General features: G+C 74.4%; 49 protein-coding genes and 1 pseudogene (1 of these 50 running past the window's edge). 22 read left to right on the plus strand and 28 right to left on the minus strand.

Annotated features, from left to right (window positions below; genetic code table 11):
* Positions 1-62: 62 nt before the first annotated feature.
* Positions 63-2099 carry an NPCBM/NEW2 domain-containing protein gene (locus ABZ719_RS20965; protein WP_366726687.1) on the minus strand — a complete coding sequence of 679 codons (2037 nt, stop codon included), beginning with the start codon at positions 2097-2099 and terminating at the stop codon, positions 63-65.
* Between the two features lie 190 nt (positions 2100-2289).
* Between ABZ719_RS20965 and ABZ719_RS20970 the strand changes: the two genes are divergently transcribed.
* Positions 2290-2484, plus strand: coding sequence for a hypothetical protein (locus ABZ719_RS20970; protein WP_366726688.1), 195 nt, complete (start codon positions 2290-2292; stop codon positions 2482-2484).
* A 180-nt stretch (positions 2485-2664) separates the two neighbouring features.
* Positions 2665-3711: an NUDIX domain-containing protein gene (locus tag ABZ719_RS20975; RefSeq protein ID WP_366726689.1), complete on the plus strand. Its 1047-nt coding sequence runs from the start codon at positions 2665-2667 to the stop codon at positions 3709-3711.
* Positions 3712-3855: 144 nt separating this feature from the next.
* Here the strand turns inward: ABZ719_RS20975 and ABZ719_RS20980 are convergent, their stop codons facing one another.
* Entirely contained in the window at positions 3856-4572 is a 717-nt protein-coding gene (locus ABZ719_RS20980; protein WP_366726690.1) for an MBL fold metallo-hydrolase, read from the minus strand.
* A 93-nt stretch (positions 4573-4665) separates the two neighbouring features.
* Positions 4666-6018, minus strand: coding sequence for a dipeptidase (locus ABZ719_RS20985; protein WP_366726691.1), 1353 nt, complete (start codon positions 6016-6018; stop codon positions 4666-4668).
* A gap of 215 nt (positions 6019-6233) precedes the next feature.
* Between ABZ719_RS20985 and ABZ719_RS20990 the strand changes: the two genes are divergently transcribed.
* Entirely contained in the window at positions 6234-7496 is a 1263-nt protein-coding gene (locus ABZ719_RS20990) for a geranylgeranyl reductase family protein (protein WP_366726692.1), read from the plus strand.
* 787 nt (positions 7497-8283) lie between these two features.
* On the opposite strand, the gene ABZ719_RS20995 is transcribed toward ABZ719_RS20990, so the two are convergent.
* Positions 8284-9060 carry a maleylpyruvate isomerase family mycothiol-dependent enzyme gene (locus tag ABZ719_RS20995; RefSeq protein ID WP_366726693.1) on the minus strand — a complete coding sequence of 259 codons (777 nt, stop codon included), beginning with the start codon at positions 9058-9060 and terminating at the stop codon, positions 8284-8286.
* Between the two features lie 273 nt (positions 9061-9333).
* Between ABZ719_RS20995 and ABZ719_RS21000 the strand changes: the two genes are divergently transcribed.
* Positions 9334-11877, plus strand: a complete 2544-nt coding sequence (locus ABZ719_RS21000; RefSeq protein ID WP_366726766.1) for an ATP-dependent Clp protease ATP-binding subunit — start codon at positions 9334-9336, stop codon at positions 11875-11877.
* Between the two features lie 174 nt (positions 11878-12051).
* On the opposite strand, the gene ABZ719_RS21005 is transcribed toward ABZ719_RS21000, so the two are convergent.
* From ABZ719_RS21005 to ABZ719_RS21015, 3 genes are all read right to left on the minus strand, one after another.
* On the minus strand, positions 12052-13221 hold the full coding sequence (locus ABZ719_RS21005; protein ID WP_366726694.1) for an MFS transporter: 1170 nt from the start codon (positions 13219-13221) through the stop codon (positions 12052-12054).
* 542 nt (positions 13222-13763) lie between these two features.
* Positions 13764-14270, minus strand: a complete 507-nt coding sequence (locus ABZ719_RS21010; RefSeq protein WP_366726695.1) for a hypothetical protein — start codon at positions 14268-14270, stop codon at positions 13764-13766.
* A 517-nt stretch (positions 14271-14787) separates the two neighbouring features.
* The gene (locus ABZ719_RS21015; protein ID WP_366726696.1) at positions 14788-15645 is read right to left on the minus strand and encodes a class I SAM-dependent methyltransferase; all 858 of its coding nucleotides are present in this window, start codon (positions 15643-15645) and stop codon (positions 14788-14790) included.
* A gap of 207 nt (positions 15646-15852) precedes the next feature.
* Between ABZ719_RS21015 and ABZ719_RS21020 the strand changes: the two genes are divergently transcribed.
* Positions 15853-16233 (plus strand): luciferase family protein, encoded by a 381-nt coding sequence (locus ABZ719_RS21020; RefSeq protein ID WP_366726697.1) that lies wholly within the window; start codon positions 15853-15855, stop codon positions 16231-16233.
* A 196-nt stretch (positions 16234-16429) separates the two neighbouring features.
* On the opposite strand, the gene ABZ719_RS21025 is transcribed toward ABZ719_RS21020, so the two are convergent.
* Complete coding sequence (locus ABZ719_RS21025; RefSeq protein ID WP_037854614.1) at positions 16430-17209, minus strand: DeoR/GlpR family DNA-binding transcription regulator; 780 nt, start codon at positions 17207-17209, stop codon at positions 16430-16432.
* Positions 17210-17333: 124 nt separating this feature from the next.
* On the opposite strand from ABZ719_RS21025, the gene ABZ719_RS21030 reads away from it, so the two are divergent.
* Positions 17334-18215 (plus strand): sugar isomerase, encoded by an 882-nt coding sequence (locus ABZ719_RS21030; RefSeq protein WP_366726698.1) that lies wholly within the window; start codon positions 17334-17336, stop codon positions 18213-18215.
* A gap of 36 nt (positions 18216-18251) precedes the next feature.
* A complete protein-coding gene (locus ABZ719_RS21035) occupies positions 18252-19214 on the plus strand; it encodes a ketose-bisphosphate aldolase (protein WP_366726699.1) in 963 nt (320 codons plus the stop codon).
* On the opposite strand, the gene ABZ719_RS21040 is transcribed toward ABZ719_RS21035, so the two are convergent.
* Positions 19204-20337 carry a methyltransferase gene (locus ABZ719_RS21040; protein ID WP_366726700.1) on the minus strand — a complete coding sequence of 378 codons (1134 nt, stop codon included), beginning with the start codon at positions 20335-20337 and terminating at the stop codon, positions 19204-19206. The genes ABZ719_RS21035 and ABZ719_RS21040 overlap by 11 nt on opposite strands.
* Before the next feature lie 67 nt (positions 20338-20404).
* Between ABZ719_RS21040 and ABZ719_RS21045 the strand changes: the two genes are divergently transcribed.
* Positions 20405-21163, plus strand: a complete 759-nt coding sequence (locus ABZ719_RS21045; protein ID WP_366726701.1) for an alpha-ketoglutarate-dependent dioxygenase AlkB — start codon at positions 20405-20407, stop codon at positions 21161-21163.
* Positions 21164-21244: 81 nt separating this feature from the next.
* Positions 21245-22483, plus strand: a complete 1239-nt coding sequence (locus ABZ719_RS21050; protein WP_366726702.1) for an ROK family protein — start codon at positions 21245-21247, stop codon at positions 22481-22483.
* 66 nt (positions 22484-22549) lie between these two features.
* Here ABZ719_RS21050 and ABZ719_RS21055 read toward each other — a convergent pair.
* The 3 genes and pseudogenes from ABZ719_RS21055 to ABZ719_RS21065 all read right to left on the minus strand — a co-directional run.
* Positions 22550-22862: pseudogene (locus ABZ719_RS21055) on the minus strand (IMP dehydrogenase); the annotation flags it as partial.
* Between the two features lie 42 nt (positions 22863-22904).
* Positions 22905-23312 (minus strand): cupin domain-containing protein, encoded by a 408-nt coding sequence (locus ABZ719_RS21060; RefSeq protein WP_366726703.1) that lies wholly within the window; start codon positions 23310-23312, stop codon positions 22905-22907.
* Between the two features lie 115 nt (positions 23313-23427).
* Complete coding sequence (locus ABZ719_RS21065) at positions 23428-23757, minus strand: carboxymuconolactone decarboxylase family protein (RefSeq protein ID WP_366726704.1); 330 nt, start codon at positions 23755-23757, stop codon at positions 23428-23430.
* A 167-nt stretch (positions 23758-23924) separates the two neighbouring features.
* On the opposite strand from ABZ719_RS21065, the gene ABZ719_RS21070 reads away from it, so the two are divergent.
* Complete coding sequence (locus ABZ719_RS21070) at positions 23925-24794, plus strand: helix-turn-helix domain-containing protein (RefSeq protein WP_366726705.1); 870 nt, start codon at positions 23925-23927, stop codon at positions 24792-24794.
* A gap of 455 nt (positions 24795-25249) precedes the next feature.
* Here ABZ719_RS21070 and ABZ719_RS21075 read toward each other — a convergent pair whose 3' ends face one another.
* A complete protein-coding gene (locus tag ABZ719_RS21075; protein WP_366726706.1) occupies positions 25250-25792 on the minus strand; it encodes an ATP-binding protein in 543 nt (180 codons plus the stop codon).
* 194 nt (positions 25793-25986) lie between these two features.
* Positions 25987-26310: a hypothetical protein gene (locus tag ABZ719_RS21080; protein WP_366726707.1), complete on the minus strand. Its 324-nt coding sequence runs from the start codon at positions 26308-26310 to the stop codon at positions 25987-25989.
* A 430-nt stretch (positions 26311-26740) separates the two neighbouring features.
* On the opposite strand from ABZ719_RS21080, the gene ABZ719_RS21085 reads away from it, so the two are divergent.
* Entirely contained in the window at positions 26741-27865 is a 1125-nt protein-coding gene (locus tag ABZ719_RS21085; protein ID WP_366726708.1) for a PLP-dependent cysteine synthase family protein, read from the plus strand.
* Between the two features lie 90 nt (positions 27866-27955).
* Here the strand turns inward: ABZ719_RS21085 and ABZ719_RS21090 are convergent, their stop codons facing one another.
* Positions 27956-28783, minus strand: a complete 828-nt coding sequence (locus tag ABZ719_RS21090; RefSeq protein WP_366726709.1) for a DeoR/GlpR family DNA-binding transcription regulator — start codon at positions 28781-28783, stop codon at positions 27956-27958.
* A 590-nt stretch (positions 28784-29373) separates the two neighbouring features.
* On the opposite strand from ABZ719_RS21090, the gene ABZ719_RS21095 reads away from it, so the two are divergent.
* Entirely contained in the window at positions 29374-31761 is a 2388-nt protein-coding gene (locus ABZ719_RS21095; protein WP_366726767.1) for a hypothetical protein, read from the plus strand.
* On the opposite strand, the gene ABZ719_RS21100 is transcribed toward ABZ719_RS21095, so the two are convergent.
* From ABZ719_RS21100 to ABZ719_RS21115, 4 genes are all read right to left on the minus strand, one after another.
* The gene (locus tag ABZ719_RS21100) at positions 31731-34178 is read right to left on the minus strand and encodes a right-handed parallel beta-helix repeat-containing protein (RefSeq protein WP_366726710.1); all 2448 of its coding nucleotides are present in this window, start codon (positions 34176-34178) and stop codon (positions 31731-31733) included. The two genes, ABZ719_RS21095 and ABZ719_RS21100, sit on opposite strands and share 31 nt — an antisense overlap.
* A 214-nt stretch (positions 34179-34392) precedes the next feature.
* Entirely contained in the window at positions 34393-34998 is a 606-nt protein-coding gene (locus ABZ719_RS21105; RefSeq protein WP_366726711.1) for a hypothetical protein, read from the minus strand.
* Positions 34999-35164: 166 nt separating this feature from the next.
* On the minus strand, positions 35165-35989 hold the full coding sequence (locus tag ABZ719_RS21110) for an MOSC N-terminal beta barrel domain-containing protein (RefSeq protein ID WP_366726712.1): 825 nt from the start codon (positions 35987-35989) through the stop codon (positions 35165-35167).
* A gap of 48 nt (positions 35990-36037) precedes the next feature.
* On the minus strand, positions 36038-36478 hold the full coding sequence (locus ABZ719_RS21115) for a DUF6643 family protein (RefSeq protein ID WP_366726713.1): 441 nt from the start codon (positions 36476-36478) through the stop codon (positions 36038-36040).
* Positions 36479-36769: 291 nt separating this feature from the next.
* On the opposite strand from ABZ719_RS21115, the gene ABZ719_RS21120 reads away from it, so the two are divergent.
* Positions 36770-38137 carry a TerD family protein gene (locus ABZ719_RS21120; protein ID WP_366726714.1) on the plus strand — a complete coding sequence of 456 codons (1368 nt, stop codon included), beginning with the start codon at positions 36770-36772 and terminating at the stop codon, positions 38135-38137.
* Between the two features lie 16 nt (positions 38138-38153).
* On the opposite strand, the gene ABZ719_RS21125 is transcribed toward ABZ719_RS21120, so the two are convergent.
* Positions 38154-39335 carry a glycosyltransferase gene (locus ABZ719_RS21125; RefSeq protein WP_366726715.1) on the minus strand — a complete coding sequence of 394 codons (1182 nt, stop codon included), beginning with the start codon at positions 39333-39335 and terminating at the stop codon, positions 38154-38156.
* A gap of 57 nt (positions 39336-39392) precedes the next feature.
* On the opposite strand from ABZ719_RS21125, the gene ABZ719_RS21130 reads away from it, so the two are divergent.
* The 6 genes from ABZ719_RS21130 to ABZ719_RS21155 all read left to right on the plus strand — a co-directional run bounded on the left by ABZ719_RS21130 (position 39393) and on the right by ABZ719_RS21155 (position 46241).
* Positions 39393-40178: an aspartate/glutamate racemase family protein gene (locus ABZ719_RS21130; protein WP_366726716.1), complete on the plus strand. Its 786-nt coding sequence runs from the start codon at positions 39393-39395 to the stop codon at positions 40176-40178.
* A 105-nt stretch (positions 40179-40283) separates the two neighbouring features.
* Positions 40284-40826, plus strand: a complete 543-nt coding sequence (locus tag ABZ719_RS21135; protein WP_366726717.1) for a hypothetical protein — start codon at positions 40284-40286, stop codon at positions 40824-40826.
* 345 nt (positions 40827-41171) lie between these two features.
* Positions 41172-42782, plus strand: a complete 1611-nt coding sequence (gene lnt, locus ABZ719_RS21140; RefSeq protein ID WP_366726718.1) for an apolipoprotein N-acyltransferase — start codon at positions 41172-41174, stop codon at positions 42780-42782.
* 77 nt (positions 42783-42859) lie between these two features.
* Entirely contained in the window at positions 42860-43339 is a 480-nt protein-coding gene (locus ABZ719_RS21145) for an NUDIX domain-containing protein (RefSeq protein ID WP_366726719.1), read from the plus strand.
* Positions 43340-43393: 54 nt separating this feature from the next.
* A complete protein-coding gene (locus ABZ719_RS21150) occupies positions 43394-44194 on the plus strand; it encodes a 3-hydroxybutyrate dehydrogenase (protein WP_366726720.1) in 801 nt (266 codons plus the stop codon).
* Positions 44195-44270: 76 nt separating this feature from the next.
* Entirely contained in the window at positions 44271-46241 is a 1971-nt protein-coding gene (locus ABZ719_RS21155; RefSeq protein WP_366726721.1) for a GAF domain-containing protein, read from the plus strand.
* Between the two features lie 254 nt (positions 46242-46495).
* Here the strand turns inward: ABZ719_RS21155 and crcB (ABZ719_RS21160) are convergent, their stop codons facing one another.
* The 4 genes from crcB (ABZ719_RS21160) to ABZ719_RS21175 all read right to left on the minus strand — a co-directional run bounded on the left by crcB (ABZ719_RS21160) (position 46496) and on the right by ABZ719_RS21175 (position 48624).
* Positions 46496-46870: a fluoride efflux transporter CrcB gene (gene crcB / locus ABZ719_RS21160; protein ID WP_366726722.1), complete on the minus strand. Its 375-nt coding sequence runs from the start codon at positions 46868-46870 to the stop codon at positions 46496-46498.
* Entirely contained in the window at positions 46867-47217 is a 351-nt protein-coding gene (locus ABZ719_RS21165; protein WP_366726723.1) for a DUF190 domain-containing protein, read from the minus strand. The genes crcB (ABZ719_RS21160) and ABZ719_RS21165 overlap by 4 nt, the downstream gene beginning before the upstream one ends.
* On the minus strand, positions 47214-47699 hold the full coding sequence (gene crcB, locus ABZ719_RS21170; protein WP_366726724.1) for a fluoride efflux transporter CrcB: 486 nt from the start codon (positions 47697-47699) through the stop codon (positions 47214-47216). The genes ABZ719_RS21165 and crcB (ABZ719_RS21170) overlap by 4 nt, the downstream gene beginning before the upstream one ends.
* 379 nt (positions 47700-48078) lie before the next feature.
* On the minus strand, positions 48079-48624 hold the full coding sequence (locus ABZ719_RS21175) for a GNAT family N-acetyltransferase (RefSeq protein ID WP_366726725.1): 546 nt from the start codon (positions 48622-48624) through the stop codon (positions 48079-48081).
* A gap of 75 nt (positions 48625-48699) precedes the next feature.
* On the opposite strand from ABZ719_RS21175, the gene ABZ719_RS21180 reads away from it, so the two are divergent.
* The gene (locus tag ABZ719_RS21180; RefSeq protein ID WP_366726726.1) at positions 48700-49278 is read left to right on the plus strand and encodes a TetR family transcriptional regulator; all 579 of its coding nucleotides are present in this window, start codon (positions 48700-48702) and stop codon (positions 49276-49278) included.
* Positions 49279-49726: 448 nt separating this feature from the next.
* On the opposite strand, the gene ABZ719_RS21185 is transcribed toward ABZ719_RS21180, so the two are convergent.
* The 3 genes from ABZ719_RS21185 to ABZ719_RS21195 form a co-directional block, all read right to left on the minus strand.
* A complete protein-coding gene (locus ABZ719_RS21185; protein ID WP_366726727.1) occupies positions 49727-50950 on the minus strand; it encodes an acyl-CoA dehydrogenase family protein in 1224 nt (407 codons plus the stop codon).
* A gap of 5 nt (positions 50951-50955) precedes the next feature.
* Positions 50956-51990, minus strand: coding sequence for a phosphotransferase family protein (locus tag ABZ719_RS21190; protein WP_366726728.1), 1035 nt, complete (start codon positions 51988-51990; stop codon positions 50956-50958).
* 163 nt (positions 51991-52153) lie between these two features.
* Positions 52154-54478, minus strand: coding sequence for an MMPL family transporter (locus tag ABZ719_RS21195; RefSeq protein ID WP_366726729.1), 2325 nt, complete (start codon positions 54476-54478; stop codon positions 52154-52156).
* Between the two features lie 250 nt (positions 54479-54728).
* Here ABZ719_RS21195 and ABZ719_RS21200 point away from each other — a divergent pair, with 250 nt between their 5' ends.
* Positions 54729-56057, plus strand: a complete 1329-nt coding sequence (locus ABZ719_RS21200; RefSeq protein ID WP_366726730.1) for a histidine kinase — start codon at positions 54729-54731, stop codon at positions 56055-56057.
* A gap of 20 nt (positions 56058-56077) precedes the next feature.
* Positions 56078-56806, plus strand: a complete 729-nt coding sequence (locus tag ABZ719_RS21205) for a response regulator transcription factor (protein WP_366726768.1) — start codon at positions 56078-56080, stop codon at positions 56804-56806.
* Positions 56807-57253: 447 nt separating this feature from the next.
* On the opposite strand, the gene sbnA is transcribed toward ABZ719_RS21205, so the two are convergent.
* Positions 57254-57671 carry the 3' portion of a 2,3-diaminopropionate biosynthesis protein SbnA gene (gene sbnA, locus ABZ719_RS21210; RefSeq protein ID WP_366726731.1) on the minus strand. Its footprint extends 611 nt past the window's final position, so only the last 418 of its 1029 coding nucleotides appear in the window; the start codon falls outside the window, past its right edge; it ends in the stop codon at positions 57254-57256.

A 57671-nucleotide genomic window follows, 5' to 3' on the forward strand; every position in this document is an offset into this window, starting at 1 on the left:
CACCGCAGCCGGTGAGGAGCAGGGCCCCACCCCTTCACCGTCCGGTGCACGGCGTCAACGGCTCAGCACGTCAGCCGGGCGTTCGCCCAGTCGCCGTGGTCGGAGTCGGTGTTGTCGCCGCCGTTGGTGACGACGAGCCGGACGACCTCGGCGCCGGTGACGTCGGCGCTGACCGGCTGGGCCGGCATGGCGTTGGTGAGGACGCCGGTCGAGGCGGCCCTGGTGCCGTCCGCCCAGATCTCGAAGGAGACGGTGCCCTTGGCGCCCTTCTCGTCGTCGACACCGACGTCCGCGGTCACCTTCGTGCAGGCCTTGCCGGTGTAGTACGTGACCTCGCTCGGCGCGTGGGTGCCGAGCCCCTTGGCGTACACGACCCCGCCGACGGTGATCGGGCGGCCGTCGCCCGCGGCGCTCTCCCCGTTGCTGGTGTTGCGCTCCACGGGGCCGTATCCGTTGGTGGCCGACATCCAGGGCAGGTCACCGAGGTACGACGTCCCGGAGGGCGGCGGTACGACGACCGACGCCGTGACGGTCAGCGTGCCGGTGGCACGGGCCGTCGCGCCCACGGCACCGTAAGCCGCCCTCAGCGTCAGGTCGTACGAGCCGGTCGGCGTCCCCTGCGGGGCCGTGACCGTCCACCGCGTCTTCAGAGCGCCCCCCGTGGGGACGGCGTGGGCGCGGGCGGAGGAACGGGCCCGCACCGTCCAGCCCTCGGGACCGGTCAGCGAGACGGACAGGTCGCGGGCCGAGGTGCGGCCGAGGTCGGTCACCGTGCTCGTCAGCGTGGTGGGGCTGCCCGCCACGACCAGCGGCGAGCCGTCCGTGGCGAGTTCGACCGCGGGCGGGTTCTCGCTCCAGTGCCGGTCGGGCGAGACGCGCACCAGCACCGTGCCGTGCGCGGGGACCGTCGCCGAGATCGTGCCCGCCGTGTTGTAGTCCCGGTGCTGCCACAGGTCGCGCAGGGTGTAGGCGGCGGCGTGCGGCAGGCCGACGGCCCGGGCGGTGGTGGAGACGCGCTGCGGGGTGCCGGTCTCGTTGAACAGGGCCACCGCGCGGCTGCCGTCCTTCATCTCCTTGGCGACGACCCAGCGGCCGTCCTGCGAGGAGACCACGGAGCCCTGCTTGCCCAGCGGGTCCTGGTCCACGGCGATGACGTCCCGGTTGGCCAGGATGCCGAGCGTCTCGGGGGACGCCTTGCGCAGGTCGGAACCGATGAGGAGCGGCGCGGCCATGACCGACCACATGGAGAAGTGGGTGCGGTACTCGGTGTCCGTCATGCCGCCGTTGCCGACCTCGAGCATGTCGGGGTCGTTCCAGTGGCCGGGGCCGGCGTACGGGGCCAGCGGCAGGTTCTTCTTCAGGATCGACAGCATCGAGGACCACTTGTCCTGGATGTCGTGGGTCGTGCGCCACAGCTGCCCCACGCCGGCCGCCCACTCCCAGGGCTTGTTGTCGCCCCATTCGCAGATGCTGTAGACGATGGGCCGGCCGGTCCTCGCGGTGGCCTGCTCCAGGGCGTCGTGCATGGTGCGGTAGCGCTGCTGCGCGTCCACGCCCTGGTTGTTGCAGTTGTCGTACTTGAGGTAGTCGACGCCCCAGTCGGCGAACTGCCGGGCGTCGCTGTACTCGTGACCGAGCGCGCCCGGGAAGCCGGTGCTGCTGCAGGTCTTGGTGCCCGCGCTGGTGTAGATGCCCAGCTTGAGGCCCTTGGCGTGCACGTAGTCCGCGACCGCTTTGATGCCGCCGGGGAAGCGGACGGGGTCGGGGACCAGCTTGCCGTCCGCGTCGCGGGCGGGCAGGGCCCAGCAGTCGTCCAGGTTGACGTACTGGTACCCGGCGGACTTCAGGCCCTTCTCGACGAACAGATCGGCGATCCCCTCGACCATGGACTGGTTGAACTCCGGCCCGCAGTGGGTGGAGTTCCAGTTGTTGAAGCCCATCGGCGGGGTGAGGGCGAGCCCTTCGGCCCGGGCGGGCGAGGCGGTCCGGTGCTCCTGGGCCACGGCGACCGAGGGGGCCGCGCCCCCGAGGGTGAGCAGCGAGGCCGTGAGTACTCCGACGACTCTTCGACGGGAGGTGCGCGTGTGCGGCTGACGCATCGTGAACGTTCCTCCGAACTCCCGAAAGATGGGATGACTTCATGTCCGCGTCATCGTGTGCGTTTACGGTAGGACCTGTCGGACTGTGTCGGAAGGGAACGCCACGCTTGTTCAGCGGTTGTTCGATACGCCGTCACGGCCCCGGTGCGGGCGGCCGTGACCAACGGCGCCGCCGGCCGTTGAGGAGGGCATGAAGAAGCGCAGCATGCTCGCCCTCGCCTCCCTGGCCACCGGATTCGTCGTGGCCGCCGTCTCTCCCTCGCACGCCGTCGACCACGACGCGCTCGGGGACTTGGGCGTGAAGGACACCGTGGGCGCCGTGGACCACCTCGTCAGCCACGAGAGCCTCGCCGTGGACGACGACGCCCTGGGCGCGAACAGCTGAGGGAGGCGGCGGCACGGCCGGGCCCCGGGGCGGCGCGGCCGGAGCGGGCACGGCCGCGGAACCCCGGTGACGGCCCGTCACCGGGGTTCCGGTCCGTCGGCCGCCGCCCTCATCTGGGGCTGGTTTCCGTGGCAGGGTGGAGCGGGCAAGCCACAGGGGGCCAACAGAAGAGGGGGACCAGTGACCGTCGTCTGGATCAACGGCACGTTCGGTGCGGGAAAGACCACCACCGCACGGGAACTGATCGACCTGATCCCGAACAGCACGCTCTTCGACCCCGAGATCATCGGCGGCCTTCTCACGCGCCACCTCCTGCCGCCCAAGCACCTGGCCGAGGCAGGTGACTTCCAGGACCTGCCCATCTGGCGGCGGCTGGTGATCGACACGGCCGCCGCGATGCTCGCCGAACTGGGCGGCACCCTCGTCGTCCCGATGACCCTGCTCCGCCAGGACTACCGCGACGAGATCTTCGGGGGCCTCGCCGCCCGCCGCATCGGCGTGCGCCATCTGCTCCTCGCTCCGGCGGAAACGATCCTGCGTGAGCGGATAGCGGGCCGTGAGGTCCCGCCCGGCCTGCCCGACGGCGACCTGCGCATACGCCAGTGGGCCTACGACCACATCGAGCCCTACCGCACCGCCCTGGCCGGCTGGCTCACCGCCGACGCCCACCTCATCGACACCAGCGCGCTCACCCCCTACGAGACGGCCGTCCGCATCGCCGAGGCCGTCGGCAGCGGCGCCGTGCCCGCCTGCGACATCGTGCAGACACCCGAACCCACCGCCGAGACCGTCGCCTCCGGTGTGCTCCTCTTCGACGAGCGGGACCGGGTGCTGCTCGTCGACCCCACCTACAAGCCCGGCTGGGAGTTCCCCGGCGGCGTCGTCGAACCCGGCGAGGCACCGGCCCGCGCCGGGATGCGCGAGGTCGCCGAGGAGACCGGGATACACATGGAGGAGGTGCCCCGGCTGCTCGTCGTGGACTGGGAACGCCCCGCGCCCCCCGGCTTCGGCGGGCTGCGCCTCCTCTTCGACGGCGGCCGGCTCGACTCCTCGGCGGCCGCCCGGCTGCTGCTGCCCGGCCCCGAACTGCGCGACTGCCGCTTCGTCACCGAACGCGAGGCCGCCCGGCTGCTCCCACCGGTCCGCTACGAACGGCTGCGCTGGGCCCTGCGGGCCCGGGAACGGGGCGCGGCGGTCTACCTGGAGGCGGGCGTGCCGGTGGGCTGAGGGCCGGGCCCGGGCGGACCGCGCAGGCCGAAGACGAGGTCGGCGCCGGTGCGGCGGCGGCCTGGACCTGGTGCGTCACGCCCGTGCCGGTGGTGCGTCCCGCCCGGCGCCGCCCGGCAGTCGCGCCGGACGGCGGGGCGTCCGTCAGACGGACGTCCGGTAGCCGTCCGCCGAGCGCCGCAGCGCCTCGCCGGCCCCCTCGGTCACCGGAGCGCCGTGTCCGAAGCAGGCCACCTCCGTGTCCAGCGCGGCCAGGCGCCGGAAGGACCGCACGACCCGGTCCCGGTCGAGATTGAACACGCCCAGGGCGACCGTGCCGTCCACCGGCGAGGCGGCGACCGCGTCGCCCGTGAACAGCACGCCGTGGCGCGGCAGATGCAGCGCGATGCTGCCGTCGGTGTGGCCCGGGGCGGGCACGACACGGGCGCCGCCGCCGAAATCGAGGACAGCGGTGTCCGACAGCTCGCTGACCCGTGGCGGGCGGACCGGCTCCCCCTGCGGGAGCTGCGCGAGGGCCGCCGCGTGCAGGGGGCGCTCCCAGTCCTCGTAGACCGGCGGGGGAGCGGGCACCTCGCCCCGGACGAACGGCGCGTCCAGACGGTGGACCAGCACCTCGGCGCCGTACGGCCCGGACAGTTCGCCCGCCCCGCCCATGTGGTCCTCGTGGAAGTGGGTGAGCACGATCCGCCGCAGCTCGGCGGGGTCGCGCCCCAGGGCCCTGATCGCGTCGGCGATCGGGGCGCCCGCGCCCTGGGGCCCGGCGTCGACGAGCGTCAGCCCGTCCTCGTCGGACCACAGGTAGGCCTGGCCCACGGGAAAGCGCAGCAGGTGCAGTCGGGGGAGGATCTCGACGACGTCCACGGCACGACCGTAGAGAGACCCCCGCCGCGCGGCGAGGGCCCTCTGCTGTCGGCAGAGCGGACGCTCGCGCTCCCGCTCCCGGACGCTTCCGGCTCAGCCCGCGTAGTTGCGCAGGAACAGTGCCTCGGCGACCGACAGCCGCTCCAGCTCCTCGGGCGAGACGCTCTCGTTCACCGCGTGGATCTGAGCCTCGGGCTCGCTCAGGCCGATCAGCAGGATCTCCGCCTGCGGGTAGAGCGCGGCGAGGGTGTTGCACAGCGGGATGGAGCCGCCCTGGCCGGCGTACTGCAGCTCCTCGCCGGGGTAGGCGACCGCCATCGCGTCGGCCATCGCCTGGTAGGCCGGGCTGGTGGTGTCGGCGCGGAACGCCTGGCCCTGCCCGATCTGCTCGGTGCTCACCCGGGCACCCCACGGCGTGTGCGACTCCAGGTGCGCCTGGAGCAGCTTGGTCGCCTCGCCGGCGTCGACGCCCGGCGGCACCCGCAGGCTGACCAGCGCGCGGGCGCCGGCCTGCACGGACGGGGTGGCGCCGACGACGGGCGGGCAGTCGATGCCGAGGACGGTGACGGCCGGACGGGCCCAGAGCCGGTCGGCGACGGCGCCCGAGCCGATCAGCTCCACCCCGTCCAGCACCTTCGCGTCCCTGCGGAACTGCTCCTCCTCGTACGCGAGACCGTCCCACACCGCGTCGGCGGCCAGGCCGTCGACGGTCGTCGAACCGTCCTCGGCGCGCAGCGAGTCCAGGGTGCGGACGAGCGCGGCCAGCGCGTCGGGGGCGGCGCCGCCGAACTGGCCCGAGTGCAGGTTCCCCTCGAGGGTGTCGACCTGGACGCGGACCAGGGTCATCCCGCGCAGGGTGCTGGTCACGGTGGGCAGCCCGACGCGGAAGTTGCCGGTGTCACCGATCACGATGGTGTCGGCCGCCAGCAGCTCCGGGTGCTCCTCGGCGTAGCGCTCCAGGCCGCCGGTGCCCTGCTCCTCCGAGCCCTCGGCGATCACCTTGACGCTGACCGGTATGCCGCCGTTCGCCTTCAGGGCGCGCAGCGCGAGCAGGTGCATGATGACCCCGCCCTTGCAGTCGGCCGCGCCGCGCCCGTACCAGCGGCCGTCGCGCTCGGTCAGCTCGAAGGGCGGCGTCGCCCACGCGGCCTCGTCCAGCGGCGGCTGTACGTCGTAGTGGGCGTACAGCAGCACGGTCTTGGCGCCCTCGGGGCCGGGCAGGTAGCCGTACACCGACTGGGTGCCGTCCGGGGTGTCGAGCAGCGCCACGTCGGTGAAGCCCTCGGCGCGCAGGGCGTCGGCGATCCAGTTCGCCGCGCCCTCGCTCTCGCTCCTCGGATACTGGTCGAAGTCCGCCACCGACTTGAAGGCCACCAGCTCGGCCAGTTCCGCCCGGGCCCCGGGCAGCAGGGAGGCGACGGTCTCGGCGACCGGATGCGACGACATGGGCACGCTCCTTGTGGGTGCGACATTGCACTCTGAGCACCTTGCCGGTGCTCTGTGAGCACTTCTGTGTTCCGGATGATCGTGTCAGCGCGGGCGCGTCCACGTGCGCGGGTCGCGTCCGCTGCCGATCCTCCCACAGCGGACCTGGCGGAAACCCGCCGTAGGATGCCAGGGACAGCAGCGGCAGCCGGGTTGATCTGGAGCGGTAGACCATCGTGAGCAGCGAGAACTCTTCGGCGGACGACGTGCAGCAGGTGTGGGACGTCGTCGTGGTGGGCGCGGGACCCGCGGGGGCCTCGGCCGCCTACGCGGCGGCGGTCGCGGGGCGGCGCGTGCTGCTGCTGGAGAAAGCGGAACTGCCGCGGTACAAAACGTGCGGCGGCGGGATCATCGGTCCCTCGCGCGACTCGCTGCCGCCCGGGTTCGACCTCCCGTTCAAGGACCGGGTGCACGCCGTGACGTTCTCCCACAACGGCCGCTTCACCCGCACCCGCCGCTCCAAGCAGATGCTGTTCGGGCTGATCAACCGGCCCGAGTTCGACCAGCAACTCGTCGAGCACGCGCAGAAGGCGGGCGCCGAGCTGCGCACCGGCGCCACCGTCTCCCGGGTCGAGCAGCACGGCTCGGCGGTGCCGGACCGGCGGACGGTCGCCGTGGTGCTCCAGGGCGGCGAGACGGTCCTCGCCCGCGCCGTGGTCGGCGCCGACGGCAGCGCCAGCCGCATAGGGGCCCACGTCGGGGTCAAGCTCGACCAGGTGGACCTCGGCCTGGAGGCGGAGATCCCGGTCCCCGAGACCGTCGCCGACGACTGGCGCGGACGCGTCCTGATCGACTGGGGGCCGATGCCGGGCAGTTACGGCTGGGTGTTCCCCAAGGACGACACGCTGACGGTCGGGGTCATCTCGGCCCGCGGTGAAGGCGCCGCCACCAAGCGGTACCTGGAGGACTTCATCGCCCGGCTGGGCCTGGCCGGCTTCGAACCGAGCGTCTCCTCCGGGCACCTGACCCGCTGCCGGGCCGACGACTCCCCGCTCTCGCGCGGCCGCGTGCTGGTGTGCGGGGACGCGGCGGGGATGCTGGAGCCGTGGACGCGCGAGGGCATCTCCTTCGCGCTCAGGTCCGGGCGGCTGGCGGGGGAGTGGGCGGTGCGGATCGCCGAGGCGCACGACGCGGTGGACGCCCGGCGCCAGGCCCTGAACTACGCGTTCGCGATCAAGGCGGGGCTGGGGGTCGAGATGGCCGTCGGCAAGCGGATGCTCGCGGTCTTCGAACGCCGCCCCGGCCTTTTCCACGCCGCCCTCACCGGCTTCCGCCCGGCCTGGAAGGCGTTCAAGGACATCACCCAGGGCTCGACCACGCTGGGCGAACTGGTCCGCAACCACCCGGTCGCCCAGCGCGCCCTGACCATGATGGACCGGCGCCAGGCGGTGCCCGCCGCCCCGGAGACCGACGCGGCGGAGGACACGGTCGGTCCGTGACGGCGTGAGGGCGGGACGGCGCCACCGCGGGACGCGGGGAGACGGCGTGCGGTCCTGCGCGCCCGAGGAGACCGGGCCCCATGTCGTCCTGTCCGGGGGCGCCCCGCGCCGGGCCGGACGCGTGAGCCCGGCCGGCGTGCCCCGGTCGCCGTGCCGAGGAGCGTCCGGCGCCGCGCGGGGGGCGCCCACGGAGTACGGGTGATCGCAGCGGCGGGCCGACGCGCCCGGCGACGGCGCAGGGCCTGGCGTGGCGGGCACGGAGGTGCAGCGCGTACGCGAGGGCGGGCCGCCGCGGTGGCGGCGCGGCGGGCCCCCGGGGTGACACCGCACCGGCGAGCGGGACCGGCCGGCGCCCGCCGGCCGCGGCCCTCCACCGCGCTCTTCACCGCCTTCGTCGTCCTCGGCACCCACTTCGCCGCCCACGGCAGGCAGGGCCCCATCAGGAACCGGACGCGTACGCCTACGTCTACGCCCTCCAGGCCGCGTGGCTGCCCGACCCCTGCTGTGGCGCCGGCGGTACCCGGCGCTCGTCGCGTACGGCACGGCGGAGGTCACGCCGGCCCGCTTCGCCGCCGGACATCCGTCCGGGCCCGTCCTCCTGGCCGTCGCCGTCAGCCGCTTCAGCGCCGTCGTCGCCGGGCGGCGCCGGGCCCCTGGACGTCCCCGGCACGCCGGTGCGTGGAACTCGGTGCCTGCGCGACCGGGCCCAACGGGTCGCCCTCGCCCACGAGTCGGGACTGGTCCGGCCGGGCCGGCTGGGCCGAGACCGCGGGCGTCCCCCCGCCGGTCAGACGATTCCCGAGGTCGTCCGCCACAGGGCGGCCAACGAGGCGTCCCCCGTCACCCGCGGCACCGGCACCCGGTTCCACAGCGCCAGGTACAACTGGCCGGCGGGACCGGAGAGTTCGGCGTCGGCGGGGGCGTCCGCGCCGCCGCCCCGTTCCGTGACCGGCGGTCCGTCGGACAGCCGTACGGTCCACACCGCGTCGTCGTCCGCCGGCCCCGCGCCGCCGGGCACGTCCTCCGCGCGCACCCGCAGCACGCTCGGCCGGGACGTGCGGACCCTGCTGCGGGAGCGGGCGTGGAAGCCGCGCAGCAGCTCGTCGATGCCGTCGACGGCGAACCGGGCGCCGACCGGTGCCGGGGTCCCGCCGCGTGCCGCCTCGGCGTCGAAACGGTGTACCGCCGTCTCGTGCGCCTGACGCCGGGTCCAGAAGGCCAGCGGAGAGGGCGAGGGCAGGGGCGCCGGGTGGAACGTCCAGCACGCCACGTCGGCCGGGGCCCGCTCCAGGGTCTCCACGAGACGCCGGTGACTGTCGCGGTACCAGTCCACCAGAGCGGCACCGTCGAGGAGCGGGGGCTCACCCATGGGCCGCGGCGAGGCATGCGCGTCCGCGACGAAGGCGGCGGCCCACCGGTGCACCACGCCGGTGTGCCGCAGCAGGTCCCGCACCCGCCACCCCGGGCACGGCGGCACCGGCGCCCCGGTCCCCGCCTGCTCGGCGGCGGCGGCCAGCGACCGGCCCTCCCGGTCCAGGGTCTCGAGGAACTCGGCAGTCTTCATGGCGCGAAGTGTGCCGGACGGCACCCGCTCCCCGGGAGGCGGTCCGGCCACCGGACACCTCTGGCCGGCGCCGCACCCGGCCGCCCTCCCCGGCACGTCGGCACGGCACGGCACGCGGGCGGCTCTCCCGGTTGACACCGGACCGGCTCCCGGCACCCGCCCCCGGGGCCGGGCGCCCGGTACGACACCGGGTCGGCGTATGCCGCGTTGCGGTGGGCCGAACGGTGGGGTGGGCTGGTGAGGACTCATTTCCCCACGCTGCGGACGGCGATCATGACGATGTCCCCCTTCGGCGCCTCGTTCGGTGGCCCGGACCCGTTCTCCGAGATCCTCAACCGCTTCTTCGGCATGACGCCGGGGGCCTCGCCGCCGCAGGTGCAGAGGGTGCCGATCGGGCGGCTGCTCACCGAGTCGGCGCAGGACCTGATCAACCGCGCCACCGGGAAGGCGGCCGAGGACGGCAGCTCCGACCTGGACACCGAGCACCTGCTGTGGGCCTGCACCCAGGTGGAACCGGCCCGCGGCCTGCTCGCCCAGGCCGGCGCCGACCCCGAACGGCTCGCCGCGGACCTCGTCCGGGCGCTGCCCGGGGAGAGCGGCACGCCCTCCGCCCAGCCGGGCCTGACCCCGGCGGCCAAGCGGGTGCTGCTGCGCGCCTACGAGCACTCGCGGGCGGCCGGGGTGTCGTACATCGGGCCCGAGCACATCCTGGGCGCCCTGCTGGACACGCCGGGCGCGGCGCCCGACCGGGTCCTTGCGGCGCACGGCATCGACACCGAGCAGGTGCGCCGCGGCGCCGAGGCGGCGGCCCGCAACGAGGGCGCGCCCGGCGGCACCGACACCCCGAGCGACACGCCGACCCTCGACCAGTACGGCCGCGACCTGACCGAGGAGGCCCGCGCCGGGAAACTGGACCCGGTGGTGGGCCGGGCCCAGGAGATCGAGCAGACCGTCGAGATCCTCTCCCGCCGTTCCAAGAACAACCCCGTGCTGATCGGGGAGCCGGGCGTCGGCAAGACCGCGATCGTGGAGGGGCTGGCGCAGCGGATCGTCGCCGGGGACGTGCCGAGGACCCTGGAGAACAAACGGGTCGTCGCCCTGGACCTGACCGGTCTGGTCGCCGGCGCCCAGTACCGCGGGCAGTTCGAGGAACGGCTGAAGAACGTCATCGACGAGGTCAAGGCCGCCTCCGAGTCGACGGTCCTGTTCCTGGACGAACTGCACACCGTCGTCGGCGCGGGCGCCACCGGCGAGGGCTCCATGGACGCCGGGAACATCCTCAAACCGGCCCTCGCCCGCGGTGAGCTGCACGTCGTCGGCGCCACCACGCTCGCCGAGTACCGCAAGTACGTCGAGAAGGACGCCGCCCTGGAACGCCGCTTCCAGCCCGTCATGGTGCCGGAGCCGAGCGTCGAGGAGACCGTGCAGATCCTGGAGGGCCTGCGCGACTCCTACGAGGCCCACCACCAGGTCCGCTACAGCGACGACGCGCTGGCCGCCGCCGCCGAACTCTCCGACCGCTACGTCAGCGACCGGTTCCTGCCCGACAAGGCCATCGACCTGCTGGACCAGGCAGGGGCCCGGGTACGGCTGCGGTCCCTGGGACGCTCCACCGAGGTCGCCGAGCGCGAGGACCGGCTGGCCAAGCTGCGCCGCGAGAAGGACCAGGCCGTCGCCGCCGAGGACTTCGAACGGGCCGCCGAGCTGAAGGACCGCATCACCGAGGTCGAGACCGAGCTGGAGGGGGTCGCCGAGCGCCGCGAGGGCGTGCTGGAGGTGACGGTCGACGACATCGCCGACGTGCTGTCCCGGCGCACCGGCATCCCCGTCGCCCAGCTCACCGAGAGCGAGAAGGAACGGCTGCTGAAGCTGGAGGACGCCCTGCACGACCGGGTCGTCGGCCAGGAGGAGGCCGTCACCGCCGTCGCCCAGGCGGTACGCCGCAGCAGGGCCGGCATGGGCGACCCGGACCGGCCCGTCGGTTCCTTCCTCTTCCTCGGCCCCACCGGCGTCGGCAAGACCGAACTGGCCAAGGCACTGGCCGAACTGCTCTTCGGCGACGAGAACCGCATGGTCCGCTTCGACATGAGCGAGTTCCAGGAGAAGCACACCGTCTCCCGGCTCGTCGGCGCCCCGCCCGGATACGTCGGCCACGAGGAGGCCGGCCAGCTCACCGAGAAGGTGCGCCGCCAGCCCTACAGCGTGCTGCTCTTCGACGAGGTGGAGAAGGCCCACCCGGACGTCTTCAACACCCTGCTCCAGGTCCTGGACGACGGACGCCTCACCGACGCGCAGGGCCGCACCGTCGACTTCCGCAACACCGTGGTCGTCATGACGTCCAACATCGGCGCCCAGCGGATCCTCGCCCACCACGGAGACGTCGCCGCCGTCAAGGACCAGCTGATGGAGGACCTGCGCGGCCGGTTCCTGCCCGAGTTCCTCAACCGCATCGACGACATCATCGTCTTCCACGGCCTGGGCGAGCAGGAGCTGAACCGGATCGTCGACCTGCTGCTGGACAACAGCCGGCGGCGCGTGCGCGCCCAGGGCCTGGAGCTGCGGGTCACCGACGCCGCGAAGAAGCTCCTCGTGGCCCACGGGCACCAGCCCGAGTTCGGCGCCCGTCCGCTGCGCCGCACCATCCAGGCCGAACTGGACAACCGGATCGCCTCCCTGCTCCTGAGCGACTCGGCCGACCCCGGGGACACGATCGTCGCGGACGTCGAGAACGACGCTCTGGTGTGCCGCGTCGAACGTCCGGCGCCGTCCGACGCCAAGGTCTACGCGGAAGGGGACGGCATGGACGCGGCTTCCTGACAGGGCGCCGCGCCGGTCGCGGGCCGGTGGTCGCCGACCCTGGATCGCGGGTCGTGGACCGGCGGTCGCGGGGCGTGGACCGGCCGGAACGGTCGCGGGCGGGTGGCGGGCCGGAACCGGTCGTGGCCGCCGGTGGGCCGGCCCCGGTCGGCGGCCGGTGACCGGCCGCCCGCCTCACTCGTACGCCGACCGCCGGGTCGCGAACCCGATCGCGGCGGCGACGGCGGCCAGGACGGCGACGCTGGTGAGCGCGGCCCGCAGGGAGAGCCATTCGGCCATGAACCCGATGGCCGGAGGCCCCAGGAGCATGCCGCCGTAACCGAGGGTGGAGGCGGTCGCGACACCGCTCGGGCCGGCCAGGGCGCCGGCGCGCTCCACGGCGACCGGGAAGAGGTTCGCGAGCCCGAGCCCGGTGACGGCGAAGCCGAGCAGGGCCGCCCACACGGTCGGCGCCAGACAGCCGAGCAGCATGCCGACGGCCCCGACGCAGCCGCCCGCCACGATCGTGCGGGTGCGGCCGAGCCGTTCGAGCAGGGTGGTCCCGGTCAGCCGCCCCACGGTCATGGCGAGCGCGAAGCAGGAGTAGCCGACCGCCGCGACGCCCGGCGAGGCGGCCAGGTCCTGGGTGAGGTGCAGCGCGCCCCAGTCGGCCATGGCGCCCTCGCCGTAGGCCGTGCACAGGGCGATGAGACCGAGGACGAGGACCGTCGCGCGAGTTCGCCCGTCCAGCCGGCGCGTGTCCCGCTCCCCTGGGCGAGTCAGGCCCGGCGGGGGCGGGGCCGGGGGCGTGATCCGCAGGAGCGTGCGGCCCGCGACCGCGGTGACGAGCAGGCCGATCAGGGTGAGGGACAGCAGGTGGCGGGTGGGGGAGAGATGACCGGCCACCAGCCCGCCCAGGCCCGCCCCGGCCATGCCGCCGAGGCTGAAGGCGGCGTGGAAGGTCGGCATGACCGGCCGCCGCAGCGCGGCCACCAGATCGACGGCCGCGCTGTTGAACGCCACGTTGATGCCCCCGTAGGCGGCACCGAACACCAGGAGCACGGCGCCGAGGGCCGGGGCGGAGTGGGTGAGCGGGGGCAGGGCGACGCTGAGGGAGAGCAGGACGGCGCAGACCACGGTGACGGGGTGGCTGCCGTAGCGGCGGCACAGACGCCCGGTGAGGGTCATCGTCACCACGGCCCCGGCGGAGACGCCGAGCAGCGCGAGGCCGAGCGCCCCGGCGGAGGCGTGCGTCTGCTCCTTGACGGCCGGGATGCGCACCACCCAGCCGGCGAAGACGAAGCCGTCGAGCGCGAAGAACGCGGTGAGGGCGATCCGGAGCCGGACGAGCGAGGGGTCCGGCACGACACTGTGCGAACGGACTTTGTTTATTAGCGGCACAAAGTCAGGCTAGAAGGGCGTTCGCGGCGGGGCAAGGGGGTGGGCGGACCGCCCCGGGTGGGACGGTGCGGAGTTTCCGGGTGCGGTTCCGCGCAGGTCAGCGGATGGGGGCGGGAGAGCCGGTCCGATCGGAGCGGGCTGGCCGGAGCGGGCCCGTCCCGCCGGGGCCGCACCGGAACCCCGTGCCGGAAGTAGAGGAACGGCCGCGTCGCGGTGGCCGCGCGGCGATGACCGCGGTGGGGACGGCCGCGTCGGGACGGCCTCGCCCCAGCGGCCGGCCGCCCCGGGATCCCGCGTCGCAGGTACAGGAACGGCCGCGCGGCAACGGTCGCGCTGGGACGGCCTCGCCGCAGCGGCCGGCCGCACCGCGAGGGCGCCGCCGGACAGCTCAGCGGAGTGGCCCGGCGGACGAGCGGGCCCCGCGCAACCGGGGCGGCGGCCCGTCGCGGTGCGGGCGCCGCGCCACCTCTCCCCTGGTGCTGGTCGGCCTCTCCCCAGGGTGCCGGTCAGCCCGTCATACGGCCCCAGCGGGTGTCCATGCGGGCCCATTCGTCGTCCCACTGGTCGAAGCGGTGGTGGTCCAGACGGGACTGCGCGAGTTTCGCGGTGCCGATGACGAGACCGACGGTCGCCGTTCCGGCCCACAGTCCGCCCAGGACCGACTGGAAGGCCGTGTCGGCCGCCGAGGCGGGCGGGGAGGTCAGGGCGCCGTGCCCGTTGGTCCAGACGGTGATGCGGGACCCGGGGGTGGCGGCGGCCGGGACCCGGGTGCGGTCCGTGTGGCCGGCGCCGTCGGGTTCGGTCCAGCGGACCGTCCCCCACACCAGGGCGCCGCCGGCCGGCCGGTCGTTCCCCCCGGGGCCGTCCCGGGTGAGCACGGCGGTCACCGGGTGGCTCTGCGCGCGGGCGCGTTCCGCCGTCTGCTGCATCGCGCCCACCGTCAGCAGCCCGGCCACCAGACCGCCCACCAGGGCGAGGACCCAGGCGGCCAGCAGGATCCACGCCTCGATCACATCGCTGGTCCGGCGGAGTGGATTGCGCCGCCATCGCCACCGCCACACTCCCGCACGACGTGTCACTTCCGACACCCCCTCGTGCCAGACCTACGGGCCTTGGAGCTGCGAACGGAGGTGGGGTCCGATCAGCGGGCGGTGTCCGGTGCGTGCGACCGCAAGGCGCCGGAAGGTCCTTGCAGCGGAGCCACCAGGGCTTTGTGGCGACGCGACGAGGGCGCGTGCCGGGCGCCGCCCGCCGGGGCCCCACTTCTGTTCGCAGCTCTTACTGCAAGTGTGCCCCCAGAAGCGATCAGAGGCCTGCGCGCGGGCGGAAGGAGCGCGACGAGCGCCACGCCGCAACCGGCGCGACGAGCGCTACGGCGCAACCGGCGCGACGAGCGCCACGCCGCAACCGGCGCGACGAGCGCTACGACGCACCCAGCGCGACGATCCAACCAGCGCGACCAGCGCCACGACAGGGCCCCCGGGACGCTCGGCGCCGAAGCGTGCCGCAGGCCGGGGCGCCTTCGACGGTTCAGACCGTGGCCACCAGCAGTTCCTCCGCGGCCGCCGGACGCAGCCCGTCCGTCCGGCCGCTGAAGTAGCGCCGCGCCAGGTCCTCCGCCGGCACGTGCCGCACCTGCGCGAACCCCGCCTCGCGCGCGAGGGAGAGCATCTGCGGCGGGGAGAAGAAGCTGAGGAACGGCGTCCCCGAGGCCCGCGCCCGGCGCGCGGTGGTCTCCAGCAGGTCGCGCATCACCGGCTCCAGCAGTTCCGCGGGCTGCATGAACGTCATGGCCAGCGTGGAGCCGGGCGCGAGTCCCGCCACCTGGCGCAGCGTGCCCGTGATCGCCTCCCGCGTGAGGTACATGCTCACGCCCGTGCAGGCCACCACCGCCGGGCCGGCCGTGTCGAACCCGGCCGCGACCAGTTCCTCCCACCAGGAGCCGCCCGCCTCGAAGTCGACGGGCACCAGCCGCAGGCCGTCGGGGACCCCCAGTCCCAGTTCGGCCAGGCGCCGCCGCTTCCACGCCTGCGGCTCCGGCTGGTCCACCTCGAACACCCGCATCCCGGCCGCCACCTCGGGCCGGCGCTGGACGAAGGTGTCCAGACCGGCGCCGAGGATTACGTACTGCGTGACGCCCCGCCCGGCCTCCGCCACGACCAGGTCCTCGACGAAGCGGGCCCGGGCCACGATGCCCGCCCGGAACGCCCGCGTCCCCTCCGGGTCCATGTCCGGTCGCGCGCGCCAGTCCTCGCCGGGGTCCGCCAGGCGCAGGCCCACCTCGTCCTCGAAGACGTGCGGCGGCGGATCGGCCCGCAGGTGCAGCGCCCGCCACAGCGCGACCCGCACCGCCGTGTGGTCCGGCTGCTCCGCCCGACTGCCGACCATGCGCCCACCACTCCTCCGCGACCGGACCGGGGGCGGTCGCCCCCGGGGACCAGGGTGGTGCCTGCGCGGGGCGGCCACCACCGCGCCGATGGGCCGTCCGGCGGGTCTTGCCCGAACGGGTGAGGCGGCCTTCCCGTTTTGGACACGGATCGGTTAAGGCTTCCTCACGTGTCGGTTGCCGTGCGGTGAGCGCGCCATGATGGGCCCATGACGCTCGCCGCGCGCGCTCTCGCCCAACTGGCCACCTGGCCCGACCTGATGGAAGCGGTACCGAGCTGTGGCACCGGGCAGGCGCTCAGCTCGGCGCACGGGGAGATCGCCCACTTCCACTCCGACCGCGACGTCGACCTCAAGCTGACCGACCGGGCCATACGCCGGCTGTCGGGCGACCTCCGACGCTTCGCCGCCGTCCGTGTCGTGCCGGGCTCCTCCTGGGTGACGATCCGCCTGGACGCCTCGGCCGACGTCGATCTCCTCCTGTCCCTCATGAGCGTCGCGCTCAAGGCCGATCAGGGGGGAGCGGGGGAGGACCGTCCGGTCCCGGCGGGCTGCAACGACGGCCGTGGTGTGGGTTTCCTGCGCACCTGACCCGCCCGGGCCCCGGCCACGGTCCCGGTACGCGGCGAACACGCCGGACACCTCGGTCCGCCCCGAGACCCCGGGCGTCCCGCCTGCTCCGATCGCCGCGGCGGTTCCGGGCCGTCGGCAGGCGTCGAGCGGCCCGGTGGGACCGCGGACCCGGGCTCTCCCCCCGGGCGGCCGCAGCCCCCGGCGTGCCCCGGTCTCAGACGGTGACCACCCGGACCCCCGCCTCCTCGAACCTGCGGACCGTCTCCTGGCCCGCCGCCGCGTCCGTGACCAGGGTGTCCACCGACTCCGCCGGGCAGATGCGGGCGAAGGCGCGGCGCCCCAGCTTGCTGGAGTCCGCGGCCACGACGACGCGCTCGGCGCGCTCGCACAGCACCCGGTTGATGGCCGCCTCCGCCTCGTCGTGGGCCGCCGCACCGTGCGTGACGTCGAAGGCGACCACCCCGAGCACCGCCACGTCGAGCGTGATCTGCCCGAGCACGCCGTCCGCCAGCGGCCCGATCAGCTCGTACGACTGCGGGCGGGCGACCCCGCCGGTCACCACGATCTTGAACTGGGGCCGCACGGCCAGCTCGTTGGCGATGTTGAGCGCGTTCGTCACCACGGTCAGGGCGGGCGAGCCGGAGCCGAGGTCGCCGCGCACCGCCAGGGCGCGCGCCACCTCCGTGGTCGTGGTGCCGCCGGTCAGGCCCACCGCCTCCCCGGGCGCGACGAGGCCGGCGACGGCCTGGGCGATGCGCTGCTTCTCCGATGCGCGGCGGGCTGTCTTGTAGCGCAGCGGCAGCTCGTAGGAGACGCCGTGCACGACCGCGCCGCCCCGGGTGCGTACGAGCATCTGCTGCTCGGCGAGCTGGTCGAAGTCGCGCCGGATCGTGGCGGCCGACACCTCCAGCCGGGTCGCCGCCTCCTCGACCTCCAGGCGGCCGTGCTCCACGAGCAGTTCCAGCAGCGCCTTCCAGCGGGCGTCGCGCGACATCGGCGGCCTCCGTTCGTCCGTCCTCCGCGACCTTAGCGCACCCGACGCGCAGTGAAATGCTTGATTGTGCTCGAAAGTGGGCTGTATCTTGCAAGAACAATCAGATGACCCGGGAGGGTGTGCCATGAGCCATGTCGAGGACGAGCTGACCAGCCAGCCGGAGTGCTGGACCCGAGTCGCGGCCGAAGCCGCGGAGCACGGCCGGGCGCTGCCGGCCCCGGGGGAACGGGTCGCGATCGTCGGCTGCGGGACCTCGTACTTCATGGCGCAGTCCGCCGCGGCGCTGCGCGAGGGCGCCGGCCAGGGCGAGACCGACGCCTTCGCCGCCTCGGAATTCCCCCGAGGCCGTGCCTACGACCGCGTGATCGCCCTGACCCGGTCCGGCACCACCACCGAAGTCCTCGACCTGCTGGACGGGTTGAAGGGCACCACCCGCACCACCGCCGTCACGGCGGACCCGGCCACCCCGGTCATGTCCGCCGCCGACGACGTCGTCGTCCTCGACTACGCGGACGAACGCTCGGTCGTGCAGACCCGGTTCGCCACCACCGCGCTCACCCTGCTGCGCGCCCACCTCGGCCTGCACACCGACGCCGTGGTCGCCGACGCCCGCACCGCACTGGCCGGGCCCCTGCCCGAAGGGCTCGTCGACTGCACGCAGTTCACCTTCCTGGGCCGCGGCTGGACCGTGGGCCTCGCCAACGAGGCCGGCCTCAAGATGCGCGAGGCCTCCCTGTCCTGGACCGAGGCGTACCCGGCGATGGAGTACCGCCACGGCCCCATCAGCGTCACCACCCGGGGAACGGCCACCTGGGCGCTCGACGAGGCACCGGAAGGCCTCGCCGAGCAGGTCCGCGGCACGGGCGCGCTGTGGGTCCAGGGCACCCTCGACCCGCTGGCCGAACTCGTGCGCGCCCAGCGCCTCGCGGTGGCCGTCGCCGCCTCCCGCGGCCTCGACCCCGACCAGCCGCGCCACCTCACCCGCTCGGTGATCCTCACCCCCTGACCGCCTGCCCCGCCCCCTTCCCGAAAGGAACAGGCCGTGCCGCTTGCAGCCACCGGCGACCTGGTCGCCAGCGCAGCCGCCGCGCGCTCCGCCGTCGCCGCGTTCAACATCATCACCCTGGAACACATCGAGGCCGTCGTCGCGGGCGCCGAGGCGGCCGGCGCACCCGTCCTCCTCCAGGTCAGCGAGAACGCGGTCGCGTACCGCTACGGGCGGCTGCTGCCGCTCGCCCGCGCCGCCGTCGCCGCGGCCGAACGGGCAGCCGTCCCCGTCGCCTTGCACCTCGACCACGTGCAGAGCGACGACCTGCTGCGCCAGGCCGCCGACGCGGGCTTCGGCTCGGTGATGTACGACGCGGCGCGGCTGCCCTACGCGGAGAACCTCGCCGCGACCCGGGCCGCCGCCGAGTGGGCGCACTCCCGGGGCCTGTGGATCGAGGCGGAGCTGGGGGAGGTCGGCGGCAAGGACGGCCGGCCGCCGCTGGACGCCCACGCCCCGGGTGCCCGTACCGACCCCACCGAGGCGCACGCGTTCGTCACCGACTCCGGCGTGGACGCCCTGGCCGTGGCCATCGGCAACACGCACGCCATGACGGAACGCACCGCCGCCCTCGACCATGACCTCATCAAGAGCCTGGCCGGCGCGCTGGACGTCCCGCTCGTCCTGCACGGCTCCTCCGGCGTGCCCGACGGCGAACTGACGGCGGCCGTCACCGGCGGCATCGCCAAGGTCAACATCGGCACCGCCCTCAACATCGCGATGACCGCGGCGGTCCGCGACTTCCTCGCCGCCCACCCGGAGGCGGTCGACTCCCGCAAGTACCTGGGAGTGGGCCGCGAGGCGATGGCGCGGGAGGTGGAACGCCTCATCCGCGTGATCGGCACGCCGGCCGTCCGGGCCGCCTCGGACGACACCGGCACGCCGGCCGCCGCCGGTGCGTCCGAGGGCGCCGCCGCACCGGACGGCCTCGGCACGGCGGGTGCAGCGGCTACCTCTTGACGGCCGTCAGCACCACGAACTTCGGGTTGCCGGCCACCAGCCGGCAATTGCCGAACAGCCGGCGCAGCTTCACGTGATAACCCAGGTGCCGGTTGCCGACCACCCACAGCGCACCACCGGGGCGCAGCGCCCGCCGCGCCCCGGTGAACATCCGCCACGCCGTCGCGTCCGTCGTCGCCTGGTGCGAGTGGAAGGGCGGGTTGTTCAGCACCAGGTCCACGCTGCCGGCCGGCACCCCGTCCAGGCCGTCCCCGACCCGGAACTCCGCGTGCCCCGGCACCCCGTTCGCCTTGTACGTCGCCTCCGCCGACGCCACCGCCTGGAACGACTCGTCCGTGAACAGCACCTCGGCCCCCGGGTGCGCCAGCGCCACCGCCGTACCCACCACACCGTTGCCGCAGCCCAGGTCCACCACGCGGCGCGCGGTGCGCGCGTCCGGCAGGTGCTCCAGGAGGAAACGGGTGCCGATGTCGAGCCGGTCGGCGCAGAAGACCCCCGCGTGGTTGACGACCGGCCGCCCGGAGACCGCGCCGACCCCGTCGGGCAGCGTGTACGTGTACGGCCACGGGTTCGCGGGCCGTTCCAGCGCCGGGTCCGGCCGGCACAGGATCAGCCGCGCCTTGCGCTCGGCCAGTGAGGTCCGGGTGGGGCCCAGGACCCGCTCGAACAGCGCCAGAGTGGAGGTGTGGATCTCCTTGACCATGCCGGTGCCGACGACCACCGTGCCCGCGTGCACCCCCGGTGCCAGCCGCAGCAGCTGGTCCTCCAGCAGGGCGAGGCTCTTGGGCACCCGCACCAGCAGGACGTCGATCCGTCCGGGCGGCGGGTCCTGAGTGGTCAGCAGGCGCACCGCCCCGGTCCCCACCCCGTTGCGGGCGAGGTTGGCGCGAGCCGCTTCCTGCCCGAGGTAGGAGTCCGTGATGTGCACCGGCCGGTGCGCCGCCAGCGCCGTGACCAGCGCGCCCCAGCGGTCCCCGAGGACCACGACCGTGCCGGACAGGTCGATGGACTGTTCGGCGAGGTGTCGCAGCAGGTACTCGTCGGAGGCGTCCCAGGCACGCAGCCGGTCGCGCGGGTCCTCGGGGAACCGGGCCAGCGCCGGCTCGCCCCAGGCAGTCGTCATACGGTCGTTCATCGTGCGTCCAGGCTAGCCGAGCCGCAGCTCACGACCGCTCGGGCAGGATGGAGGCATGGACGCCGAGCTGTTCCCCCGTTCCCGTACGGAGATCGCGCCGGGTGCCGTGCACGTACCGGACTGGCTGGACGCGGCCGGGCAGCGCGAGCTGCTGGCCGCCTGCCGGGAGTGGGCCCGCCCGCCGGCCGGCCTGCGCACGGTGCGCACCCCCGGCGGCGGCACGATGACCGCCCGGCAGGTCTGCCTCGGCCGGCACTGGTACCCGTACGGCTACGCGCCCACGGCGGTCGACGGCGACGGCGCCCCGGTCAAACCCTTCCCGGCCTGGCTCGGGGAGCTGGGCCGGCGCGCGGTCGCGGACGCGCTGGGAACCGGCGCGCTCGCGGCGCAGGGGGCCGGCACGGACGCGTTCGGAGCCGACGGGGCCGGCGCGGCTGCGTACGACATCGCGCTCATCAACTTCTACGACGCCGACGCCCGTATGGGCATGCACCGCGACAGCGACGAGAAGTCCGGCGCACCCGTGGTGTCGCTGAGCCTCGGCGACACCTGCGTGTTCCGCTTCGGCAACACCCGCACCCGGGCGAAGCCGTACACGGACGTCGAGCTGCGCAGCGGTGACCTGTTCGTGTTCGGCGGCCCGTCCCGGCTGGCGTACCACGGCGTGCCGCGCGTCCACGGGGGCACCGCACCGCGTGAGTCGGGCCTCACCGGGCGGCTGAACGTCACGCTCCGGGTGAGCGGGTTCCAGGATCCCTCCGCCGGATCCCGCGCCGTGCCGCCGCCCGCACCGGACCCCGCTCACCTGGGCTGATCCGCACCGCCGCTGACCTGCGGCACGATCGGCCCGGCGGACCCGCCGGCCGGGCCCGCGGATCATGGGAGACTCGGCCTCATGAGCGGCAAGGCGGACCCCCGGGCGGCGGGGGAAGGGACCCCCTCGAGGACGCGGCTGGACCGGGGGCGCGGTGCGCTCGGACCCGCCCTGGAGCTGGTGCACACCGGACGTGCCCCGACCCGCGCCGTGCTCACCGCCGAACTGGGCGTGACCCGGGCGACGGCCGGTGCGGTCGCCGCCGAGCTGGAGGCGCTGGGCCTGATCCGGGTGGACGCCCGGCCGGGGGCGGCGGCCGGTTCCCAGGGACGGCCCTCGCACCGGCTCACGGTCGCGGACGAGGGCCCCGTGGCCCTGGCCGCCCAGGTGCACGCGGACGGCTTCCGGGCCGCCCTGGTGGGGCTCGGCGGCCGGATCGTGGCGACCGCGCCGGGCTGCGAGACCGTCGACGCCGACCCGGCCAAGGTGCTCGGCTCGGTCGTCGAGGCGGGCGCCGAGCTGCTGCGGGCCACCGGGCGGCGCTGCGTCGGGGCGGGTCTCGCCGTGCCCTCCGCGGTCGCCGAACCGGACGGCACGGCCCTGAACCCGCTCCATCTCGCCTGGCCCGCGGGCGCCCCCGTGCGGCGGATCTTCGCCCGGTGCGTACGCGAGGCCGGCATCGGCGGACCGGCGTTCGCGGCGAACGACGTCAACCTCGCCGCGCTCGCCGAGCACCGGCACGGCGCCGGACGCGGCGCCCGCGACCTGCTGTGCGTGGCCACCGGACACCGGGGCGTGGGCGGCGCGCTGGTGCTGGACGGGCGGCTGCACACCGGCAGTTCGGGGCTGGCGCTGGAGGTCGGCCACCTCACCGTGAACCCCGAGGGCCGGCCCTGCCACTGCGGCAGCCGCGGCTGCCTCGACGTGGAGGCCGACCCGCTGGCCTTCCTCACCGCCGCGGGCCGGGAACCGGGCCCCGAGGTGTCGCTGCTGAAGCAGGCCGAGGACCTGATCCGCGGCCACTACGACGACCCGGCCGTCCGCACGGCCACGGCCGCCCTGATCGACCGCCTGGGCCTCGGGCTCGCCGGACTGGTGAACATCCTCAACCCGGACCGGATCATCCTCGGCGGACTGCACCGCGCCCTGCTCGACGCCGACCCCGGCCGGCTGCGGGCCGTCGTCGCCGACCGCAGTCTGTGGGGGCAGAGCGGCGGGGTCCCCATCCTGCCCTGCACGCTGGCCCACAACAGCCTGGTCGGCGCGGCCGAGCTGGCCTGGCAGCCGGTCCTCGACGACCCGCTGGCGGCACTGACCTGACCCGGACCGGACCGGCCGGGCCGCCGGCAGGGCAGGGCACGGCGGCCTCATGAGCGGGCGGCCCGCTCAGGGCCGGAGCAGCGTCCTGAGCGCGCGGCGTTCGTCCACGGCCCGGTGACCCTGGGCCACCTCCTCCAGCGGGAGATTCAGGTCGAAGGCCCTGTCCGGATCGGTACGGCCGTCAGGCCCCCGTTCGATCAGAACCGGCAGGAAGGCCCGCACCGGGGCCGGCCCGCCGCGCGGCCGGCGTGGGAGAACAGTTCCTGACCGTCGATCCCCACGCCGTGCGGCACCCGTCGAAGCCGACGTCGCCGCCGGGGCGGGTGCATCGCAGCGCCCGCCGCACGGACCGGGCGGTGCCGGCGCACGCCAGGACTGCTGATCGTTGCGCGTACGGGGGGTCCCCGCTCGTCGTCGCTTCTCAGGTGCGGTCGCGGGTGCCGACGCGCGGGCCTGCGTACTCGGCGTCCGTCACGTGCTCCAGCCAGGTCGTCTCGTCGCCCTCCCACAGCGCCAGGTGGGTCATGAACGTGCCGGGGGCCGCGCCGTGCCAGTGCTCCTCGCCCGGCGGGGTCCAGATCACGTCGCCCGGGCGGGCCTCGAGGATCGCGCCGCCGCGCGCCTGGACCAGCGCGACGCCCTCGACGATGCAGAGGGTCTGGCCCAGGCCGTGCGAGTGCCAGGCCGTGCGGGCGCCGGGCGTGAAGCGGACCATGTTCGCCCGGGCGCGGGAGGGCTCCTCGCCCCGCAGGAGGACGTCGGCGTAGGCGTCGCCGGTGAACCACTCGGCGGGGAGTTTCATGGTCGGGGGCTGTGCGAGAAGTTCCATGGTGTCGTTCGTCTCCGTGCGGTCGGTGAAAAGGGGGCCGGGGCGGTGGGTCCGGGCCGGGCAGGGCCCGGAGGGCGGCCCCGCCGCCCCGGGAGGGAGCCCCCGGGGGCTCCGGTCAGGAGGCTCGGAAGAGCTGCTTGGCCACGGTCATCGCGGACATGGCCCGGGGCCACCCGGCGTAGAACGCCAGGTGGGTGAGGACCGCGATCAGCTCCTGCTCGCTCGCCCCGTTCTCCCTGGCCAGCGTCAGGTGGTAGCGGAGCTGCTCGGTGCTGCCGCTGGTCACCAGGGAAGCGACGGTCACCAGGCTGCGGTCGCGCGGGGAGAGCTCCCGGCCCTCCCAGACCTGCCCGAACAGCACGTCGTCCGTGTACCCGACCAGCGCGGGAGCGAAGTCCCCCAGCATCTTCTGCGCGCCCGAGGGCTCGGTGTGCTCGCTCGTCATCGTCGTCCTTCCTTTCGTTCCACCGGGGCGCCGCCATCGCAGAGCCGGTGCCCGCCATCGCGCCCCGGATCGATGCAACCGCAGGTCACGGGGGTGGGGAAGGACTCGCTGATACGTGTACCGGCAGGGCACCCCACACGCGTGGCGGCGGACGTGCCCTCGGTCGGGTGGACAACCGCACCGAGATCCGCGAGTTCCTGACCACTCGCCGCAACAAGATCACCCCGCGGCAGGCGGGCCTGCCGGCGCACGGCCGCAACCGGCGCGTCCCGGGGCTGCGCCGCGAGGAGGTCGCGCTTCTCGCCGGAGTCAGCGTCGAGTACTACGCCCGCCTGGAACGGGGCAGCCTGAACGGTGCCTCACAGACCGTGCTCGACGCCCTCGCCCGTGCCCTCCTGCTCGACGAGGCGGAGCGCAGGCACCTGTTCGATCTCGCGCGCACCGCCGACACCACCCGCCGCGGCCCGCGCCGCGGACGCCCGCAGCAGATCCGGCCCGGTCTGCTCAGCCTGCTGCACGCGATGACCGACGCGCCCGCCTTCATCCGCAACGGGCGTCTCGACGTCCTCGCCGTCAACGACCTCGGCCGCGACCTGTACGCACCGCTGTTCGCCGGCCCGGCCCGCCCCGCCAACCTCGCCCGCTTCCGCTTCCTGGACGACGGCGCCCGCGATCTCTGTCCCGACTGGGAAGGCACCGCCCACACGACCGTCGCCCTGCTGCGCACGGAGGCGGGGCGCGACCCGTACAACCGGGAGCTGACCGACCTGGTCGGTGAACTCTGCACCCGCAGTGAGGAGTTCCGCACCCTGTGGGCCGCCCACGACGTACGGCTGCACCAGACCGGCGTGAAGACCTTCCGCCACCCCGCCGTCGGTGACCTCGCCCTCCTCTTCGAAGCCCTGCCGCTGCCGGCCGACCCGGGGCTGACCCTCACCGCGTACAGCGCCGAGCCCGGCACCCCCGCCCACGACCGCCTGCGCCTGCTGGCCACCTGGGCGGCGACCACCGACGAGCCGACGCACCGGCTGTCCTGACACCGCGGCACTGCGACCGGACACGGCCACGCCCGCGTACCCCTCGCGCGGTACGCACACAGCCACCGGCCGTACGACGACCCGGACTCCCTCCCGGGGCCGCCACCGGGGCGTCACCGGCGGACTCCTCGGAGGCCCACCCGGGGTTCTCCGCAACTCCTCGGGGAACTCCCGAACTTGTCCGCGGCACTTCGAGAGCGCCTCGAGAGCGCTTCGGGCGAGCGTCCGAGGAAGTTCGGGCGCCGACTGCCGGTGCCGGGGGGCAGTTCGGCGTACGGGCAGGACGGGTGCCCTGTGACCACGCCGCCACCGGTGGCGCCGACAGCACCGCCGACCGGCCGCCGGCCGCGCACGCACCGCAGCCGCCCGCGGTCGTTCCGGTGGCTCACCGCAGCGGGTCACCGGAACGGCGTGGGCGGCCGAGGGTCGCGTCCCCGCGCGTCCTCACCGCCCGGTCACCCGACAACGGCCGACCGGGCGGGAGCGTGCGCGGGGCGCGCGCCGTCGAGGGCGGGGCCGACCTCGGTGAACCGGGGCACGGACTGCTCCCCGCCCACCAGCCGCGGTACCCGTGCGGGCACCCCGACCGGACCGGCGGCCGTGGGCAGGGTGAACCACACCACCTTGCCCTCCTCGCCGTCCGGGCGAGCACCCCAGCTCTCGCTCATCGCGGCCACCATCGCGAGCCCCCGGCCCTCGGTGGCCAGCGGTGCGATCTCGCCCATGTCCTCCACCACGGGAAGACGTGGATCATGGTCGCGTACGGAGACGGTGAGCCGGTCGAGCAGCAACTCCAGCTCGACGGTGCACAGTTTGTCGGGCCGGGCGTGCTGGTGGACGTTGGTCAGCAACTCCGTCACACCGAGCGCGGCCCGGTCTATCAGAGGATCCAGATGCCAGTAGCGCAAGTGCGCCGATACGATTCTGCGGACCTGGCCGATCCGCGACGGCAGGGCTTGGAGCTCCACCGTGCAGTGCCTGCTTGGGTGACTGATCACGGCTGCGACTCCCCGACGTTGAGGTCCGGAAGAACACGACGTTTCGGATGCAGCAGGGCGCCTGCGTGACACTGCCGCCTGCTGTCGTGGCCGGCGGGCTGGTTCGCAGCGTTATCGCCGGTAAACCCAGAGTGACGTGAGACCAGCGTGGCGCAAGGGGTTCGGTACCGCAACTTCGAGTCACCTTCCGACGTTCAGCCGTCCCGTCCCGCCGCCCGGCGGACCGCCTCGATGAACCGCTCGGCGGCCGGCGGACCCGGCTCCCCGGGCGGAGGGTCGTCCGCGGCGAGGGTGAGCACGTACCGGTGGCCGTTGAGGTCGGCCAGCGCCCGGTCCTCCGGGGCCAGCCACGGCCTGGACGCGCGCACCGCACGGATCGGCGCGCTGTCGATCTCGCTGCCGTAGCTGGTCAGCAGCTCCAGCCTGCCGTCGCTGATCCGCACCCGCCCGGCCCGGGTCAGCGAGCGCAGCCGCCGCGCGATCCGCACCCCCCTGGCCGTGAACTCCGGCTCCGCCATCCCTGACCGCCCCCTTGCATGCGCCGGCGCCCGGTGCGCGCGCCGGCTCCCGTCGCCGCCGGGACACGCCCGCACGCCCGGCTCCGATACCGACGGGACACGAACCGGCACGGTTCGTCCGGGGCCCGGCGCGTTTCCGGCGGGCTGTTCGTCCCGCGCGGTGCAGTCTGCCCCGCTTCGGCACGGAGCACCAGAGCACGTGGGACCCCGGCGGGCCCGGACCCGGAGCACTCGCGCGAACGCGCCCCGGCCGATGCCCGCAGTGCGCCGCCGACGCGCTCTGGCGCGTCGCGCCCCAGGGCAGCCTTTGAGCCGCTCAAAGTGGCGTTTATGCAGGTGAAAGGCGTGCCGAAGGTGTCTATCATCGAGTGCGTCGGGCCGTGCGACACGCCGTCGCGGGCACCGTGAGCCCAGTTTGAGGAGTACGGCCGTGAGCACCACCGAGCAGCGCCGGACCGGCGAGACCCTCGACGTCGACCGCAGCGACACCGGCTACCGCGACTGGCTCAAAGAGGCCGTCCGCAAGGTCCAGGCCGACGCCAACCGCTCCGCCGACACCCACCTGCTCCGCTTCCCGCTGCCCGAGGAATGGGGGGTCGACCTGTACCTGAAGGACGAGTCGACCCATCCGACCGGCAGCCTGAAGCACCGCCTGGCGCGCTCCCTGTTCCTGTACGGCCTGTGCAACGGCTGGATCCGGCCGGACCGCCCGGTCATCGAGGCCTCCAGCGGGTCCACGGCCGTCTCCGAGGCGTACTTCGCCAAGCTGATCGGGGTGCCCTTCATCGCGGTGATGCCGCGTACGACGAGCGCGGAGAAGTGCCGCCTGATCGAGTTCCACGGCGCGCGCTGCCACTTCGTGGACGACCCGCGCACGATGTACGAGGCCGCGGCGCGGCTGGCGGTGGACACCGGCGGCCACTACATGGACCAGTTCACCTACGCCGAGCGGGCCACGGACTGGCGGGGCAACAACAACATCGCCGAATCCATCTTCCGCCAGCTGGAGCTGGAACGGTTCCCCGAGCCCGCGTGGATCGTGGCCACCGCGGGCACCGGCGGCACCTCCGCCACCCTCGCGCGCTACGTCCACTACATGCAGTACGACACCCGCGTCTGCGTCGCCGACCCGGACAACTCCTGTTTCTTCGAGGGCTGGACCACCGGGGACGCGGACGTCACCTGCGAGCGCGGCTCACGCATCGAGGGCATCGGCCGCCCGCGCATGGAACCGAGCTTCGTGCCCGGCGCCATCGACCGGATGATGAAGGTGCCCGACGCCGCCGCCGTCGCCGCCGTCCGCGCCCTGGAGCGGGTCATCGGCCGCAAGGCCGGCGGCTCCACCGGCACCGGGCTGTGGAGCGCCCTGAAGATCGTCGCCGAGATGCGGGAGCAGGGACGCCGCGGGAGTGTCGTCACGCTCCTGTGCGACCCGGGCGACCGCTACCTCGACAAGTACTACTCGGACACCTGGCTGGCCGAACAGGGCCTGGACAGCGCGCCGTTCACGGCGGCGATCGAAGCGTTCCTGACCACCGGCACCTGGCCGCGCTGAGCCGGGGACAGTCCCGCCGGCCCGCCGGCCGCCGTCCGGTCGGTTCGCCGCCCGTTCGCCCCCGTCGGCGGCGGCACCCCTGCGGGGGCGTCAGCCGGCTGAGCCCTCCACGGTCTCGCCCGCCACCACCAGCCGCAGGTGTTCCGAGATCTCGGTGCGCGCCTGCGCCGGCAGCCCGGCGTCCGTCACCAGGGTGTCCACCTGCTCCAGTGTCGCGAACGAACTCAGCCCGACCACACCCCACTTGGTGTGGTCGGCGATCACCACGACACGCCGTGCGGACTGCACCAGCCGCCGGTTCGTCTCCGCCTCCGCGAGGTTCGGGGTCGACAGACCGGCCTCGGCCGATATCCCGTGCACCCCGAGGAAGAGCATGTCGAAGTGGAGCGCCGCGATCGCCTGGTCGGCCACCGGGCCCACCAGCGAGTCGGACGGTGTGCGCACACCGCCGGTCAGCACCACGGTCGCCGCGCCCTGGCGCTGGCCGGAGGTGCGCTGCGCCGTGTGGAAGACGTCCGCGACCCGGACCGAGTTGGTGACCACCGTCAGGTCCGGCAGGTCCACCAGGTGATGGGCCAGCGCATACGTCGTCGTACCGCCCGAGAGGGCGATCGCCGAGCCCGGCGCCACCAGCTCGGCGGCGGCCCGCGCGATGTCCTCCTTGGCCGTCAGCTCCAGACCCGACTTGGCCTCGAAGCCGGGCTCGTGCGTACTGGCCTCCACGACCGGGACCGCGCCGCCGTGCACCTTCTCCAGCATGCCCTGACGGGCCAGCGCGTCCAGGTCACGGCGGACCGTCATGTCCGACACGCCGAGCTTGCGGGTCAGCTCGTTGACCCGCACCCCGCCCCGGCGCCGGACCTCGTCGAGGATCAGGGCGCGCCGCTGCTCCGCGAGGAGGTTCTGATTCTCGCTCACGTGTGCTCCGGTTCCTTTCGCCTCAAGCCGTCCGACCCGCGCCTGCGCGGCGGGTCCGGCGAGGAGGTCCGGACAGCCCCGGTGCGCGGGCGCCCCATCCTTTCACGGGTCACCCGCCGCGGCGCCATCCCCCGCCCCGACGCGCTCATGCCAGAAACAAGCGCCCGGGCCGCACGCCCCCCTCACTCCGATGTCACCCGGATCGGGGAGATTGCGTGACAGGGGCTGTGCGGCGGGCCGCCGGCGGAGATCCTGGTCGCGCACCGGCAAGGACGACGGCGCGACCCGAGGGAAGTGCGGCAGTGGCACAGACACGAGGACACCCGACGGCGAACGGACCGGATGCACCGGACGGACGGGGCGGACCGGGCGGATCGGACGGACCGGAAAAGCCTGACCGACCCGATGGCTCTCACGGGCCTGACGCACCTGACAAGCCTGACGGACCCGATGGGAGCGCTGACGGAGCCGACGGGCCTGACGGACCCGGCGGCGCTGCCCGGGCCGACGGACCCGGTGCGCCGGACGGGGCGGGCGGGGCGCGTCCGGCCGGGAGCCCCGGCGCGCCGTCAGGACCGCCCCCGCCCGCGCTGGAACTCCTCGTGCACGGCGTCGGCGGCACCACGCCCGAGAAGATGCTCGACGACGAGCGGACGGTACGGGTCACCGGCGACGACACCGCGGCGGTCTACCGCCGGGCCGCCGACGCGGACGCCGAGACCCTGGCGGGGCGGGGCCCCGGCCGGCCGGTGCCCGAGGCGTACGTCTGGTGCAACCTCACCTCCGGCGACGGCAGCCGCGCCCTGTGGCTGTTGCTGCTGCCGTTCATGGTCGTCAACCTCGCCCACTGGATGCGCCCCGGGGCCCACGGCCGCCCCCGCACCGTACGCCTGTACGGTCTGCTGGTCCGGCTGGCCGGTCTGACCCTCACCGTGCTGCTCGTCGCCGCCGCCTGCGAGGTCGCCCTCGACCTGGCCGCCTGGCAGTGCGCGGGCACACTCGCCTGCACCGCACGCCACTCCTGGCTGGCCTTCCTCTCGCCCGCCACGGGCGGCTGGTGGAGCCAGCCCGGCCGCCGGCTCGCCCTGGCCGCGCTGGTGCCCGCCGCCCTCACCGGCCTGCTGTGCCACCTCTCCCACCGCACCTGGAGCGCCTACGAGTCCCAGCAGCCGCCGTCCCCGGGCCCCGAAGCCGAGGAGGAACCGGGCGGCGGCTCCCTGGCCCGGCCCGGCTTCTGGTACGGCAGGCGCCTGGTGGCCCGGCTGCGCGGAGCGCACACCGCCGCCGGACTGCTGACCGTCGCCGCGGCGGTCGCCGTCCCCGCCGCGCGCTTCGACCGGCGGCCGGGCGGCCCCGCGGCCCTGGAGGCCCTGGGCTGGCTGCTGCACGCCGCCCTCGCCGGCACGGCCGCCCTGGCGGTGGCCGTGGTCTGCCGCCGGGGCCGCAGCGAGCACCGCCTCGACCGGCACCTGGACCGCCGCCTCGTACGGTGGCTGCCGCTCGGCGCGCTCCTGCTGTTCGCCCTCGCCCTGGTCTACGGCGGCTGGTCGCGCCCCGGCTGGACGTCCGCGGGCCGGCTGCAGGGCGACGCCGCCTTCGGTGCCGTCTCCCTGGTGCAGGGCGCCCTGGTCGTCGCCCTCGCCGTCACCGCGGGAGTGCTGCACCGCGGCCGGTCCGCCGACCACCGGCCGGGTACGCCGCCCGCTGCCGGCGGACAGCGGGCCGCGCTGCGCGGCCAGGGCGGACCGGCGGTCGCCATGCTGTCCTGCGCGCTCGGCGGAGTCATGTCCGGCGGCGTCGCCCAGCGCGTGGCCGACTGGCTGGACGGCACCGGCGGCTGGATCCAGGGACCGCCGGTCCTGCTCACCTGGCAGGCGTCCGTCATCCCTCCGCTGCTCCTGTTGCTGCTGGTGCTGTGCGGGCGGCTCGCCGGCCGCACCTGGCGGCTGGCGCGCGCCGAGCGCGCAGCGGTACGGCGGGACTTCCCGGACGAGCCGGCCGACCGCGAGCGCACCCGCCGGATCGCCCGCACGCGCGCGACGGCCACCCTCACCGACGACGCGCCGCTCGTCGTCGGCGTCGTCTCCGCCGCCACCCTCCTGCTGGGCACCGTCGCGCTCGTCGGCGCCCTCGGCACCGGCCGGACCCCGGTCCAGGCCGCCGGCGAGGTCCACCCGGCCGTCCAGGGCGCCGCCCAGACCGCGCAGGCACTGGGCTCCTGGCTCGTCGGACTCGGGTTCATAGCGTTCGTCACCTGGGGCCGGCGCGCCTACAAGGACGCCTCCGCCCGGCGCACCATCGGCATCCTCTGGGACGTCGGCACCTTCTGGCCGCGCGCCGCCCACCCCTTCGCGCCGCCGTGCTACGCGGAACGCGCGGTCCCCGACCTCACCTGGCGGATGGCCACCTGGACCCGGGCCACCGGGGGCCGTCTCGTCCTGTCCGGACACTCACAGGGCAGTGTGCTGGCAGCCGCCGCGGCCTGGCAGCTCACCCCGGCGGTCCGCCGCCGGGTCGCGCTGCTCACCTACGGCTCCCCGCTGACCCGCCTCTACGGCCGCTGGTTCCCGGCCCACTTCGGACCGGGCGCCCTCACCGGACTGCACCGCGACGTGGTCTGCTGGCGCAACCTGTACCGGCTCACCGACCCCATCGGCGGTCCCGTCCGCCTGCCCCGCGACGGCGGCCCGGGGGCCGGGTGCCCGGAGGTCGACCGCGCCCCGCTGAAGGACCCGCTCGCCTACGGCCGTACGGCACGGCATCCGCTGCCCGCACCGGTCCTCGGCCACTCCGACTACCAGGCCGACCCGGCCTTCGCCGAGGAACGCCGTGAGCTGCTGGCCCGGCTGCACCCGGAAGTGCCCCCACCACGTCGCGACGCGGACTCGTCGACCTCCCCGGCCGCCGGCCCGCGACCGGGCGCGCGGTCACCGGCAGACACCGGGGTTCAGGGCAGCTCGGGCAGATCCTCGGAGTAGAGCAGGGACAGATCGTCGGTGTCGGGGTCGTCGAGCTGGGCGACCCGGCTCGCGTGCCGCTCCACCATCGCCTCGAACGTCTGCCGCGCCGTGCGGCCGTTGCCGAACGCGGCGCCCCGGGGCAGCGCCGTGAAGTACTTCAGCAGCGCGTCCGGCGTGCCCGGCGCGAGCCGGTACTCGTGCTCCTCGGCCTGCTGCCCGACGATCCGCAGCAGCTCCTCGGGACCGTAGTCGCTGAAGGTGATGGTGCGCGAGAAGCGCGAGGCCACGCCGGGGTTGACGGACAGGAACCGCTCCATCTCGGCCGTGTAGCCGGCGACGATCACCACGACCGCGTCGCGGTGGTCCTCCATCAGCTTCACCAGCGTGTCGATGGCCTCCTTGCCGAAGTCGCGCCCGGCGTCCTCGGGGGAGAGCGCGTACGCCTCGTCGATGAACAGCACCCCGCCGCGCGCCCGTTCGAACGCCTCCTGGGTGCGGATCGCGGTGGAGCCGATGTGCTCCCCGACCAGGTCGACGCGGGACACCTCGACGAGATGGCCCTTGTCCAGGACCCCGAGGGAGGCGAGGATCTCGCCGTACAGGCGGGCGACCGTCGTCTTGCCGGTGCCGGGGGAGCCGGTGAAGACCAGGTGGCGCTTGACGGAGGCGGCCTTGAGTCCCGCCTGCTGCCGGCGCCGGCCCACCTCGATCATGTCCGTGAGGGCCCGCACCTCGCGCTTGACGCTCTCCAGGCCGACCAGGGCGTCGAGTTCACCCAGCACGTCCTTCGCGGTGCGCGCGGGCCGCTCCTCCTGAACCGCGGGCGCGGGCGGCTCCTGCGCGGTGCCGCGCTGCCCGGGGACCGCCCCCAGCAGACCGGGCGCACCGGGCGACGGCTGCACCGTCTGCACGGCCGTCTCCCGGGCGGCGGGCGGACGCACGCCGCCGCTCTCGTCGCTCGCGCAGTCCTCGACGACCGGTCCCGACCCGGGTGCCGCGTCCGGGCCGGCGTCCGCGAACTCGTACCCGCCGCGGGCGCACCGCTCCGTACGGCACTTCTTCAGCGTGGTGCGGCAGCCGTCGATCACATGGAAGCCGTAGCCCCCGCTGCCGGTGACCCGGCATCCCAGGAAGCTGCCGCGGCCGCCGGCGGAGACGTAGAAACCGGCCTCGGCGGGGGAGACCACGGTGCAGCGCTCGATGGTCGGGTCGGCGCCCTTGGTGACGATCACCCCGGTCTGGGTGGCGTCCACCGTGCAGTTGGCGAGCGTGCCGCCGCTGCCGTGGTCACGGAACCACGCCCCCGTGGCCGCTTCCTTGATCCGGCAGTCGTCGAGCTGCGCCGTGGCGCCGTCGCTCACCGACACGGCGGTGTTGCGCACCTGGGACAGGTCGCTGTCGACGACGTCCGCGCGGGAACCGCGGTCCAGGACGAACAGGGCGTCCGGCACGTCGTGCACCCGGCAGGAGTCGAGGACCGCGGTCGCGCCGTCACTGATCCACACGGCCGGGTAGTCGCCGGTGCTGTCGGAGATCTCGCACTGGTTGGCGTCCACCCGGGTCCCCGGGTCCCACACCGACAGGCCGTTGCGCCCGAACCGGCGCACCGTGGTCCGCGTCAGCGTCAGCACGGAACGCGAACGCAGGTCCACCGCGTTCTCCGGGATGTCGTGGAGCCGGCAGTCGGCGAGGGTGAGCACGGCGTCCGTGTCGAGGGTGACGCCGTCCGCGGTGGTGCGGTGCACCTCGCAGTCGGTGAGGTGCGCGGCGGCCCGCCCGGTCACCTGCACACCGCTGCCGCGGACCTCGTAGACCTCGCAGCCGACGGCCTCCAGGGCGGAGCCGTCCCCGGTCACGGTGATGCCCGGGCCCGAGGTGTGGTGGATCCGGCAGCGTTCGAGACGCGGGTGGGCGGCGTCCCGGACCGACACGCCGGACTGCCCGGCGGCCAGGATCTCGCACTCCTCGAACACCCCGCCGCCCGAACCGAGTACGGCGATGCCGGCGCCGGCCGGATTGTCCACCGTGCAGCGCCGCACGGTGGGGCGGGCTCCGCCGCGCACCTCGATGCCGGACGCCGACCGGGTCACGATCCGCACGTCCCTCAGCTCCGGTGTGCCCTCCTCCACCAGCAGGGCGGGCGCGGTGGTGTCCTGGCCCTCCACGTACAGGTCCTGCACCACCGCCGAGGCGCGCACGGTCAGCGGCACCCCGTCCACGGGGGCGATGCGCACCGCGCCGGGGGCTCCCTCGGGACCGCGCAGGGTCACCGCGCGCTGGACGACGAGGTTCTCGCGGTAGGTGCCCGCGGCGACGGTGAGGACGTCACCGTCCGCCGCGGCCTCCAGGGCGGCGGCCAGCGATGCGTACTCACCCGTGCGGCGCCGCCACCGTGATGTGCCGGTGTGCGTCACCTGGACCGTGCCCTGTGCCATGGTGTTGCCGTGCCCCCACCTCGTCGTACTGATGGCTCGTTCACCTTCGGGGCGCCGCACCGGTGCCGGGACCGGGGCCGTGCTCAGCCCGTCGGGCCGCCGCGCGCACGCGCGCGGAGGGTGCCGAACGCGTCGGCCGGTCCACCGTAGCGCGTGCGTGGAGGGTCGGTTGACCGGAGCGGGCAGGCCGGCGGCAGCCGGAGCCGGGAGGGCGTCAGCTGCCGGTGCCGGTGCGGCCCCAGTCCGGACCGGCGCGGTCCCAGGCCTGGTCCCAGCGCGCGTACCTGCGGCGGACCAGGCGCCACAGGACCAGTCTGCGTATCCCCTCGGTCAGGCCCGCCGCCACCAGGGCCGTACCGAGGCCGGCCAGCACCGCGTGCGTGGTGGCGGTGGTGGGGTCCAGGGGGCGGGGCACGGTCCGTCCGTGCGCGTCGGTCCACAGGGTGAAGCGGTCGCCGGGGTGCGGGCTCTTGAGATCGGTGGTGACCCGGCCGTGCCGGTGGACGCCGTCCGGTCCGGTCCAGTCGGCGACGACACGGCTGCGGACGTCCCGGCCGGTCGCGATCTCCGGGTCGGGGACCGGTGCGGACGCGGTCAGTCTCCCTACGACGGTGGCCGGGACCGGATGCCGCGCGTGGCGCTGCTCGCGCACCGACTGCTGGAGCGCGTCCTGGGTGACCGTACCGACGAGGGAACCGAGGGCCGGGGCGGCGACCAGGATCAGGAACAGGGCGGCCAACGCCACCCATGACTCGACCAGATCGGTCGTGCGCCGCAGCGGATTGTGCCGCCAGCGCCAGAGCCCGCTGATTGCCCGCACTCTTCCGCACCCCCTTCCCGCTCCGTGATAACCCCCCGCGGAGCCGTGCATCCGGGAAGCCGCTCGAAGAGAGAGGGAAATCACCTCCGACCGGCCACTCTCATGAATCTCTCACGGAACCCCAACGAGCGGACCGCGGCCACGGGTTCCCGGGAAGGGGCGGGTCTCACTCGAGGATCGTGAGCGGGTCGCCGACGCGGAGGGTGCCCCGTGACTCGGGCACCAGGTTCTGCCCGAAGACCAGGGAGCCGCCGAAGCGCCGGTGGCGGCCGAGGGTGCGCAGGGGTTCCTTGCCGCGTTCACCGGTGGTCTGGTCGGTGGTGGTGACCAGGCACCGGCCGCACGGCTTGGCGACCCGGAAGGTGACCTCTCCGATCGCGATCCGCTGCCAGTCGTCCTCCGCCCAGGCGGCAGTGCCGCTCACCACGACGCTCGGGCGGAACCGGTCCATCGGCACCGGGCCCTCGTCGGCGTGATCGCCCTGTGCGATCAGCGAGTTGAGGGAGTGGAGCGAGGAGAGCGAGGTGATCAGCAGCGGGAAGCCGTCGGCGAAGCTCACGGTCTCCCCGGGCCGCGCGAAGTCCGGGTCGACGGGCCGGCGGGTGGCGGGGTGGTCCATGTGCACCAGGCGCACCGCGGCCCCGACGAGGGCGCTGCACCAGGCGTCGGCGGCGGCACCGGCCCCGACGGCCTCCACCTTCTCGCCGAAGATGTCCACCGTCACGGTGGCCCCCGGCGGCGGCACGGGCACGGCGCACGGTTCGAGTCCGGGCGCGGACAGACGAAGGCCGCCGCCGGGTGACAACTCGGCGACGGCCGACGCGAGGTGCGGCTGCTGGCGCTGGGTGACGACCTTTCCCCCGTCGTCGGTCACGGCCCAGCGCCGGTCCCCGGCCAGCCCCCAGGGCTCCACAACGGCTTCTCCGAGCCCCACGGGCCGGAACGCCTTGACCGGATGGATGTGTATCGAGTGCAGTTCCGCATTCCCCATGACCTCATCCTGCCAGGCGGTTCGGACGGGCGGGGGAGGCGGAAAGGATCAGTAGCCGCGGTACTGCTGGTTGTTGTACGGGTCCTGGTACGGCGCCGCACCGGGCCGCGGGGCCGCGGGACGCATCGCCTCGTATCCCGTGCCGTTCGTCATGGGGCGCGGAAGCTGCTGCTGCGGGCCGGGATAACCGCGCGGGGCGGAGGCCTGCTGCGGGATGTAGGCGGTGGGCGCCTGCTGCACCGGGGCGGGCTGCGGCGGCTGCGGGTAGCCGTAGCCGGGCTGGGACGGGGCTGCCGGCAGGGCGGGCAGCGCCGAGGGAAGCGCGGGCAGGTGGCTTCCCGCGTGGTTTCCCGTGTCGTACGGCGCGGGAACCCGGATCGGAGCGATCTGCGGCGTGCCCCGCTCGGCGACGAGCGAGTCGTAGATCGGGGTGTCCGGGAAGGAGGCGGAGTAGTAGCCGCCACCATAAGTGGAGCGGGGGGAGGTCATGGCACATAAGTTAAGCCCACGATGTGCTGGTTGGGGAGACCGATAAGAGGGTTGTTTTCCGTGTCGGCGGTGACGCGGGATCCCCAATCCGAGCGAAGTTGACAAAAAGGGACGCCGCGGGGGGTTTGGATCGTGTAAGGAGCAGGGTTCTGGGGCGTTACGGGAGGCGCGCCGGGCCAGTTCCGCCGCTCCTCGTGAGAGTCCCGCCCCGCGGGCATAGGTTGGGCGGGGAGCGAGTCGACGCAGCGCCGGGATCGGGGAGATCGGCCCGGCCGAGGTGAGGGGGCGCACATGTCCATGCCGAAGGGATCGAACACGCCGGTGCCGACCACGGCCCTGCGTGTCGAGGTGGGCCGGCGGTCCGGTCCCGGCGTCCCCGACGTGGACGCCTCCGCCCTGCTGCTGGCGGGAAGCGGAAAAGTGCGCTCCGACGGGGACTTCGTCTTCTACAACCAGCCGGCCCACACCTCCGGCGCGGTGCGCCACGAGGGCAAGCGCGACCTCGCGGGACAGGCGACCGACACGCTCGTCGCCGACCTCGCGCGCGTGGAGGCGGCGATCGACCGGGTTGTGCTGGCCGCCTCGGCGGACGGCGGCACGTTCGGCCAGGTGCCCGGCCTCTACATCGAGGTGCGGGACGCCGCGGCGGACACCGTGGTCGCCCGCTTCGACAGCACCGGGGCGAGTGTCGAGACCGCCTTCGTGCTGGGCGAGTTCTACCGCCGCCAGGGCGCCTGGAAGTTCCGTGCCGTCGGCCAGGGCTACAGCAGCGGACTGGAGGGCCTGGCAACCGACTTCGGCATCACCGTGGACCAGCCCCAGCACGCCGCGCCGCCCCCGGCCCCGGCGGCGGCCCGCACCCCGCCCCCCTCTCAGCGGGCCGGAGGGGCCGCGGCCGGGGCGCCGGCCCCCGCCCCCGCCACACCGCCCCCCGCCGGCCCGCCGGTGCCCCTGCCGCCGCCCGTCACGGCCTCCGCGCCCGCGTTCCCGCCGCCCACCGCACCCCCGCCGCCCGCCCCCGTCCGCCTCACCAAGGTCACGCTCACCAAGGCGGCCCCTTCCGTCTCGCTGGCCAAGCAGGGCGGCACCTCGGGCGCGATGCGCGTGAACCTCAACTGGCAGGTGCGCAAACAGTTCACCGGCTGGGCCGGCAAACGCGGCCGGGCCGTAGCGACCCACGCCGACCTCGACCTCGACCTGTGCGCGCTGTACGAACTCGCCGACGGCCGCAAGGGCGTCGTCCAGGCCCTCGGCAACGCCTTCGGGGCCCTGCACCGGCCCCCCTACATCCACCTCGACGGCGACGACCGCACCGGCGCCCTGGCCACGGGCGAGAACCTCACCGTCAACCTCGACCACACGCACGACTTCCGGCGCATCCTCGTCTTCGTGACCATCTACGAGGGCGCCCGCTCCTTCGCCGACCTGCACGCCACGGTCACCCTCCAGCCGCAGCACGGAGCGGCGGTCGACTTCTCCCTGGACGAGTGCACGGTGCCCTCCACGGTGTGCGCGCTCGCACTGATCACCAACATCGGCGGCGACCTCGTCGTCCAGCGGGAGGCCCGCTACCTGGTCCCCGCGCGCGGGGTGAGTCCCCAGCGCACCATCGACCAGGCCTACGGGTGGGGCATGAACTGGACGCCCGGCCGCAAGTGAGCCTGCGGTCCGGTTCTCAGCCCTCCTCGGGCGCGGCGTCCGGACGCGTGTAGGTGCGGCCCTTCCAGGCCGCGCCCCGGCCCCGGTAGTGCTGCACCGCCGAGTCCACCGTCATCAGCAGGTACAGGAACGCCGTGAACGGCAGCAGCGGGGCGAGCCACAGCGGCTGGCGGTAGTAGCGCACCATCGGCACGTACGTCGCCGCCATCACCAGCCACGCCGCGCCGCCGGCCAGTGCCGTCGCGGCGCCGCCCCCGGCGAGCCCCGCCACCAGCGCCACCGGGGGCACCAGGTACACCAGCGCCAGTCCGGCGACCGTCCCGGCCAGCAGCAGCGGGTTGTGCCGCAACTGCGCGTACGCGCTGCGCGAGACCATCCGCCACAGGTCGTACAGGCGCGGATACGGACGCACGCTGTCCACCCGCTCGGCGAGCCCCAGCCAGATGTGCCCGCCCCCGCCCTTCACCGCCCGGGCGAGCGCCACGTCGTCGATCACCGCGTGCCGGATCGCGTCCGGGATCCGTGCCCGCTCGGCCGCCTCGGCGCGCAGCAGCACACAGCCGCCCGCGGCCGCCGCCGTCCGCCCGCCCCGCCGCCCGATCCACCGGAACGGGTACAACTGTGCGAAGAAGTAGACGAACGCCGGGACGACGAGCCGTTCCCACAGGCTCTCCACCCGCAGCCGCGCCATCTGCGAGACGACGTCGAACCCCCCGGTGCGCGCCGCCGCGACCAGCCGCCGCAGGCTGTCCGGCGCGTGCGCGATGTCCGCGTCCGTCAGGAGCAGGTACTCGGGGTCACGCGCGCGTGCCAGCGCGATGCCGTGCCGTACGGCCCACAGCTTGCCGGTCCACCCCTGCGGCGGCTCGCCCGGCGAGCCGACCGTCAGCGGCAGCCCACCGCCGCGCCGCGCCAGTTCCCGGGCCAGTTCACCGGTGCCGTCCGAGCTGCCGTCGTCGATCAGGAAGACCTCGGCGCGCCCCGGGTAGTCCTGCGCGAGCAGCGAGGGCAGACTCTCGCCCAGGACGGCGGCCTCGTCCCGCGCGGGGACCACGACGCACACGGCGGGCCAGTCGTCGGGCGCCGGCTCCGTCCGCGGCGGCAGTCTCACGTCCGTACGCCAGAAGAACCCCTGGCCGAGCAGCAGCCACAACCAGGCGGCGAGTGATCCGACGGCGGTCCACATGATCACGCTCACCCCCGCAGTCTGCCCCACCCGGACGGCCGGTTCGAGGGGATCGTCTATCGTGGCCGGGTGAAGATCGCGCTCATGGACTCCGGGATCGGGCTGCTGGCGGCCACCGCCGCGGTACGGCGCCTGCGGCCCGACGCAGATCTCGTGCTGTCCCTCGACCCCGCCGGGATGCCCTGGGGACCCCGCACCCCGCAGGACCTCACCGCGCGGGCCGTCGCCGTCGCCGAGGCCGCCGCCGCGTACGGGCCCGACGCCCTGATCGTCGGCTGCAACACCGCGACCGTGCACGCGCTGACGGCCCTGCGCGACCTCCTGGAGCCGGACGTTCCGGTCATCGGCACCGTCCCCGCCATCAAGCCCGCCGCCGCGGGCGGCGGCCCGGTCGCCATCTGGGCGACGCCCGCCACCACCGGCAGCCCCTACCAGCGGGGCCTGATCCGCGACTTCGCCGACGGCGTGCCGGTCACCGAGGTGCCCTGCTGGGGACTGGCCGAGGCCGTCGAGCACGCCGACCAGGCGGCGATCGACGAGGCCGTCACGGCCGCCGCCGCGCTGACCCCCGAGGACGTGACGACCGTCGTCCTGGGCTGCACCCATTACGAACTCGTCGCCGAGCGCATCCGTTCGGCCGTACAGCGGCCGGCACACCCGCCGCTGGTCCTGCACGGCTCGGCGGGCGCCGTCGCGGCCCAGGCACTGCGCCGGATCGGCGCCGGCCCAGAGCCCCGGGCGTCGGCCGAGGGCACGGTGACGGTCCTGCTCAACGGCGAGGAGGGCGCCCTGCCCGCGCCGGCCCTGGCCTACGCGGAGGGCCGCCTCCTCGAAGCGGTCTCGCCCGCCCGCTGACGGCCGCCCGCGCGAGGGGGCCGGGGTTCCCGGGTGCCGGGGCGCGGGACACTCCCCGTGTGCGACGCGCTACCCACGCGGCGAAACCTGAGTAACCTCATTGCCATGAGGGACCACTCCCGCGTCGAGAACGGCCCGCATCCCGAGGTGTGGACGGGGCGGGCCACCAACCGGTTCCAGTGGGTGCTGGCGCTCGTCGGCGCCGCCTGCCTCGCGCTCGGAATCGAACTGGCCGTCGACTCCGCCTGGAGTTCCGGGGTCCCCGCGCTGGTGATGTCCGTCGTGGGCTGCATCGCGGCCGGGCTGCTGGTGCTCTTCGGCACCCTCGCCTTCGTCCACGTCGCACTGAGGGTCGACAAGGAGTCCCTGGAGGTGCGCTGCGGCCACATCGGGCTGCCGCGCCGCCGCATCCCGCTGGCCCATGTCACGGACGCCGAGTTCGCACCGCACGTCACTCCGCGCCACTGGGGCGGCTGGGGCTACCGCTGGCGCCCCGAGAAGGGGACCGCGGTGGTCGTCCGGCGCGGCGAGGGCATCGTGCTGCGCCTGTGGGACGGCCACACCTTCACGATCACCGTCGACAACGCGGAGTCGGCGGTCCGCGTGATCAGGGACCGGCTGCGTCCGCCGACACCGGGACGCGCCTAGGGCGTGTTTCCAAAGTCCCGCCTGCCCCGCGGCGCCTGGCACGCGCGCTCGCCGCGTTGTCGGGATCGTCCACGTACACCCAGGACGAGGACGACCCTCCGCCTTGCGATCACACGCACCAGACGCCGCGGGGCCCGCCCTTCGGGCGGACGGCGCCACTTTCGAAACACCCCCTAGCCGTCACGGCCCGCGGCCGCTGCCGGCGCCGGGCACGCTCGAGGAGAGCGGCGAGGGGACGCTGCCGGCCGTCGGTGTCGCGGTGTGCCGCCCCGGGCCTGCCGCCCGGCGTCCGAGGCCCGCGAACAGCGCTGTCGAGGGGCAGGTCAGCCGCCGTACACTCCCGGGGTGACCGTCACCGCAACTTCCGTCGACGAGTCGGACCGGCTGCACCCGCCCTCCGCCCGCGCCCCCTGGGCCGCGAGACTCGTACGACTCGTGCCCGCCGCAGTGGCGGCCCTGTCCGGCCTCCTGCTCTACGTCAGCTTCCCGCCCCGCACCCTGTGGTGGCTGGCCCTGCCGGCGTTCGCCGGGTTCGGCTGGGTGCTGCGCGGCCGTCGCTGGAAGGCCGCGCTCGGCCTGGGCTACCTCTTCGGCCTCGGTTTCCTGCTGCCCCTGCTGGTGTGGACGGGTGTGGAGGTCGGCCCCGGACCCTGGCTGGCGCTGGTCGCGGCGGAGGCGCTCTTCGTGGCCCTGGTGGGTGTGGGTGTCGCGGCGGTCTCGAAGCTGCCCGCCTGGCCGGTGTGGGCGGCGGCCCTGTGGATCGCCGGTGAGGCGGCACGCGCGCGTGTGCCCTTCCACGGGTTCCCCTGGGGCAAGATCGCCTTCGGCCAGGCGGACGGGGTGTTCCTGCCGCTGGCCGCGGTCGGCGGCACACCGGTGCTCGGCTTCGCGGTGGTCCTGTGCGGCTTCGGCCTCCACGAGGCCGTACGCCTGGTGGTCGAAGGACGGCGGACCCGGACGGTGCGCCGCCCCGCCGCGGCCGTCGCGCTGCTGAGCGTGGTCCTGCCGGTCGTGGGCGCGTTGGCCGCCCGCACCCTGGTGAGCGACAAGGCGGAGAACGGTACGGTCACCGTCGCCGTCATCCAGGGCAACGTGCCGCGCTCGGGTCTGGAGTTCAACGCCCAGCGCCGCGCGGTGCTCGACTACCACGCGCGGGAGACCGAACGACTGGCGGCGGACGTGAAGGCGGGCCGGGCCCCGCGGCCCGACGTCGTGCTCTGGCCGGAGAACTCCTCCGACATCGATCCGTTCGCCTACCTCGACGCGCGCATGGTGATCGACCAGGCGGCCCAGGCCATAGGCGCCCCGATCTCGGTCGGCAGCGTCGTGGAACGCGACGGCGAACTGCTGAACGAACAGATCCTGTGGGACCCGGTCAAGGGGCCCCTGCAGACCTACGACAAACGGCAGATCCAGCCGTTCGGCGAGTACCTTCCGCTGCGCTCGCTGCTCGGCGCGATCAACGAGAACTGGACCTCGATGGTCCGCCAGGACTTCAGCCGGGGCACGAAGCCCGGCGTGTTCAGCGTGGCCGGCACCCGGATCGGCCTGGCCACCTGCTACGAGGCCGCCTTCGACTGGGCCGTGCGCGACACCGTCACCCACGGCGCGCAGATGATCTCCGTGCCGAGCAACAACGCGACCTTCGACCGCAGCGAGATGACCTACCAGCAACTGGCCATGTCCCGCGTCCGCGCGGTCGAGCACAGCCGCACCGTCACCGTTCCGGTGACCAGCGGCGTCAGCGCGGTCATCATGCCCGACGGGCGCATCACCCAGAGGACCGGCATGTTCGTCCCGGGCCACCTGGTCCAGAAGGTCCCGCTGCGCTCCTCGCGCACGCCCGCGACCGAGCTGGGCGTGCTGCCGGAGATCGCCCTCGTGCTGATCGCGGCCGGCGGCCTGGGCTGGGCGATCGGCGCCGGCGTGCGCGGCCGGCGCGCCCGGGCGGCGTGACCGTACGCCGCACGGACGCCCCCGCACACCCTCTGTCCACCGGCTGACCGGCGGTACCGGCCCGTTAGGGTCGGTCCATGGCCACTCCTGACTTCATCCGTACGATCCGGGCCGCCGCGGGCAACCAGTTGCTGTGGCTCCCCGGGGTCACCGCCCTCGTCTTCGACGACGAGGGCAGAGTCCTGCTGGGGCGCCGCTCCGACACCGGCAAGTGGGCGGTGATCGGCGGCATCCCCGAGCCCGGTGAGCAGCCCGCCGCCTGCGCGGTGCGCGAGGTGTACGAGGAGACCGCCGTACGCTGCGTCACCGAGCGAGTGGTCCTCGTCCAGGCGCTGGAGCCCATCACCTACGCGAACGGCGACGTCTGTCAGTACATGGACATCACCTTCCGCTGCCGTGCCGTGGGCGGCGAGGCGCGGGTCAACGACGACGAGTCGCTGGAGGTCGGATGGTTCCCCGTGGACGCGCTGCCCGCCCTGAACGAGTTCGCGCTGTTCCGGATCAAGCAGGCCCTGTCCGACGCCCCCACGTGGTTCGAGCCTATCGATCTTGACTGAAGTATGGGTTGTGCCCATATGGGGTGGGGTGCGGGCGCTGCCTATGGTCGAGGCATGACCTCGCCCAGCCCGTACCCCGCACCTCAAGGCTCCCCGCTCGACCTCGCCGGTCGCACCGCGCTCGTCACGGGCGCGGCCGGCGGCATCGGCCGCGCCTGCGCACTCCGGCTGGCCGCGGCGGGAGCCGAGGTCAGAGCGGTCGACCGGGACGCGGCGGGCCTGGCCGCGCTCGCCGAAGGCGCCGGCTCCCTCGCCGGCACCCTGGAGACCCAGGTCCTCGACCTCACCGACCTGGACGCCGCCGAGCGGACGGCCGCCGGCACCGACGTGCTCGTCAACAACGCCGGGATCCAGCTGGTACGCCCCATCGAGGAGTTCCCGCCCGAGGTCTTCCACACGGTACTGACCGTGATGCTCGAAGCGCCCTTCCGGCTCATCCGCGGTGCCCTGCCGCACATGTACGCACAGGGCTGGGGCCGGATCGTCAACATCTCCTCGGTGCACGGGCTGCGGGCCTCCGCCTACAAGTCGGCGTACGTGGCGGCCAAGCACGGCCTGGAGGGCCTGTCCAAGACGACCGCCCTGGAAGGCGCGCCGCACGGCGTCACCTCCAACTGCGTCAACCCCGCCTACGTCCGCACCCCCCTCGTCGAGCAGCAGCTCGCCGACCAGGCACAGGCCCACGGCGTCCCCGAGGAGCGGGTCCTGTCCGAGGTGCTGCTGCAGGACAGCGCCCTCAAACGCCTGATCGAACCGGAGGAGGTGGCCGAGGCCGTGGCGTACCTCTGCGGTCCGCACGCCTCCTTCGTCACGGGCACCTCGCTGGTGCTCGACGGCGGCTGGACCGCCCACTGACCTGCGCCGTCGCCGCCCGCAGCGGAGTTTTCCACAGGGCTCGGCGGACGTCGCCCCGATACGGGATCCTGTCCGCATGCCCAGCGATCACGTGCAGTCCGTCCGGCGCCCCGCCCCCGGTGCGGAGACGCCCGCCGGCGGTGGCGCCGCCCCGCCGGACGGCGGTGCCGAGGCCCCGTTCCTCGAACTGCTGGCCCGGGGCGCGCCCGCCGCCGCCTTCGAACAGCCGGTCCAGCTCGCCCGTGCCGGGAACCGGCCCGCCGAGCGGGTCGCCGCGCTCGAACACGCCAGGCTGCTCGCCCTGCGCGTCCGCGCGGAACTGGAGGGACGCAGACGCCGCGAGGCGGAGCTGTCGGCGCTGTTCGAGACCGCCCACGACCTGGCGGGCCTGCGGGACCTGGACGCGGTGCTGCCCGCCATCGTGCAGCGGGCCCGCTCCCTCCTCGGCACCGACGTCGCCTACCTCACGCTGAACGACCCGGCACGCGGCGACACCTACATGCGGGTCACCGAGGGATCGGTGGCGGCCCGCTTCCAGCAGTTGCGCCTGGGGATGGGGGAGGGGCTGGGCGGCCTCGTCGCGCAGACGGCCCGGCCGTACGTCACCGACGACTACTTCAAGGACGCCCGTTTCCAGCACACCGGCACCATCGACGAGGGCGTGCAGGACGAGGGGCTGGTCGCCATCCTCGGCGTGCCGCTCATGCTCGGGGCGCAGGTCATCGGCGTCCTCTTCGCGGCCGACCGGCGGGCCCGGGTGTTCGAACGCGAACAGATCGCCCTGCTCGGCTCCTTCGCGGCCCTCGCCGCCGCCGCCATCGACAGCGCCCACCTGCTCACCGAGACCCGCACGGCCCTGGCCCGGCTCGAACGCGCCAACGAGATCATCCGCGACCGCAGCGCGGTCATCGAGCGCGCCTCCGACGTCCACGACCGCCTCGCCGAACTGGTCCTGCGCGGCGGCCAGGTCCACGACGTGGCGGCCGCCGTCTCCCAGGTCCTCGCCGGCACGGTCGAGTTCACCGAGGCCGCCGCCGCGCCCGCCGGGCCGCTGGAGGCCTCCCGAGCCGAAGGACACGCCGTGCGCCACGGCGACGACTGGGTGGCGGCCGTCACCGCCGGCGGCGAACTCCTCGGCGCGCTCGTGCTGCGCGGGCACGGTCACCTCGACCCGGTGGACCAGCGCACCCTCGAGCGCGCGGCGATGGTCACCTCACTGCTGCTGCTGGCCAGACGCTCGGCCGCGGAGGCCGAGCAGCGCGTCCGCGGCGAACTCCTCGACGACCTCCTGGACGCCCGCGACCGCGACCCGCGCCTGCTGCGCGAGCGCGCCACGCGGCTGAGTGCCGACCTCGACGCCACCCACGTCGTGCTCGCCGCCCGCCTCGACGCCCCGGCCGCCGACGCCGGCCAGGCGGCCGACGCCCGGCGCCGCCTGTGGTCGGCGGCCTCCCACCTGGCCGCCACCCGGCAGGGCCTGGCATCCGCCCGTGACGGCGGTACGGTCCTGCTGCTCCCCCTCCGGCGCGGCTGCACCGCGACGGAACTGGCCCGCCAGAGCGCCCGTCACCTGGGCGCCGCCGTGCACGAGGCGGTCACCGTCGGCGCCTCCGCCCCTGCCGGCGACCTGGCCGCCCGGCCCGGCACCGCCACCGCCGCCTACGCGGAGGCGCGGCGCTGCCTGGAGGTGCTGCGGCTGCTCGGGCGCACCGGGGACGGCGCCGCCGCCGAGGATTTCGGCTTCCTCGGCCTGCTCCTGGCCGGCGAGCGGGACATCGCCGGGTTCGTGGAGCGCACCATCGGCCGTGTCATGGCCTACGACGAGCAGCGCGGCACCGACCTCATACGCACCCTGGAGGCGTACTTCGCCTGCGGCATGAGCCCGGTCCGCACCAAGGACGAGCTGCACGTCCATGTCAACACCGTGGCCCAGCGCCTGGAGCGCGTCGGCCGCCTGCTCGGCGGCGACTGGCAGACACCCGCGCGCGTCCTGGAGATCCAGCTCGCCCTGCGCCTGCACCGACTCGCGTCGCCCGCCCCGCGGTGACCCGGTGGCGCAGGACGCCGCCCCGGGAACAGGCCCAGCTCACGCATCGGCCTCCGAGCGGGTCGAGCCGGGCGGCCCGGCGCGTCAGGCGATCGTGCGCTGCGACAGCGGCGGCGAGGGAAGGGTCGTCGGTGACGGCAGTGACGGCAGTGACGGCGGTGGTGACGGCGGTGACGGTGGTGACGGCGATGCGGACGAATCCGGCGCCCGGCGCGGCGGCGGCGGCGCCGCGCTCCGGCTGTCGTGCCTGGCCGTCACGCCCAGACCGACTGGGCGACGGCCGCCCCCGTGAACGCCGCGCCGAGACCGCCGACGACGCCGGCGACCGCGTTGGCCGCCGCGAAGAAGCGGGCGCCCTCCTCGGCCAGCCGCAGGGTCTCGTAGGAGAAGGTCGAGTAGGTGGTGAGCGCCCCGCACAGGCCGGTGCCCAGCAGCAGCTGGACGTCGGAGGAGGCGCCCCCCGCGAGGACCGCACCGGTGATCAGACCGAGGGCGAGACAGCCGGTCATGTTGACGGTGAAGGTGCCCCAGGGGAAGACGCTGTCGTGCCTGGACTGCACCGCGCGGTCGGTCAGGTAGCGCAGCGGCGCACCGACCATGGCGCCGAGGACGACGAGCAGCCAGTTCACGTGTTCTCCCGGTGCCGTCCGACGTACCTGATGACCTCGCACCCGTCGAGGATCACCAGACCCTCGGTGACCAGTTCGTCGAGTTGCGGGAGGAAGGCGCGGACGCGGTCCTCGGTGTCCACGATGACGATGGCCACCGGCAGGTCCTCGCTCAGCGACAGCAGCCGCGAGGTGTGGATGAGCGAGGAGGCGCCGAACCCCTCGATGCCGCGGAAGACCGAGGCGCCGGCCAGGCCCGCCCGGTGCGCGCGGTGGACGATCTCGGAGTAGAGGGGTTTGCGGTGCCAGGTGTCGTTCTCGCCGATGAAGATCGTCACCCGTAGCGCGGTTCCGGTGAGCCGGGTCATCGCTTCCTCCGCTCGATCACGCGGCGGGTCAGGTTCGCCGTGGTCCACACGGCCGCCAGCGCCGCGAGCAGGGTGGCGGCCAGGTAGGCGAGGCCCGTGGTGGCGCGGCCCTGGTCGACGAGCCGCTGGATGTCCACGGCGTACGTGGAGAAGGTGGTGAAGCCGCCCAGGACGCCGGTGCCGAAGAACGGCCGGACCAGCCGGTGGGCGGCCCAGACGTCGGTGATGACCACCATGAAGACGCCGATGACGCCGCAGCCGATCACGTTGACGAGGAACGTCGTCAGAGGGAACGTGCCGGCGGCGGTCGGCCACAGCAGCGAGGCCCCGTAGCGGGCCACCGCTCCGACGGCGCCGCCCGCCGAGACGACGGCCACGACCGGCCCCTGCCCGGCGAGCAGCTCGCGCCGCCCGGCGGGGCCGCGCGGTTCGACGTCGGGGTCGACGGGTTCGCCTAGCACCTGGGGTCGGGCCTCTCCCATGCGGCAGTACTCCTACTCGGACAGCGCCCGGTGCTTCCTCGGGCGCACGCGTGTCGCAAGCAGGGACCGTTGGCGGCGTCGTCGCCGCGGTTGGGTGCGGCGGGCCCCACCGCCGCGCGGCGCACCCGAGCACGTCCGGTCGTCGCCGCCCGGCCAGCCTACCGTGTGCGCCGGGCCGCTTCACCGGCGGCGTCCGGGAGCGGGCACCTCAGCCGGCCGGGCAGTTCCTGGAGGTGAACCGCGACCGGTCCCGCGCGGACGCGGTCCAGCGGGACGCGGTGCACGTGACACCTGACGCCCGACTGCTGTCCTTCTGACGGCTGGGACCTGTCACCTGACGACTGACCTCCTGCCGCCCGACGCACCGCGCTCCGGCGCTCTACGGTCGGACGGCCGCCACCGGGGACGCGGTGGGCCGGGTGAGGTCGAGGGTCCAGTTCTGGCCGACGAGATCATGGCCGAAACTGTGGTGCGGCTCCTCCTCGGCGAGGACGAACCCGAAGGCGCGGTAGATCCTGCGCGCGGCGACCAGCACGTCGTTGGTCCACAGCGTCACCTGCTCGTAGCCGGCCTCCCGGGCGAAGGCCAGACACGTCTCGACGAGCCGGCTGCCCACGCCGAGACCGCGGGCGGCCGGGGTGACGAGCAGGATGCGCAGCCTGGCCACCGCCGGGGTGTCGCCGGCCACCAGGAAGACGCACCCGACGCGTTCGCCGTCCGCCTCGGCGATCCAGCCGGCCTCCCTGACGGGGTCGTGGCCGGCCGCGTACCGCGCGACGATCCCCGCGACCAGCGCCTCGAACTCGGTGTTCCAGCCGAACTGCCGGTCGTACTCCTCGCCGTGGGCCATCACCACCCAGCCCAGGTCGCCGGGACGGTCGGCGCGGCGCACGGTGAACCGCGGCCGGTGCTCCTGCTGTGACATGGCCTGTTCTCCCGGTGGTTCGGCTGTCCGCTCGGCGCACTGACACGACTGTTTCAGTAACGCTAGGCTAGCTCCATGTCCCAGCGAGCGGGAGCCCCCTCCGCACGGCAGACCGAGCTGCTCGAAGCCGCCTACCGGTACGTGCTCGCCCACGGCCTGGCCGGCCTCTCCCTGCGCCCGCTGGCCACGGCCATCGGCTCCAGCCCCCGGGTGCTGCTGTTCCTGTTCGGCACCAAGGAGGGTCTGGTGCGGGCGCTGCTGGCGCGCGCCCGCGCCGATGAACTCGCGCTCCTGGCGCACCTCACCCGGGCCGGCCGGCCCGTCGGGCTGGCCGACGCCGCCGAACGGGTCTGGGAGTGGCTCGCGGCCGCCGCACACCGTCCGCTGCTGCGGCTGTGGACCGAGGCGTACGCCCGTTCCCTCGTCGAGCCCGACGGAGCGTGGGCCGGGTTCGCCCGGGCCGCGGTCGAGGACTGGCTGGAGGTGCTGGCGGCCTGCCAGCCGCGGGCGGAGAGGGACGGCGCGGACGGCGCGAGCCGCCGCACTCTGGCCCTGGCCGTGCTCCGCGGGGCGCTCCTGGACCTCCTCGCCACCGACGACGAACCCCGGGTCACCGCGGCCGTGCGCCACCAGCTGGCCGTGCTGCGCGCATGAGAAGGCCGATGGGCCGCCGCCTTCGAGGACGGCGGCCCGTCGGCCGTGACGCCGTCGGCCGTAGCGCCGTCGGGCGCGGCCTGCGGCGGCCGGTGCGGACCGGCGGCTCACCCCGGCGCTGCGGGCCGGTGCCAGGGCGGGAACACGTACGCCCCACCCCGGCCGGCCGGCGGATGCCGTGGACCGGCCGGAGGCTGCCCGGCACCGGCCGGAGAATGCCGTGCCCCGGCCATCGACCGACTGCCGCCCTCGCCGGGGCCCGGCGGGACCGCCTACCGTCCCGTGGAGAACCGGCGAGCGCCCCCTACGGGACCCTGGGGGCTCCCCCTACGGGACAGAGGGGGCGCCTCACGCCGCCGGTCGGCCGGAGGCTGTCCGGCACCGGATCAAGCGCACCCGGTACCGCGCGCCCGTACGCACCTTCACCGCCCCGTCGTGGCCGAGTCGGTCACAGGTACTTCTTCAGCTCCCGGCGGGCGAGTGAGCGCTGGTGCACCTCGTCCGGGCCGTCGGCGAGCATCAGCGTGCGCGCGCCCGCGTACAGTTCGGCCAGGGGGAAGTCCTGGCTGACGCCGCCGGCGCCGTACAGCTGGATGGCCCGGTCCAGGATGGCGACCACCGCGCGCGGGGTGGCGATCTTGATGGCCTGGATCTCGGTGTGGGCGCCGCGGTTGCCGACCGTGTCCATCAGCCAGGCCGTCTTCAGCACCAGCAGCCTCAGCTGCTCCACCTGCACCCGGGCGTCCGCGATCCAGTTCTGCACCACGCCCTGCTGCGCCAGCGTCTTGCCGAACGCCGTACGGGACACCGCCCGCCGGCACATCAGCTCGATCGCCCGCTCGGCCATGCCGATCAGCCGCATGCAGTGGTGGATGCGGCCCGGACCCAGGCGGGCCTGGGCGATGGCGAAGCCGCCGCCCTCCTCACCGATGAGGTTGGACACCGGGACGCGCGCGTGGTCGAAGACCACCTCGGCGTGGCCGCCGTGGTAGTGGTCCTCGTACCCGAAGACCTGCATCGCGCGCTCGACCGTGACACCCGGCGTGTCGCGCGGCACGAGCACCATGGACTGCTGGCGCCGGATGTCCGCCCCGTCCGGGTCGGTCTTGCCCATCACGATGAAGATCCTGCAGTCGGGGTGCATGGCCCCGGAGATGTACCACTTGCGGCCGGTGATGACGTACTCGTCCGAGCCGTCCGTGGCCCGCTCGATGCGCGTCGTGATGTTGGTGGCGTCAGAGGAGGCCACCTCCGGCTCGGTCATCGCGAACGCCGAGCGGATCTCACCGGCGAGCAGCGGCTGGAGCCACTGCTTCTTCTGCCGCTCGTCGCCGAACTGGGCCAGCACCTCCATGTTGCCGGTGTCGGGCGCCGCGCAGTTGGTCGCCGTGGGCGCCAGTTGCGGGGAACGGCCCGTGATCTCGGCCAGCGGCGCGTACTGGAGGTTGGTCAGACCGGCACCGTGCTCGGCGTCCGGGAGGAACAGGTTCCACAGGCCCTGCCGGCGCGCCTCGGCCTTCAGTTCCTCCACCACCGGGGCGGTCTCCCACGGCGAGGCGAGGCGGGCGCGCTGCTCGTGCGCGATCTCCTCGGCCGGGTACACGTACTCGTCCATGAAGGCGAGCAGTTTGGCGCGCAGTTCCTCGGTGCGCGCGTCGAACGCGAAGTCCATGACGATCAGCCCTCCCGGAGGCCTTCGTGCAAAGTGGTCAGGCCGTGCTGGATGAAAACGGGGACCAGATCGCCGATGCGGTCGAAACCGCGGCCGACCGTCTGGCCGAGCGTGTACCGGTAGTGGATGCCCTCCAGGATCACGGCGAGCTTGAACCAGGCGAACGCCGTGTACCAGGAGACCGCGGACACGTCGCGCCCCGAGCGCGCTGCGTACCGCTCGATCAGCTCGGCGGGCGAGGGGTGCCCGGGTGCCTCGGCGGTGGTGGACACGGGCGAGTCGGGCATGCCGAGCGGGCTGCAGTACATGACCAGCAGGCCCAGGTCGGTGAGCGGGTCGCCGAGGGTGGACATCTCCCAGTCGAGGACGGCGCGGATCCGGTCGTCAGGACCGATCAGCGCGTTGTCCAGCCGGTAGTCGCCGTGCACCACGGCCGGGGCGGGGGAGACGGGCAGCGAACGCCCCAGGGACGCGTGCAGCTCGTCGATGCCCGGCAGGTCGCGCTCGCGCGAGGCGTCCAGTTGCTTGCCCCAGCGGCGCAGTTGCCGGTCGAGGAAGCCCTCCGGGCGGCCGAAGTCGGCGAGACCCACCTCGCCGGGGTCCACGGCGTGCAGGTCGACGAGGGTGTCGACGAGCGACAGCACCGCCTCGCGGGTGCGCGCCGGGCCGAGCGCGGCGAGCTGCCGCGCCGTCCGGTACGGAGTGCCCTCGACGAACTCCATCACGTAGAACGGCGCGCCCAGCACCTCCTCGTCCTCGCACAGCAGCACCGTGCGGGGCACCGGCACGGGCGTCGGGTGCAGCGCGCTGATCACGCGGTGCTCGCGCTTCATGTCGTGCGCGGTCGCCAGTACGTGGCCCAGCGGAGGCCGGCGTACGACCCACCGGGTGGTGCCGTCGGTGACCGCGTACGTCAGGTTCGACCGGCCGCCCTCGATCAGCCGCCCCGTCAGGGGGCCCCGGGCCAGGCCGGGCCGCTCGCGGTCGAGCAGGCCGCGGAGCCGGTCGAGATCGAGTCCGGGCGGGTGGTCGGGGCTCATCCGGTGCTCCTGGGAACGGGTCGGCAGCAGGTCACGACCATCATGCTGACTAGTCGGTATGTCGTCCAGTACGCGTCACCCCACGGCGAAGTGATCCACGTCTCCAACGGCCCCGACCTCGCTGCCGGACATCCGCTTCCCCTCCTCCCGCCCCCGGGCTCCGTCAGTCCCTGTAGTGCGTGCCGACGCGGCCGGCCCGGTCCGCCGGGCGGCCCCCGTCGTCCGGCTCGCCCGGGTCGAGCGGGCCGGTCGGGCCGTACCGGGCGTCCGGGGCGTCCGGGGCGGTCCGCGGGGCCGTGTCGCGGTGTTCCCGCGGCCCGTACGGTGCCTGCGGCCGGGCGGTGCGGTGCGGCCGGACCGGCCACCACAGGGCACGGCCGAGCAGCGCGGCGAGCGCCGGAACCAGCGCGGTCGACAGGACGAACGCCGACAGCAGGATGCCGAGAGCCGTGGCGAAACCGATCTGCTGGGTGGCGGGGGCCGGGTTGACCGAGAGGCTGCCGAAGGAGCCGGCCAGGACCAGGCCGGCGGTGGCCACGGCCGGTGCCGTGTGCCGTACGGCGCGGGCAACGGCCGGCCGGGCGGGCCCCGGGCGCGCCATCTCCTCCCGGATACGGTCGCTCATCAGGATGTTGTAGTCCGTGCCCAGCGCGACCACGAACAGGAACAGCACGAGCGGCAGGGTGAAGTTGACGCCCGCCTCGCCCCGCAGGTGCTGGAAGACCAGGGTGGAGGCGCCGAGCGTGGCGGCGAAGCCGAGACCGACGGCGAGCATCAGCACCGCGGGCGCCGCCACGCTGCGCAGCAGGACGAGCAGGATCAGCGCGATCAGCGCGGCGGCCACGGGGAAGACGAGTTCCAGGTCGTCGGAGACGGCCGTGGAGATGTCCGCGAAGATCGCCGCCGTCCCGCCGACGTGTGCTTCGCCGCCCGCCGGGGTGTGCCGTGCGACGGTCGTCCGCACCGGCCCGGACACCAGGTCGCGCGCCTTCTGGCTCTGCGCGTCCGCGGTCAGGTAGAGGTCGATCCGGGCGGCGTCGCCCGCCTTGTCGAAGACGGCCGGGGCCACCTGGCCGACGCCCTCCGTACGGCTGAGCGCCCGTGCCAGGCCGTCGACGCCCTGCCGGTCGAGGGCGCCGCCGTCCTTGGCCGTGAGGTAGACACTGGCCGGGTCGGAGACGCCGGCCGGCAGGGCCCGGGAGATCTTCGCCGCGGTGGCCGCGGCCGGGGTGTCGCCGGTGCCGCCGCCCGTGCCGTAGTCCATCTTCATGCCGAGGGTCCCGGCGGCCATCACACCCAGCAGGGCGACGGAGCCCAGGGCCACGGCCAGGGGCCGCCGGGCGACCGCGGCCGCGAACCGGCCGGCCGTGCCCTCGCGCGGGGCCCGCTTCAGGGCGCGGGAGGGCCAGAACATCTTGCGTCCGGCCACCGCCAGCAGGGCCGGCATGAAGGTGAGACTGGCCAGCAGCATCACCAGCACGGAGACCGCGATGGCCGGGCCGAGCACCCGGAACTGCCCGAAACTGGCGATGCCGAGGGTGGCGAAGGCGGCGACGATGGTGAGGGCGGCCGAGGTGATCGCGGAACCCACGCGCCCGCTCACCTCACCGGCGATCTCACGGGCGTCGCGTTCCGGACGCGCGCGCAGCCGCTCACGGAAGCGGAACAGCAGGAACAGGAAGTAGTCGATCCCGATGCCGAGCAGTACGACGCTGATGAGCGACGGGGTGGAGGGGTCCAGCCGGATCCCGGTGAGCAGCGCCGTGCCGACCACGGCTCCCGCGGCGGCTCCGCCGATGAGGCTGACCGCCAGGAGGGGCAGCAGAGCCGCCATGACGCTGCGGAACACCAGCACGTTCAGCAGCACGATCAGACCGATGGTGAGCAGACCCGCCACCGTGCCGGTGGTCTTCTCCGCCTCCTCGCTGTCGACGGTGTCGGCCAGACCGCCGGTGAATCCGGCGCGCAGTCCGTCGCGCGCGTAGGTGTCGGACGCGGTCTTCCGGAATTCCTTGAAGACGTTCTGCAGACCGGGGTCGGTGGAATTACCGGAGAGTCCGACGGGGAAAAGGACGAAAGTGCGGTGAGGGGCGACCGTACCCGGTCCCGTCTTCGGTGTCTGGGAATAGTCCTTCACCAGGAAATCCGGGGTGTCCTCGGTCTTGGGCATCGTCACCCGCTGCCGGCCGAGCCCGGCCGCGACAGCCTCCGCGCGCCGCTGGTCGGCGACGGCGAGCGGCTTGCCGTCGGCCCGCTCGACCAGCATCGTCACGGAGTTGGCGTCCGGCTTGATGCCGAACTTGTCCTCGGCGACCTTCAGTGCCGCCGCCGAGTCGTACGACTTCGGCAGGAAGTCCCCGAGCTGGCTCTCCGTCACGCGGAACATCAATGCCTGGCCCACGATGGTGAGACCGATTCCCAGCAGTACCCAGAGGGTGATGACCTTCCATGGATTTCGCGTGGAGAATCCGGTCAGGGCGCGTATCACAGCGGCTCCGTTCGAAATGATCTCGGACAGTACCTCTCCAGCGAACCAGCGCGATGGGCGTGATGCGTCGGGGCGCGGGATGAGAAGCGGCGGGGGCCCCAGGGGCCGCGGGCGCGGCGGACCGGGACCGTGGTCCTGGTCCGGTCTCGGTCCCCAGGGGGAGGGCCGGGGCCATCGCCCACTGCGACAATGGCGGCAGCAAGCGCCGGGGCCCGCGGGGCCGACCGGACCGAGCGGCGAGAGGAACACCATGGCGACGCGTCGCAGCACCGCGCCGTCGTCGCCCGCCACCGTCCCGGCGGGGCGCGGCGCCGGGCCCCCGGCGGACCGGGGCACGGGCGGGCGGCAGGGCACACGCGCGCGGAGCGTGCGTCACGGCATACGCGTACGTCCCGCCTTCCCGTGGACCGGCGACGAGGTCCTGCCGTGGACCCGCAACGACGCGTTGGTCGCCGTCGGCGCGGCCGCCGTGGACCTCATCGGCTACACCGCGTTCCCGCAGTTCACAGGCGTCCCCGTGTCGACCGCCGGAGCGCTGCTGCTGGTCGTGTCCGCGCTGCCCCTGCTGGTCCGGCGGCGCTTCCCGCTGACCGCCTTGACCGTCGTCCTGGCGTCCGGCGCACTGCTGAACGTGTCGGTGCGGATGGACCAGCACTTCGGCGCCGTCCTGGCGGTCGCCCTGTACTCGGCCGCACGGGCCGGGCGTCCCTGGGCGACGGCGGCCGCGACGGCCGGAGCGGTCGGCGTCACCCTGCTCACCCCCGACCTCGACTCACCGCCCGGTCTCCTGAACCTGGTCAGCGCCTGCCTGGCCGCCGGGCTCATCGTCGCCGGCGCCCTGGTCATCAACCGCTGGCAGCAGGAGACGGAGGTCAGGCGCCGGCTCCTCGCCGACCGCGCGGTGGCCGAGGAGCGCAGGCGGATCGCCCGGGAGCTGCACGACGTCGTCGCCCACCGCATCACCACCATGCAGCTGATGGCGGGCGGCGCCCGCGCCAACCTCGACCACGACGCCGGCGTCGCCCGCGAGGCCCTGGTCACCCTGGAGGAGTCGGGACGGCTGGCGCTGCGCGAGATGCGGCAGCTCCTCGACGTCCTGCGCGCCGACGACGACACGGCGGCCGACCGCTCCGGCGTCCCGGAGGCGCCGCAGCCCGGCCTGGAGGACCTCGACCGTCTGGTCAAGGAGTCCCGGCAGGCCGGCCAGCCCGTCCGACTCGTCCTCGACGGCGAGCCCCGGCGGCTGCCTCCGGTGGTCGGCCTCACCCTGTACCGGATCGTGCAGGAGGCGCTGACCAACGCCCGCAAGCACGCCGGCCCAGGGGTTGCGGTGGAGGTCCGTCTGGACCGGCGGCCGCAGGGGGTGACGGTGTCCGTCACCGACCCGGGCCCCGACGACGCCGAGCCGCCCGCCCCGGCGGGCGGCGGCAGCGGATACGGTCTGATCGGCATGCGCGAACGCGTCGCCCTGCACGGGGGCACGCTGGAGGCCGGCCCGCTGCCCGGGGGCGGGTTCCGGGTGGCGGCGAGCCTGCCGGCGGAACCGCGGAGCGGCGAGGACGAGGAGCGACGACGGTGACCGAAGGCGCGAGCGAAGGGGTGAGCGGGGCTGTGACCGGGACCGCGACCGGGGCCGACGAACCGATCCGCGTGCTCATCGCGGACGACCAGCCGCTCGTCAGGCGCGGACTGGCCCTGATCCTCGGCCCCGCGCCGTCGGTCACCGTGGTCGCCGAGGCGGAGAACGGGGAACAGGCCCTCACACTCGCCGCCGAGCACCGCCCCGACGTCGTGGTGATGGACATCCGCATGCCGGTCCTCGACGGGGTGGCCGCCACCGAGCGGCTCGCCCGTGACCTGCCCGGGTGCCGGGTGCTCGCGCTCAGCACCTTCGACATGGACGAGTACGTCGTCGCCGCGCTGCGCGCCGGTGCGTGCGGCTTCCTGCCCAAGGACAGCTCCCCGGAGGAACTGGTCGCCGCGATCCGCACCGTCCGGGCGGGTGAGGCCGTCGTCGCGCCGCGCCTGCTGACCCGGCTGATCTCCGCGTACGTCAGGACCCCGCCGGCAGCGGCCCACGACCGTCCGGAAGCCGCTTCCCGGGCCGCCGCCGACCTCACGCCGCGTGAGGTCGAGGTGTGGCGGCTGCTGGCCACCGGCCTGGACAACAACGAGATCGCCCGGACCCTGGAGATCAGCGTCTCCACCGTGAAGAACTACATCACCAGCATCTTCGACAAACTGCGCGTCCGCGACCGGGCGCAGGCGGTCATCGCGGCCTACGAATCGGGCCTGGTACAGGTCCGCCGGCCGGCCGGCCGGGACTGACACCCGAGCGCGTCCCGGCGGCGGACCGGCCCCGGCCCGCCACCTGGCGCGAGCGGACGGAGGCGAGGCGTGCCCGACGGCCGTGGCTCGGCCGGGGTGGCGGCGCGGACCGGTTCCGGTTCCGGCTTTCGGACGGGCGCGTCGGGGGCGGACGGGCAGGGCAGCGACAGGGGCGTCGTCCCCTGCCGTCCGCCGGGGCAGCGGCCCCGGATGGCAGGCCGGGCCGCCGGCCCGTGACCCGGCCCTGAAAACGAGCGCCGCGCAGGACCCGTCCCGTGGCGCGACCGGAGTCCGGTGACAGCCCAGGGCGCAGTCCGGCCCGGGCCGACCGGACCGCGCCTCAGCCCGCCGCGCCCCGTCCCGCCACCCCGCCGAGCGGAAGCGGCGCGGGGCGTGGCCGGCTTCCCGGCCGGGGGCCCGGAGCCGGCGGCCGGCGGCCGGACGCTGCTACGACTCGGGGCGGCCGTCCGGGGTGCGGGGCACCGGTTCCGCGTTCCGGGGGGTGGCCGGGACGCCGCCCTTCGGGTCGAGGATCTGGTCGCCGTAGAGGTCCTCCAGCCAGGTCGACTGGTAGATCGTGTCGAGATAGCGTTCGCCGAGGTCGGGGGCGATGGCCACGGCGGTCAGGTCGCGCTCGTCGTGCTCGGCGAGCCACGCCATGGCGCCGCTGACCACCGTGCCGGTCGAGCCGCCGAAGAGGAAACCGCGCCGGGCCAGCCGGTGACAGGCGCGGATCGTGTCCGCCTCCTCCACCCGGATCACCTCGTCGACGTAGGACTCGTCGAGCAGCGGCGGGCGCATGCTCATGCCGAGGCCGGGGATCAGCCGGCGGCCCGGCTTGCCGCCGAAGGCCACCGAACCGACG

Source organism: Streptomyces sp. NPDC006743 (assembly GCF_040703815.1).
GTDB lineage: Bacteria > Actinomycetota > Actinomycetes > Streptomycetales > Streptomycetaceae > Streptomyces.

Excerpts from the sequence above, each read along its gene's own strand:
- ABZ719_RS20965 (WP_366726687.1), bottom strand. The coding sequence starts at position 2,099 with ATGCGTCAGCCGCACACGCGCACCTCCCGTCGAAGAGTCGTCGGAGTA.
- ABZ719_RS20970 (WP_366726688.1), top strand. The coding sequence starts at position 2,290 with ATGAAGAAGCGCAGCATGCTCGCCCTCGCCTCCCTGGCCACCGGATTC.
- ABZ719_RS20985 (WP_366726691.1), bottom strand. The coding sequence starts at position 6,018 with ATGTCGTCGCATCCGGTCGCCGAGACCGTCGCCTCCCTGCTGCCCGGG.
- ABZ719_RS20995 (WP_366726693.1), bottom strand. The coding sequence starts at position 9,060 with ATGAAGACTGCCGAGTTCCTCGAGACCCTGGACCGGGAGGGCCGGTCG.
- ABZ719_RS21000 (WP_366726766.1), top strand. The coding sequence starts at position 9,334 with ATGACGATGTCCCCCTTCGGCGCCTCGTTCGGTGGCCCGGACCCGTTC.
- ABZ719_RS21015 (WP_366726696.1), bottom strand. The coding sequence starts at position 15,645 with ATGGTCGGCAGTCGGGCGGAGCAGCCGGACCACACGGCGGTGCGGGTC.
- ABZ719_RS21020 (WP_366726697.1), top strand. The coding sequence starts at position 15,853 with ATGACGCTCGCCGCGCGCGCTCTCGCCCAACTGGCCACCTGGCCCGAC.
- ABZ719_RS21025 (WP_037854614.1), bottom strand. The coding sequence starts at position 17,209 with ATGTCGCGCGACGCCCGCTGGAAGGCGCTGCTGGAACTGCTCGTGGAG.
- ABZ719_RS21030 (WP_366726698.1), top strand. The coding sequence starts at position 17,334 with ATGAGCCATGTCGAGGACGAGCTGACCAGCCAGCCGGAGTGCTGGACC.
- ABZ719_RS21040 (WP_366726700.1), bottom strand. The coding sequence starts at position 20,337 with ATGACGACTGCCTGGGGCGAGCCGGCGCTGGCCCGGTTCCCCGAGGAC.
- ABZ719_RS21045 (WP_366726701.1), top strand. The coding sequence starts at position 20,405 with ATGGACGCCGAGCTGTTCCCCCGTTCCCGTACGGAGATCGCGCCGGGT.
- ABZ719_RS21050 (WP_366726702.1), top strand. The coding sequence starts at position 21,245 with ATGAGCGGCAAGGCGGACCCCCGGGCGGCGGGGGAAGGGACCCCCTCG.
- ABZ719_RS21060 (WP_366726703.1), bottom strand. The coding sequence starts at position 23,312 with ATGGAACTTCTCGCACAGCCCCCGACCATGAAACTCCCCGCCGAGTGG.
- ABZ719_RS21065 (WP_366726704.1), bottom strand. The coding sequence starts at position 23,757 with ATGACGAGCGAGCACACCGAGCCCTCGGGCGCGCAGAAGATGCTGGGG.
- ABZ719_RS21080 (WP_366726707.1), bottom strand. The coding sequence starts at position 26,310 with ATGGCGGAGCCGGAGTTCACGGCCAGGGGGGTGCGGATCGCGCGGCGG.
- ABZ719_RS21100 (WP_366726710.1), bottom strand. The coding sequence starts at position 34,178 with ATGGCACAGGGCACGGTCCAGGTGACGCACACCGGCACATCACGGTGG.
- ABZ719_RS21110 (WP_366726712.1), bottom strand. The coding sequence starts at position 35,989 with ATGGGGAATGCGGAACTGCACTCGATACACATCCATCCGGTCAAGGCG.
- ABZ719_RS21115 (WP_366726713.1), bottom strand. The coding sequence starts at position 36,478 with ATGACCTCCCCCCGCTCCACTTATGGTGGCGGCTACTACTCCGCCTCC.
- ABZ719_RS21120 (WP_366726714.1), top strand. The coding sequence starts at position 36,770 with ATGTCCATGCCGAAGGGATCGAACACGCCGGTGCCGACCACGGCCCTG.
- ABZ719_RS21135 (WP_366726717.1), top strand. The coding sequence starts at position 40,284 with ATGAGGGACCACTCCCGCGTCGAGAACGGCCCGCATCCCGAGGTGTGG.
- ABZ719_RS21145 (WP_366726719.1), top strand. The coding sequence starts at position 42,860 with ATGGCCACTCCTGACTTCATCCGTACGATCCGGGCCGCCGCGGGCAAC.
- ABZ719_RS21150 (WP_366726720.1), top strand. The coding sequence starts at position 43,394 with ATGACCTCGCCCAGCCCGTACCCCGCACCTCAAGGCTCCCCGCTCGAC.
- ABZ719_RS21155 (WP_366726721.1), top strand. The coding sequence starts at position 44,271 with ATGCCCAGCGATCACGTGCAGTCCGTCCGGCGCCCCGCCCCCGGTGCG.
- ABZ719_RS21165 (WP_366726723.1), bottom strand. The coding sequence starts at position 47,217 with ATGACCCGGCTCACCGGAACCGCGCTACGGGTGACGATCTTCATCGGC.
- crcB (WP_366726724.1), bottom strand. The coding sequence starts at position 47,699 with ATGGGAGAGGCCCGACCCCAGGTGCTAGGCGAACCCGTCGACCCCGAC.
- ABZ719_RS21175 (WP_366726725.1), bottom strand. The coding sequence starts at position 48,624 with ATGTCACAGCAGGAGCACCGGCCGCGGTTCACCGTGCGCCGCGCCGAC.
- ABZ719_RS21180 (WP_366726726.1), top strand. The coding sequence starts at position 48,700 with ATGTCCCAGCGAGCGGGAGCCCCCTCCGCACGGCAGACCGAGCTGCTC.
- ABZ719_RS21185 (WP_366726727.1), bottom strand. The coding sequence starts at position 50,950 with ATGGACTTCGCGTTCGACGCGCGCACCGAGGAACTGCGCGCCAAACTG.
- ABZ719_RS21190 (WP_366726728.1), bottom strand. The coding sequence starts at position 51,990 with ATGAGCCCCGACCACCCGCCCGGACTCGATCTCGACCGGCTCCGCGGC.
- ABZ719_RS21200 (WP_366726730.1), top strand. The coding sequence starts at position 54,729 with ATGGCGACGCGTCGCAGCACCGCGCCGTCGTCGCCCGCCACCGTCCCG.